The organism is Mesorhizobium comanense (genome assembly GCF_005503535.1).
Classification (GTDB): domain Bacteria; phylum Pseudomonadota; class Alphaproteobacteria; order Rhizobiales; family Rhizobiaceae; genus Mesorhizobium; species Mesorhizobium comanense.
Genome location: NZ_SCNN01000035.1, coordinates 1 through 46,159, shown reverse-complemented (window position 1 = coordinate 46,159; position 46,159 = coordinate 1). Strand labels below are relative to the sequence as shown.

General features: G+C 64.9%; 43 protein-coding genes. 23 read left to right on the top strand and 20 right to left on the bottom strand.

The genetic code is table 11. The annotated features are described in order from the left end of the window. Nucleotides 1–103 precede the first annotated feature (103 nt). The 3 genes from FFS37_RS32975 to FFS37_RS32965 all read left to right on the top strand — a co-directional run bounded on the left by FFS37_RS32975 (nt 104) and on the right by FFS37_RS32965 (nt 2,849). Nucleotides 104–859 carry a DUF6065 family protein gene (locus tag FFS37_RS32975; protein ID WP_137935110.1) on the top strand — a complete coding sequence of 252 codons (756 nt, stop codon included), beginning with the start codon at nt 104–106 and terminating at the stop codon, nt 857–859. Continuing rightward, the gene (locus tag FFS37_RS32970; RefSeq protein WP_171026517.1) at nt 859–1,590 is read left to right on the top strand and encodes a prolyl hydroxylase family protein; all 732 of its coding nucleotides are present in this window, start codon (nt 859–861) and stop codon (nt 1,588–1,590) included. The genes FFS37_RS32975 and FFS37_RS32970 overlap by 1 nt, the downstream gene beginning before the upstream one ends. Before the next feature lie 209 nt (nt 1,591–1,799). Then, nucleotides 1,800–2,849 carry an alpha/beta hydrolase family protein gene (locus FFS37_RS32965; RefSeq protein ID WP_137935108.1) on the top strand — a complete coding sequence of 350 codons (1,050 nt, stop codon included), beginning with the start codon at nt 1,800–1,802 and terminating at the stop codon, nt 2,847–2,849. Nucleotides 2,850–3,191: 342 nt separating this feature from the next. Here FFS37_RS32965 and FFS37_RS32960 read toward each other — a convergent pair whose 3' ends face one another. Next, nucleotides 3,192–3,689 carry a GAF domain-containing protein gene (locus tag FFS37_RS32960; protein WP_137935107.1) on the bottom strand — a complete coding sequence of 166 codons (498 nt, stop codon included), beginning with the start codon at nt 3,687–3,689 and terminating at the stop codon, nt 3,192–3,194. Nucleotides 3,690–3,766: 77 nt separating this feature from the next. On the opposite strand from FFS37_RS32960, the gene FFS37_RS32955 reads away from it, so the two are divergent. Next, the gene (locus FFS37_RS32955) at nt 3,767–4,195 is read left to right on the top strand and encodes an NUDIX hydrolase (RefSeq protein WP_232375865.1); all 429 of its coding nucleotides are present in this window, start codon (nt 3,767–3,769) and stop codon (nt 4,193–4,195) included. 38 nt (nt 4,196–4,233) lie between these two features. Here the strand turns inward: FFS37_RS32955 and FFS37_RS32950 are convergent, their stop codons facing one another. The 3 genes from FFS37_RS32950 to FFS37_RS32940 all read right to left on the bottom strand — a co-directional run bounded on the left by FFS37_RS32950 (nt 4,234) and on the right by FFS37_RS32940 (nt 6,779). Beyond that, nucleotides 4,234–5,118: an AraC family transcriptional regulator gene (locus FFS37_RS32950; protein WP_137935105.1), complete on the bottom strand. Its 885-nt coding sequence runs from the start codon at nt 5,116–5,118 to the stop codon at nt 4,234–4,236. 123 nt (nt 5,119–5,241) lie between these two features. Then, nucleotides 5,242–6,492 (bottom strand): CDF family Co(II)/Ni(II) efflux transporter DmeF, encoded by a 1,251-nt coding sequence (gene dmeF / locus FFS37_RS32945; protein ID WP_137935104.1) that lies wholly within the window; start codon nt 6,490–6,492, stop codon nt 5,242–5,244. Between the two features lie 8 nt (nt 6,493–6,500). Then, entirely contained in the window at nt 6,501–6,779 is a 279-nt protein-coding gene (locus tag FFS37_RS32940; protein WP_137935103.1) for a metal/formaldehyde-sensitive transcriptional repressor, read from the bottom strand. A gap of 291 nt (nt 6,780–7,070) precedes the next feature. Between FFS37_RS32940 and FFS37_RS32935 the strand changes: the two genes are divergently transcribed. Both FFS37_RS32935 and FFS37_RS32930 read left to right on the top strand, forming a co-directional pair. Then, the gene (locus FFS37_RS32935) at nt 7,071–7,304 is read left to right on the top strand and encodes a hypothetical protein (RefSeq protein ID WP_137935102.1); all 234 of its coding nucleotides are present in this window, start codon (nt 7,071–7,073) and stop codon (nt 7,302–7,304) included. A gap of 86 nt (nt 7,305–7,390) precedes the next feature. After that, nucleotides 7,391–7,657 (top strand): DUF1488 family protein, encoded by a 267-nt coding sequence (locus tag FFS37_RS32930; protein ID WP_137935101.1) that lies wholly within the window; start codon nt 7,391–7,393, stop codon nt 7,655–7,657. Between the two features lie 46 nt (nt 7,658–7,703). On the opposite strand, the gene FFS37_RS32925 is transcribed toward FFS37_RS32930, so the two are convergent. Further along, nucleotides 7,704–8,477: a sulfite exporter TauE/SafE family protein gene (locus FFS37_RS32925; protein ID WP_408631465.1), complete on the bottom strand. Its 774-nt coding sequence runs from the start codon at nt 8,475–8,477 to the stop codon at nt 7,704–7,706. 166 nt (nt 8,478–8,643) lie between these two features. On the opposite strand from FFS37_RS32925, the gene FFS37_RS32920 reads away from it, so the two are divergent. Next, entirely contained in the window at nt 8,644–9,543 is a 900-nt protein-coding gene (locus FFS37_RS32920; RefSeq protein WP_137935099.1) for a LysR family transcriptional regulator, read from the top strand. Between the two features lie 3 nt (nt 9,544–9,546). On the opposite strand, the gene FFS37_RS32915 is transcribed toward FFS37_RS32920, so the two are convergent. After that, on the bottom strand, nt 9,547–10,608 hold the full coding sequence (locus tag FFS37_RS32915) for a diguanylate cyclase domain-containing protein (RefSeq protein WP_137935098.1): 1,062 nt from the start codon (nt 10,606–10,608) through the stop codon (nt 9,547–9,549). A gap of 632 nt (nt 10,609–11,240) precedes the next feature. On the opposite strand from FFS37_RS32915, the gene FFS37_RS32905 reads away from it, so the two are divergent. The 5 genes from FFS37_RS32905 (at nt 11,241) to FFS37_RS32885 (ending at nt 17,771) form a co-directional block, all read left to right on the top strand. Further along, nucleotides 11,241–12,302: a LacI family DNA-binding transcriptional regulator gene (locus FFS37_RS32905; RefSeq protein ID WP_137935097.1), complete on the top strand. Its 1,062-nt coding sequence runs from the start codon at nt 11,241–11,243 to the stop codon at nt 12,300–12,302. A gap of 69 nt (nt 12,303–12,371) precedes the next feature. Then, nucleotides 12,372–13,622 carry an ABC transporter substrate-binding protein gene (locus tag FFS37_RS32900; protein WP_408631466.1) on the top strand — a complete coding sequence of 417 codons (1,251 nt, stop codon included), beginning with the start codon at nt 12,372–12,374 and terminating at the stop codon, nt 13,620–13,622. A gap of 357 nt (nt 13,623–13,979) precedes the next feature. After that, a complete protein-coding gene (locus tag FFS37_RS32895) occupies nt 13,980–14,909 on the top strand; it encodes a carbohydrate ABC transporter permease (RefSeq protein WP_137935113.1) in 930 nt (309 codons plus the stop codon). After that, nucleotides 14,909–15,766: a carbohydrate ABC transporter permease gene (locus tag FFS37_RS32890; protein ID WP_137935095.1), complete on the top strand. Its 858-nt coding sequence runs from the start codon at nt 14,909–14,911 to the stop codon at nt 15,764–15,766. Before FFS37_RS32895 ends, FFS37_RS32890 begins: the two co-directional genes overlap by 1 nt. Nucleotides 15,767–15,788: 22 nt before the next feature. Continuing rightward, complete coding sequence (locus FFS37_RS32885) at nt 15,789–17,771, top strand: glycoside hydrolase family 127 protein (protein WP_137935094.1); 1,983 nt, start codon at nt 15,789–15,791, stop codon at nt 17,769–17,771. A 29-nt stretch (nt 17,772–17,800) separates the two neighbouring features. On the opposite strand, the gene FFS37_RS32880 is transcribed toward FFS37_RS32885, so the two are convergent. The 12 genes from FFS37_RS32880 to FFS37_RS32825 form a co-directional block, all read right to left on the bottom strand. Continuing rightward, on the bottom strand, nt 17,801–18,892 hold the full coding sequence (locus FFS37_RS32880; protein WP_137935093.1) for an acyltransferase family protein: 1,092 nt from the start codon (nt 18,890–18,892) through the stop codon (nt 17,801–17,803). Between the two features lie 513 nt (nt 18,893–19,405). Then, nucleotides 19,406–19,792 (bottom strand): DUF1801 domain-containing protein, encoded by a 387-nt coding sequence (locus FFS37_RS32875; protein ID WP_137935092.1) that lies wholly within the window; start codon nt 19,790–19,792, stop codon nt 19,406–19,408. Between the two features lie 33 nt (nt 19,793–19,825). Further along, the gene (locus tag FFS37_RS32870; protein ID WP_137935091.1) at nt 19,826–20,260 is read right to left on the bottom strand and encodes a DUF1801 domain-containing protein; all 435 of its coding nucleotides are present in this window, start codon (nt 20,258–20,260) and stop codon (nt 19,826–19,828) included. Between the two features lie 9 nt (nt 20,261–20,269). Then, a complete protein-coding gene (locus FFS37_RS32865; protein WP_137935090.1) occupies nt 20,270–20,491 on the bottom strand; it encodes a hypothetical protein in 222 nt (73 codons plus the stop codon). Between the two features lie 31 nt (nt 20,492–20,522). Then, nucleotides 20,523–20,915, bottom strand: a complete 393-nt coding sequence (locus tag FFS37_RS32860; RefSeq protein WP_137935089.1) for a VOC family protein — start codon at nt 20,913–20,915, stop codon at nt 20,523–20,525. Between the two features lie 97 nt (nt 20,916–21,012). Then, nucleotides 21,013–21,438 carry an SRPBCC family protein gene (locus FFS37_RS32855; protein WP_137935088.1) on the bottom strand — a complete coding sequence of 142 codons (426 nt, stop codon included), beginning with the start codon at nt 21,436–21,438 and terminating at the stop codon, nt 21,013–21,015. Next, entirely contained in the window at nt 21,435–21,758 is a 324-nt protein-coding gene (locus tag FFS37_RS32850) for an ArsR/SmtB family transcription factor (protein ID WP_137935087.1), read from the bottom strand. Before FFS37_RS32850 ends, FFS37_RS32855 begins: the two co-directional genes overlap by 4 nt. 193 nt (nt 21,759–21,951) lie before the next feature. Continuing rightward, a complete protein-coding gene (locus FFS37_RS32845) occupies nt 21,952–22,698 on the bottom strand; it encodes a gamma-glutamylcyclotransferase (RefSeq protein ID WP_137935086.1) in 747 nt (248 codons plus the stop codon). A gap of 109 nt (nt 22,699–22,807) precedes the next feature. Continuing rightward, a complete protein-coding gene (locus FFS37_RS32840) occupies nt 22,808–23,155 on the bottom strand; it encodes a hypothetical protein (protein WP_137935085.1) in 348 nt (115 codons plus the stop codon). Between the two features lie 184 nt (nt 23,156–23,339). Next, the gene (locus FFS37_RS32835) at nt 23,340–23,564 is read right to left on the bottom strand and encodes a hypothetical protein (protein WP_137935084.1); all 225 of its coding nucleotides are present in this window, start codon (nt 23,562–23,564) and stop codon (nt 23,340–23,342) included. Nucleotides 23,565–23,938: 374 nt separating this feature from the next. Next, complete coding sequence (locus FFS37_RS32830) at nt 23,939–24,658, bottom strand: helix-turn-helix transcriptional regulator (protein WP_137935083.1); 720 nt, start codon at nt 24,656–24,658, stop codon at nt 23,939–23,941. 115 nt (nt 24,659–24,773) lie between these two features. Beyond that, the gene (locus FFS37_RS32825; protein WP_137935082.1) at nt 24,774–25,562 is read right to left on the bottom strand and encodes a helix-turn-helix transcriptional regulator; all 789 of its coding nucleotides are present in this window, start codon (nt 25,560–25,562) and stop codon (nt 24,774–24,776) included. Between the two features lie 129 nt (nt 25,563–25,691). Here FFS37_RS32825 and FFS37_RS32820 point away from each other — a divergent pair, with 129 nt between their 5' ends. From FFS37_RS32820 to FFS37_RS32795, 6 genes are all read left to right on the top strand, one after another. Further along, nucleotides 25,692–27,035, top strand: coding sequence for a glutamine synthetase family protein (locus FFS37_RS32820; protein WP_137935081.1), 1,344 nt, complete (start codon nt 25,692–25,694; stop codon nt 27,033–27,035). Between the two features lie 40 nt (nt 27,036–27,075). Further along, nucleotides 27,076–28,221 (top strand): ABC transporter substrate-binding protein, encoded by a 1,146-nt coding sequence (locus FFS37_RS32815; RefSeq protein ID WP_137935080.1) that lies wholly within the window; start codon nt 27,076–27,078, stop codon nt 28,219–28,221. 76 nt (nt 28,222–28,297) lie between these two features. After that, nucleotides 28,298–29,392, top strand: a complete 1,095-nt coding sequence (locus FFS37_RS32810) for an ABC transporter ATP-binding protein (protein WP_137935079.1) — start codon at nt 28,298–28,300, stop codon at nt 29,390–29,392. Nucleotides 29,393–29,395: 3 nt separating this feature from the next. Beyond that, complete coding sequence (locus FFS37_RS32805; RefSeq protein ID WP_137935078.1) at nt 29,396–30,265, top strand: ABC transporter permease; 870 nt, start codon at nt 29,396–29,398, stop codon at nt 30,263–30,265. Then, nucleotides 30,262–31,092 (top strand): ABC transporter permease, encoded by an 831-nt coding sequence (locus tag FFS37_RS32800; protein ID WP_137935077.1) that lies wholly within the window; start codon nt 30,262–30,264, stop codon nt 31,090–31,092. The genes FFS37_RS32805 and FFS37_RS32800 overlap by 4 nt, the downstream gene beginning before the upstream one ends. Nucleotides 31,093–31,145: 53 nt before the next feature. Next, nucleotides 31,146–32,315: an iron-containing alcohol dehydrogenase gene (locus FFS37_RS32795; protein ID WP_137935076.1), complete on the top strand. Its 1,170-nt coding sequence runs from the start codon at nt 31,146–31,148 to the stop codon at nt 32,313–32,315. Nucleotides 32,316–32,357: 42 nt separating this feature from the next. Here FFS37_RS32795 and FFS37_RS32790 read toward each other — a convergent pair whose 3' ends face one another. Next, nucleotides 32,358–38,975 carry a CHAT domain-containing protein gene (locus FFS37_RS32790; protein WP_137935075.1) on the bottom strand — a complete coding sequence of 2,206 codons (6,618 nt, stop codon included), beginning with the start codon at nt 38,973–38,975 and terminating at the stop codon, nt 32,358–32,360. A gap of 208 nt (nt 38,976–39,183) precedes the next feature. Between FFS37_RS32790 and FFS37_RS32785 the strand changes: the two genes are divergently transcribed. Beyond that, nucleotides 39,184–41,217 carry a YgiQ family radical SAM protein gene (locus FFS37_RS32785; protein WP_137935112.1) on the top strand — a complete coding sequence of 678 codons (2,034 nt, stop codon included), beginning with the start codon at nt 39,184–39,186 and terminating at the stop codon, nt 41,215–41,217. 234 nt (nt 41,218–41,451) lie between these two features. On the opposite strand, the gene FFS37_RS32780 is transcribed toward FFS37_RS32785, so the two are convergent. Next, nucleotides 41,452–42,792, bottom strand: a complete 1,341-nt coding sequence (locus tag FFS37_RS32780; RefSeq protein ID WP_137935074.1) for an RsmB/NOP family class I SAM-dependent RNA methyltransferase — start codon at nt 42,790–42,792, stop codon at nt 41,452–41,454. A gap of 51 nt (nt 42,793–42,843) precedes the next feature. Between FFS37_RS32780 and FFS37_RS32775 the strand changes: the two genes are divergently transcribed. The 4 genes from FFS37_RS32775 to FFS37_RS32760 all read left to right on the top strand — a co-directional run bounded on the left by FFS37_RS32775 (nt 42,844) and on the right by FFS37_RS32760 (nt 46,070). After that, nucleotides 42,844–43,404, top strand: a complete 561-nt coding sequence (locus FFS37_RS32775) for a dehydroquinate synthase/iron-containing alcohol dehydrogenase family protein (protein WP_137935073.1) — start codon at nt 42,844–42,846, stop codon at nt 43,402–43,404. A gap of 708 nt (nt 43,405–44,112) precedes the next feature. Continuing rightward, nucleotides 44,113–45,174: an aromatic ring-hydroxylating oxygenase subunit alpha gene (locus FFS37_RS32765; RefSeq protein WP_137935072.1), complete on the top strand. Its 1,062-nt coding sequence runs from the start codon at nt 44,113–44,115 to the stop codon at nt 45,172–45,174. A gap of 9 nt (nt 45,175–45,183) precedes the next feature. Then, a complete protein-coding gene (locus FFS37_RS35910) occupies nt 45,184–45,360 on the top strand; it encodes a hypothetical protein (RefSeq protein WP_171026516.1) in 177 nt (58 codons plus the stop codon). Nucleotides 45,361–45,515: 155 nt separating this feature from the next. Next, on the top strand, nt 45,516–46,070 hold the full coding sequence (locus tag FFS37_RS32760) for a metallophosphoesterase (protein ID WP_137935071.1): 555 nt from the start codon (nt 45,516–45,518) through the stop codon (nt 46,068–46,070). Nucleotides 46,071–46,159 lie beyond the last annotated feature (89 nt).

Here is a 46,159-nt window from a genome sequence, read left to right as displayed (position 1 = left end):
CCTCCGACGTCTCCGCCTCCAGCGTGAGAACGCCAGATGCGTGACCGTTGAGCACCCGTTCAGCCTGCAGGCAGGTTAGACCGTCGGTTGGCTGGGAAGGTCGATGACCGGACTTATCTGCTATCGCATTCACGACCGTGCTCCTGAGATCGTGCCGGCGAGAGCCGATCGCCGCTGGATGGATGAAACCAACCAGCGCTATGCCTATCGCTGCCTGCCGTTGACCATCGCCAACTCGATGGGGTGGGAACTGCTGACGCCCGAGGCCTTCACCGTGGCGTGGAACGGACGCCCCGGGCTCGGCGACATCACCATCGAGAGCGAGGCCGACATCGGCTATTTCGCCCAGTCGCATTTCGGGCACGGCATCCTCACCCTGCAGACGGCCCACATTTTCCGCACCGATCCCGGCTACGCCCTGTGGGTCCGGGGCTGCCCCAACCTCCCCAAGGACGGGCTGTCGCCGCTCGACGGCGTGGTCGAAACCGACTGGGTGAACTTCAGCTTCACCATGAACTGGCAATTTACCCAAGCCGGCCGGGTGAGCTTCGACAAGGGCGAGCCCTTCTGCTTCATCACGCCGTTCGCTTATCGCAGCCTCGACGCGATCGTTCCGCAAATCGTGCCGCTCGATACCGCGCCCGATATCAAGGCACACTATGAGGAATACCGCCGCTTGCGCATCGACTTCAACGCCGCCCTTGCGCGCCACGACCCCGAAGCCGTTCGGATGGGCTGGCAGAAATGGTATTTCAGAGGACAGAACCCCGACGGCGAGCCAGCCAATCCCCAGCATCTGTCAAAGCTGCGGGTCGCCGCGCCGAGCAAACCACAGTCGCCAGCCCGCGAGGAGGACTGATGCGGCTGCTCGATCGGCTGAGACCAGGCAAGCGCTGGCAACCATTGGCGACGCAGCCGGATGCGTCGAGATCGCTCGCGTCAACGGCCGGCCGCACCCAATGGTGGACTGGCGATCCCCGGCGGTTGACACTGCTCTCCCCGGCCGACCATTGCCCGTCGCTGGTCCGCCACCGTAACCTGCTGTCGCCCGAGCAATGCCGGCTCCTGATCGAATGTTTCGAGCGCCAGCGTCCCGTCAATGCGGCCAGGACCGGCTCGGAATATTGGGACGGCCGCTACATCTGGCAGAACAGCCTGCCGCCCGCGGAGGTCGACGCGCTTCGCGTCATGCAGCAGGTGCGACTGCTGGCGCAACTCGCCGTCTGCCGCGAATTCCGGCCGGCGCAGGCGCTCTATTCTGACACGGCGCAGCTCGTCTTCTGGCCCAAGGGCATGGAACTCACGCCGCATGCCGACAACCTCAACCCCGATGGCCAGCCCAATGCGACGCCGCACCGTTGCTACTCGTCGCTCCTCTATCTCAACGATGACTACGAAGGCGGAGAGACCTATTTTCCGGGGATCGGCGTTCGGGTGAAGCCCGAAACAGGCCTTATGTTGATCTTCGGATCGGGCGCCGACTATGTACACGGCGTCTCCAAGGTCACGTCCGGGAGCCGCTATACTTATGCCGGGTGGTTCACATTCGACCCGGCCCGGGAAGATCCGAACGCACGTCTCGTGTTCTGAGGCACGCCTCAGCCCATCCGCCACGATGACTGCCGGCTGAACCCGGCAATCTTGCTCCAAGGAAGTGCCCGATCGCGATCATGTACGTCCTCGATCGCGATCGAGGACGCCGGCGCGGCTCGTTTCGGCGGATATCGCGACGCCGGTGCCGCAAGCCGGGCATTGAGTGTCCGCTCCGGCCGCCGAAATGTTCCCCAATGGAGACCTTCATGAAATTCCGCACCATGCTTTGCGCCGTCATCGTTTCGATGCTGGCCATGCAGCATCAGGCCAATGCCGGCGACGCCGTCGGCGTCGCTCACATTTCCGCGCCATCGGCCGAGCGCGGCACCGATCTCGACGTCACCGTCTGGTATCCGGCCCAGCCGGGCGGCGAAGCCGTCAACCTCGGCGACAGCCCGCTTTTCGCAGGAACCGCCGCGATGAGCGACGCGCCGGTATCAGGCGGAACATTTCCGCTGATCCTGCTTTCCCACGGCGCCGGCCTGGCCGGAACGCCGGAGGCGCTGAGCTGGATGGCGGCGGCGCTGGCGGGCCGGGGCTTCATCGTCGCCGCGCCGACGCACCCCGGCAATGGCGGCAAGAAAAGATCAGCCGCGCAGACGATGAAACTCTGGCTGCGCCCCGCCGATCTCACCGCGACGCTGGACGCGATGCGCGGCGACGCCTCCTTCGGCGGCCACCTGCTCGAAGGCAGCACGGGCGTGCTCGGCCTGTCCATGGGCGGCAATACGGCGCTGGCCATTGCCGGCGCGCGCATCGATGCGAAACGGCTGGCTGCCTATTGCGACACCGACCTGCTCAACGCCTCGCTATGCGGCTGGGTGAGGCAAAGCGGCGTCGATCTGCACGCCATGGACATGCACCTCGCCGGCCGCGACGGCAGCGACAGCCGCATCCGCTTCGCCATGGCGATCGACCCCGCTCCGGTCGATGTCCTCGACCCGGCAAGCTTCGCCGGGATCGGCATTCCGGTCAATATCGTCAATCTCGGCCGGCCGGAAAAGATCCCTTTGACCGCCGACGCGTCGGCGATCGCAAAAGCCATCCCGAACGCCCGCTACTCCACGATCGCCGATGCCAGCCACTACAGCATGTTCGGCGCATGCAAGCCCGGCGCGCCGGCCCTCATCCTGTCCGAGGAAATCGGCGACCCTGTATGCGATGATGGAGGCGGCCGATCGCGCGGGGAAATTCACGCGCAGCTGATCGATATGGCGGCCGCGGCGTTTACCTCTGCGCTGAAGGCAGGGCGTTAGCTTGGGAGTTGGTCCTTGGCGATGGCCGCGCAGGTCGACCCCCACTCCGTCGAGCTTCGCTCGACACCTCTCCCCCGATCGACGGGGGAGAGGAAAGGCGCCAAGCTTTTTGCGCTCAACGCTCGCCCAGAAAAGCTCCCTTCCTTTCCCTCCGGAGGGGGGAAAGGTGGCGCTGCGAAGCAGCGACGGATTGGGGGAACCACATGGCAAGAAAGCCTCACCCCGATCAGTCACGCTCATCGCCCAAGATGCGTGAATCGCCTAGCCCTCGTGGGGATGTCCGGCAGGACAGAGGGGGGCGCCGTGGAACTCGACGTCGATGCTTGTCTCAGCAACGAGCGCTCAGTCCTCGAACGAACTCGCCGCCACATAGATCGCCGCCAGCGCCTCGATGCCCGCCTGGTCGGCCTTGTCGAAACGGCCGGGCAGCGGGCTGTCGAGGTCGATCACGCCGAAGACGCCCTCCTCGTCCTCCAGCAGCACCACGAGTTCCGAACGCGAGTCGGCATCGCAGACGATGTGGCCGGGAAAATCATGCACGTCCTTGATCAGCATCGAAGTGCCGAGGTCGACCGCGGTTCCGCACACGCCCTTGCCGACCGCGATGCGCACGCAGGCCGGCTTGCCCTGGAACGGACCCAGCACCAGCTCCTCGTCCGAGGCGAGAAAGTAAAAGCCCGCCCAGTTGAGGTCTGGCACCATCTGGAAGATCAGCGCCGAAGTGTTGGCGGCATTGGCGATCGAGTCGCTTTCGCCCTCCAGCAAACCCTTCAGTTGCGCGGCGAGGTCGCGGTAGAATGCGGGCTTGTCCGAGGTGTCGATGGCCTTGGCGGCAAACATGGCTTGTCTCCGAACCGAGAATCGCGGCTGCTTCCAGACAGTGCCGGAGTGGCACGCCGCAGAGCGGACCATATAGCGTGAATTCGATCCCTTCCGAAAGCCGCAAGATCAGGATAGCCGCCGCCGTCATCGCCGATGCGTCGGGCAGGCTGCTGCTGGTGCGCAAGCGCGGCACCAGCGCCTTCATGCAGCCCGGCGGCAAGATCGAGCCGCACGAGGCGCCACTTGAAGCACTGGCCCGCGAACTGCACGAGGAGCTTGGGCTGACGATCGATCCCGCCATGGCCGCGCCGCTCGGCCGCTTCGCCGCCCCGGCCGCCAACGAGCCGGACAGCATGGTCGAGGCAGAGCTGTTCACGGTTTCCATCCACGGCCGGCCGATGGCGGCGGCCGAGATCGAGGAGATGATCTGGCTCGATCCCGGCTCGGCCCACGACATCGACCTCGCGCCGCTGACGCGCGACGTGGTTCTGGGCCTGGGCGGGGCGCAGCCGCCTGCCGGCTGAGACCGCGCCTGTCGCCCCAGCGCTATTGATCCCCAGTGCTATTTCAGGGGCAGGAACAGCTCGACCACCACTTCATGCATCGGCCCTTCCGGGATCGGGGACAGCCGGCGCTGGCAATAGATCGGAAAGTCGCGCACGTCCTCGCCGCTGGCCGGAAGCCATTCGCGATAGAGGTAAAGCGCGGCGGGTTCCAGATTGTTGGTATTGCCGGGGTAGCGCAGCACCGCGCAGCGCCCGCCGGGGATCACGCCGGCCTTCATCTGCTTGTCGTCCGGCCTGATCGGCTGATCGGTCCCGACGCAGATGTCCATGCTGTAGTCGGTCGCGACCGCTGGCTCCCTTTCGGAACGGAAGATGTTGAAGGTCGGGCTGGTTTCGGGCGACAGGCCCGCCGCCTTGCGCCAGGCGATGAACCGCTGGATGGTGTCCCCGAGCGTTGCCCGGTCGCCCCGATGCTCCATGATCGCCACCGGCGTCGGGGGCATATCGCGGATCACCACATCGTCGGGGGTAAAAACGATCTGCATGAGCTTTCTCCTTGCGTTGTCGAGAGGCCCGAAGGCCATGAGCCACGACCCCCAGTCGGGAGATTTCCGGAACGACGACGGCGATTGTCCGAACCGTTGCCGAAAGGCGCGGGCGAAAGCGTCGGGCGCGTCGTAGCCGGCATCCATCGCTATGTCGGTGACGCTCTGGGCGTCGCTCCCGGCAAGCCTGTAGGAAGCGCGCTTCAGCCGGGCGAGCTGGACATAGCGATGAACGGACACCCCGAAGGTCGAGGTGAACTGCCGGTGGAAATGGTATTTCGAGAACGCCGCGACGCCGCTCAAGGTTTCCAGGTCCAGATCGTCGGCCAGATGCTGGTCTATGTGGTCCAGCACCCGCTGCATCCGGGCATGGTAGTTTTCAAGTGCCGCCTTCAACGTGCTTCCTCCGTGACGAGGCCAGTTAGGCGATCCCGGACCTGCCGCGCTCGACCGATCTTGCGGTTTGACGCGGGATCGCGGTGCGCTGTCGAAGCGTAGCGGCCGGCAGGCCGTGAGAAGCTAGGCCGCCCTCCTGACCTCGATCGTCAGGTGCGACAGCGACCGGAACCGCGACAGCCGGCCGCGGTAATAATCCTGTTGCCGGCGCGTCGGCGTCACCACGGAAACGATGGCGCCAAGATGCCCCGGTCCGAGCCGCCACAGATGCAGGTCGGCGATCTCGTCGCCCTCGCTCTCGATCGTGCGGCGCAGGTTCTCCGCCATGCCGCGGTCGGGATTCATGTCCAGCAGCACGGCGCTTGTGTCGCGGATCAGCCCGAGCGCCCAGCTGGCGATGACCACCGCGCCGACGAGGCCGGCGACCGGATCCATCCAGAGCCAGCCGAAAGCACGGGCGAGCAGGAGCCCGACGATGACCAGCACCGACACCGCCGCGTCGGCGATGACATGGACGACGGCGGCGCGCATGTTGTTGTCATCCGTGGCCTTGCCGTGGGCATGCTCGTGCTCCTCGAACAGGACCGGATAGGTCTGTCCGCTAATGCTGACCATGGCCTCGAAGGCATGTGGCTCGGGAATCTCCTCGATGGATTCCAGGCCCTCGCCCAGATCCCTGAAGGTGAAGCTCTGCCGCGCGCCGTCCGGCCGCACGGTTTCGATCGAGACGGCGGACGGGACGAGCGCCCCGGATTCGCGATGGATCCGGAAGCGCGGCGGCACGCCATCCTCGAACACCTCGAGCACGACCTCGCCATCCGGCGTGGCGATCCGATGTGTCTCGTCATGCCCGTGCGCGGCCGCGTGGCCATGACCGTGCCCGTGCCCATGGCCTTGACCCTGGCCGTGCCCATGCGCGTGCCCGCCGCTGAGCAGCCAAGCGCTGGCGATGTTGACGGCAAGGCCGAGGAAGGCGACCGGTATCGCCTCGGCAAAATGGATCGGCACCGGCGCATAGAGGCGGATGACGGATTCGTAGCCGATCAGCAGCGCGATCATGGCCAGGATGATGGCGCTGGTGAAGCCGGCGAGGTCGCCGAGCTTGCCGGTGCCGAAACTGAAGCGCTGGTCGCCGGCATGCCGGCGCGCATAGGTGTAGGCAAGTGCCGCCAGAAGCAGCGCGCCCGCATGCGTGCTCATATGCAGCCCGTCGGCGACGAGGGCGATCGAGCCGAACAGAAGCCCGCCGGCGATCTCGGCCGCCATCATGATCGCGCAGAGCCAGATCACCGCCCAGGTCTTGCGCTCGCTCTTGCGGTGCCCCTCGCCGAGGAACATGTGACTGTGGAAAGCCGTGCTGCTGGCCTTGGTCATGGCGGTACTCACTTCACATAGGTTCGGATGACGTCGAGCAATTCCTCGACCGCTTCGGTGTTGAGCGCGCCGGGGTGGCGCTCGGAATCGACGAGATGCGTGCGCACATGATCCTCGATCACCTCGCCCATCAGCCCGGCCATCGCGCCGCGCGCGCCGGCGATGAGGTGCATGACCGCCTCGCAACCGGCCTCGCCGTCGAGCGCCCGCTCGATGGCCTCGACCTGGCCCCTGATGCGGCGCACGCGCGCCAGCAGCTTCTGTTTTTCCCGGATCGTGTGCGTCATGCCAACCTATTAGCATACCCCCCTACCCTATTCAAGGGCTCGAATGAGCACTCCCAAGGGCTTCCGTTTGAACTCTCACCGCCCCTCATTTGCCAGCACCGGCGCTTTGGTGTTTATGAACACAAAGTGATTTGCCGCCATCGTGAAATATTCGAAAATATTATTTCGGCTATCGCTGTTTCGAGATCGGCGATCAGCCAAATATTTCAGAAAATTGAATTTTGCCGGCCGAGTGCCTATTTATCCGACAAGTTCGTTTTCACGATTTCATCATGCAGGAGATTCTATCCGATGGCCGACGGCAATCAGACTTTGATGGCAAAAGCCGAAGCTCGTTTTGCCGACAAGCAGAAGAAGACGGCGGAGCGCAACAAGGCCACCGCCGAATACATGTCCGAGGCCAGGGCCCGGGAGATCAAGACGGCAAAGCTGAGGGAATTGCGGCTGGCCAAGGAGGAAGCGGACCGCGCCGCGGAGGCCCTGAACCCCTCGCCCAAGAAGAAACGGGCGCCGAAGAAGGCCTAGAAATTCCGGGAAAGGCGAGCGGCGCTTTCCCTGGGAAGGCGCGCATCGCCTCCCTCGGCAACCGCGCCAGACAAAGGAGGCAAGACATGAGCCTGACCTTCCCCAACCGCAGCCGCAGCTATGACCAGGCCGGCAGGCGCATCCGTTTTGTCGGTCATGACGGCATGTTCCAGATTTCCTTCTCCGTCGCCGCCGACGCGATGACCAAGCTCCAGCCGCGAACAAACGCGGATGAGGCCGGATACCTCGCCACTTTCGACACCGAGGGCAGCGTCATCCGCGACGTGGCGTCGAAGGCCTATGACCGCACCCGCAAGAGCATGTATGTGCTGACGGCAGACGATTTCGGCTGAGAGCCTTCCGCGTCGTTTCGGCACCATCCTTTCGCAGCGGAGCCGATCACCGACCGAGGATGGAATCCAGCGCGGGGAGGCTGACGATCGACGCCACGGCGATGAGGCCGTAGCAAGCCCAGCGATAGCCGCGCTCGCTGGTGCGTCCGAACAGACGCGAGCCGAGATAGAGGCCAGATCCATAGAACGGGCCTGTCACCAGCGCGAGCGCAAGAACGGGCCGCGTGATCAGCCCTCCCGCCAGATAGCTGGCCGCGGTCAGCGCGCTCGACAGGGCGAAGTATAGAATGATGTTGGCGCGCACGACCTCGCCATTGCCGCCGCCGCCAAGCCAGTAGGCCACGACCGGCGGCCCACCGACCTGGGCGGCGCCGGAGAAGAAGCCGGCCAGCCCTCCGACGCCGACCGTCAACGGCGTCGCGGGGCGGCCATGGTAGCGCCAGCCCGACATCAAAAGGCCGAGCAGCAGCACCACCAGCAGCACGATGCCCCAGCGCAGCGCCAGGGGATCCATCCGCGTCAGCGCATAGGTGCCGAGCGGCACGCCGACCAGCGCACCGAGGGTCATCGTGCCGACGCTTGGCCGGTCGGCCAGCAGCCAGCCGCGCGGCAGCAGGCCGAGCGCGGCGACGGCGTCGATGATCAACAGCAGCGGCGCCGTCGATTTCGGCCCGATGACGGAGCTTGCCAGCGGCATGAAGATCAACGCCGCGCCGAAGCCGGAAAACCCGCGCGCTAGGCCGGCGATGAAGGCGACGGCCAGAATGAACAGCACCCCGCCGCCGGAATGGCCTGAGACAGACAGGTCGGCCATGCTCATATCCGATCGGAGCCGTGGCCGAGGCGCGTTGGCGCCTGCCGGCTATGAAATTGACGAGCATGGTTCTTGGCGCGGATCACAGCGTCTCTCCGGTGGTGGACAGTGCGATCCTAACGCGGCATTCTCACAGTTTGATCCTGAACAATTGCCCGGCAAAGCTGCAAAAATGCACGACCTCGACTGGAACGATCTGCGCCATGTGCTGGCTCTGACCCGCGAAGGGTCCTTTGCGGCCGCCGGCCGCCGGCTAGGGCTGGATCCGACAACGGTGGCGCGGCGCCTGAGGGCGATCGAGCGTGCGCTCGGCGTGCGACTGTTCGAACGCGGCGCCGAAGGCGAAATGCGGCCGACGCAGGCGGGCGAGGTCGCGGCCAGCCGGGCGGAAGCGGTGGAGGCTGAGATCGGCGGGCTGACCCTGGCGGTCAAGGGCGCCGACAGCGAGATCGGCGGCACGGTGCGGGTCACCGCCGTGCCGATCCTGGTCAACCGGGTGCTGATCCCGGCTGTTCCCGACCTTGTGGCCCGCCATCCGGGATTGCGGCTGGAACTGGTCGCCGACCCCCGCGATGTCAGCCTGACCCGCCGCGAGGCGGACATGGCACTGCGGCTTGCCCGGCCCGGCCCGGAAACCGGAGGCCAAATCATCGCCAGGCGCATCGGCACGCTCGGTTATGCCGCCTATGCGGCGAGCCATCTGTTGGCGCCCGATTTGCCCCGGCAGATCACAGATCTGCCCTGGCTGACCTATGAGGACGGCATGACCTCCCTGCCGCAGGCGCGCTGGATCGCCGGCGTCGCCCGCAAGGACGGCTATGCGCCGCTTGTCGTCAACGATGCCGAACCGCTGCTGCAGGCGATCCTCGCCGGACTTGGCCGCTCGCTGCTGCCTTGCATCGTCGCCGACCAGATTGCGGGGCTCGCGCGCGTGCCGGAGGACGAGCAGCCATTCCCCGTGCGCGAACTGTGGCTGCTGACGCATCCCGATCTTCGCCAGCTCGCTCGCATCGCGGCGGTCGCGGCATGGATCGAAGCGACGATCCAGCGGCTCGAGACCAAGAGCATCTAGTCCTCACGCCGCGGCGCTGTGGCCTTTCGCGCCTGCTTCCGCCTTGAAGATGCGGAATGTGTTGCGGCCCGCCGCCTTGGCGGCATAGAGCGCGGTATCGGCCTGCGCGAACAGATCGCAGGGCGAGCCTTGCCCGGCAAAGGCGATGCCGACCGAGGCGCCCAGTCTCAGCGACTGGCCGCGGATCGCGACCGGTCTGCCCATTTCCTCGATGATACGGCGCGCCACACCAGAGACGGCGCCCCTGTCGAGATGCGCACCGAGCAGCACCGCGAATTCGTCGCCGCCGACGCGCGCCACCAGTTCCGCCTCGCCGCACCCGCCGACGAGGCGCTCGGCGGCTGCCTTAAGGCACTCGTCGCCAACGACATGGCCGAACGTGTCGTTGACGGCCTTGAAACCGTCCAGGTCGACCAGAAGCAGCGCGCCGAGCGGGCGGGCTTCATCGGCATGCGCCAGCCGGCCCTGGAACCGGGTGCGATTGGCGAGCCCCGTCATGGCGTCGAATTCGGCGAGATAGCGCATGCGATCCGACAGGAGCTTCTCCTCGGTGATGTCCTGCTTCATGCCGAAGATGCGCACCGGTACGCCTTGCTCGCACTCGACGGTCGCGGTGATGCGGATCCAGCGGCTGTGGCCGGCGAAAGTGGTGATCTCGGCATCGAGGTTGAAGCCGTTGCGCTCGGCGATCGCCTGGCTGCGCAGACTGTTCAGCGCCTTGCGCGACTCCTCAGGATAGCATTTGACGATTTCATTGCGGTCCAGCGATGCCCCGCGCGGCAGATCGAACAGGTCATAGACCACGTCGGTCCAGGCGAGCCGCTCGTCGGGCAGGCTGCACTCCCACACGCCGATGCGCGCGGCAGCGGAGGCGCGGTCGAAGATCTTGCGGCTGTGGGCGAGCGAGACTTCCTGCCCCGCGATGAGCTCCGCCTGAGCGGCGATCCGTGCCTTCAATCTGGCGATGGTCGCGGCATCGCGGCGGTGCTCGGCCGTCCGGTCATGTCCTGCCCCGCCGCGAGGCTGCGAGACCGGGCCTTTCGGAGTATAAGACGTGTCGGACATGGCGGAACTCCTGGCGGAGAACTACCATGGGGCAACAGCGATTAAAACTTCGCTGACAATCCGTGCGGTTCCTCGCCCCCACACAGTGGCCACGCCGTGCAAACATCTTAGATGATCAGCGTGACTGATCAGGGCGAGGCTTGATTGCGATATGGTTCCCCCAATCCGTCGCTGCTTCGCAGCGCCACCTTTCCCCCCTCCGGAGGGAAAGGAAGGGAGCCTTGCTGGACAAGCGCTGGCGGCAAAAAAGCCAGGCGCCTTTCCTCTCCCCCGTCGATCGGGGGAGAGGTGTCGAGCGAAGCTCGACGGAGTGGGGGGTCGACCAGCGCGGCATCAGGACAATGCATGCTCCAAACCGCCATGAGCGCTATCGCCAAGGACCAGCCGCTTGGAAATGTGTGCATCCTTGGCGCAAAGCGAGGCCGGCGAAATCCTGTCCTTGCTGCCCCGGGCCTTTCCTTCCCACCGACGGACCACAACCACCACTTTCCCCTTGAACGATACTCCAATCTGGCCTAGCCTGACTTTGAGAAAAGGTTTTTCCAAACATCTCCGATCGGGCTCGGCCACTGGCCGGGCCTTCTCTGGGTCTGTAAGAGAAAACCTTTTCCCAACTAAGGATTCCCGACCCGATGGCAGCGGACGATCAGCCGGTTCCGGTCTTTCCCAAGCCTGTCACCTTGCGTGACGTGGCGGCCGCCGCCGGCGTCAGCGTCGCCACCGCGTCCAAGGCGCTGAACAGCCAGGGGCGGATGACCGCCGAGACCCGCGAGCGCATCCGCGAGACGGCGCGCAGCCTTGGCTTCCGGCCCAACAGCCTGGCGCAGAGCCTGCTCAGGCGCCGTTCCTTCACCGTCGGCCTGCTCACCAACGATACCTATGGCCGCTTCTCGCTGCCGCTGATGTCGGGCATTTCGGATGCGCTGGTCGACAACGGCGTCTCGGTGTTCCTGTGCAATGTCGAGGAGGATCCGCGTCTGGGCCAGTTGCATGTCGAGGCCATGCTCGACAAGCGCGTCGACGGCATCATCGCCACGGGAAAACGCATCGACCGCCATCTGCCGGTCGATCTCTCCGATCTGCGCGTGCCGGTGATCTACGCCTTCACCCAGCCCGATCCGGACGCGGTCGCCTTCGTTTCCGACGACGCCGGCGGCGCGCGGCTGGCCGTCGAGCATTTCTGCGGGCTTGGCCGCAAGCGCATCGCCCACGTCACCGGACCGGCAAGCTTCGCCGTCGTGCACGACCGCGCGCAGGCCTATCGCGACGTGCTCACCGAGAACGGCCTGCCGGCCGCCGAGCCGCTGCTCGGCGCCTGGTCGGAAGCCTGGGGGCACGAGGCGGTGGCGCGTCTCTTCGACGGCCCGCGACGTCAAGACGGCAAGGGCGAAAGGCCGGACGCCGTCTTCTGCGGCAACGACCAGATCGCGCGCGGCGTCATCGATGCCTTGCGTGAGCGCGGCTTGAGCGTTCCCGGCGATGTCGGCGTCATCGGTTTCGACAATTGGGAGATCGTGGCGGAGGCCACCCGCCCGCCGCTGACCTCGGTGGACATGAACCTCGCCGCCCTCGGCCGCGAGGCCGGACTGACCCTGCTTTCCCTGGTCGGCGGCCAACCCGCCGCGCCGGGCATTCGAAAACTGCCATGCCGGCTGGTGGTGCGGCAGTCCTGCGGCCATCCGATGGACGGCTGAAACGATGCGCCGCGACCGGCGCCAAGCCGCGCATAGCGGCCAACCCTGGAGGAGGAGAACATGAGGAACCTGATTGCCAAACTGGCCCCCAAACTGGCCATCGCCGCTGCCGTTCTGGGTGGCGGGCTGGGCGCTGCCGCCGCGGAAACCGCCAACATCTGGGTGCGCGCCGACGGCTCGAATTTCATGCCGAGGATCGTCGATGCCTTCAACAAGGCGCACAAGGACCAGATCAAGCTCGACATCATCCCCAATGCCGAGATCATCCCGAAATATGGTGCGGCGGCCGCCGGCGGCACGGCGCCAGACGCGCTGTCGCTCGACCTGATCTACACGCCTTCCTTCGCCGCCGCCGGGCAGCTGGAGGACATCACCGACTGGGCCAAGTCCCTGCCCTATTTCGCCAGCCTGTCGCCGGCGCATGTGAAGACCGGCACCTACAAGGACCACATCTACGGCCTGCCCTTCTCGGCCGACGCCTCGGTGCTGATCTGGAACAAGAAACTGTTCAAGCAGGCCGGCCTCGACCCGGAGAAAGGCCCCGCAAACTGGGCCGAGATCGCCGCCGACGCCGAGAAGGTCAACGCGCTCGGCGGCAACATCAAGGGCTTCTACTTCTCGGGCAATTGCGGTGGCTGCAACATCTTCACCTTCACGCCGCTGATCTGGGCTTCGGGTGGCGATATCCTCAGCGCGGATGGCTCCAAGGCGACGCTGGACAGCCCGCAGCTGCGCGGCGCCATCGACCTCTACCGCTCGATGGTCAAGAAGGACCTGGTTCCGGCGGGCGCCCAGACCGACACCGGCGCCAACTTCTTCGCCGCCTTTGCCGCCGGCAATATCGGCATCTCGCCGTCGGGCGCCTTCGCCATCGGCGCGCTCAACACGCAGTACCCCGATATCGACTACGGCATCACCTTCCTGCCGGGCAAGGACGGCGGCTGGTCGTCCTTCGCCGGTGGCGACAATTTCGTCGTCACCAAGGGCACCAAGAAGCTCGCCGTGGTGAAGGAATTCCTCGACTTCGCCTATTCGCTGGAAGGCCAGACCATCCTGGCCAAATATGGCAGCCTGCCGGTGCGCGGCGACATCGCCAAGGACGCGCTCAAGGATCTCGACCCGCGCTACCAGATCGCCGCCGAAGCCATGGCCAAGGGCAAGACCCCCTACTCGGTGGTGTTCAACGACCTGATCAACTCGGCCAACGGCCCGTGGACGCAGATGATCAACGAGGTCTTCTTCGGCGACGACGTCGACGGCGCCATCGCCAATGCGCAGGAGACCATGCAGTCGATCATCGACCAGGCGCCGCAGAAATAGGCGACGCCTGCCGGCCGCCCGCCTGTCTCCCTGGGCGGGTGGCCGGGTATCGCATCCGCTAAATGCAGGGTTACCGCATGTTTCAGATTACATCACGAACGCAGGGCGACCCGTGTTGAGACAGCATCCCCCTATATGGATCGTCAAACGCCGGTTCGGAGCGCCGGGATGTTCGCTCCCCCTTCTCCCCTTGTGGGAGAAGGTGTCGCCGAAGGCGACGGATGAGGGGTGTTCCAGCCCAGCGCCAATTCTGAAATTGCCACCGCCTCATTCCTTCCAACACCCCTCAACCGTCTCGGCGCTGCGCGCCGATCCACCTTCTCCCACAAGGGGAGAAGGAAGAACGGGCGTCCAGCCATGACATCAATCACAGCCGCAACCGCCGCCCCGCCCCGCGTCAGAAAACTCGTCGGCGCCGGGCGCCGGCAGTGGATCGGCCTGCTCTATGTCGCGCCGGCGGTGGCGCTGGTCATGGTGTTCTTCGTCATCCCGCTCGGCATGACGGCGTGGATGTCGCTGCACAACTGGCCGCTGATGGGCGAACATTCCTTCATCGGCCTCGACAATTACTGGGCGATCCTGCGCGACACCAGGTTCTGGAACGCGCTGAAGTTCACCGGCTACTACACGCTGGTCGTCACCGTCGCGATCTTCACCGTCGCCTTTCCGCTCGCCATCTTCATCGAGCGGCCGCGTCCGTTCACCAATCTCTACCGCACCCTGTTCTTCATGCCGGCGGTGGTCGGCTTCGCCTCGGCAAGCCTGCTGTGGTCATGGCTGCTCAATGTCGATTCCGGCCTGTTCAGCCCGGCCGCCTACGACCTCGGCCTGATCGACAGGAAATTCAACCTGCTCGCCACCTTCCAGCCGGCCTTCTGGTCGATCATCGCCATGGTGGTGTGGAAGGTCGCCGGCTTCACCATGATCATCCTGATGACCGGCCTGCAATCGATCCCACAGGATCTGCAGGAAGCCGCCGTCATCGACGGCGCCGGGCCGTTCGCCCGCTTCCGCGCAATCACCCTGCCGCTGATGCGCCGCACGCTGGCATTGGCGCTGATCCTGTCGGTAGCGGGCTCGATCCTCGCCTTCGACCAGTTCTACATCATCCTGCGCGGCGGCCCGCGCAACCAGACGCTGACGGCGGTCTACTGGATCTTCAACCAGTCCTTCGTGTCGTTCAAGCTTGGCTATGGCGCGGCACTCTCCATGGTGCTGCTGGTCATTCTGGTGGCGCTCAGCCTCATCCAGCTCTGGCTGCTGCGCAAACCCGAAGGGCTCGACTGATGGCGCAGGCGATGTCCGAGAGAGGCAAGCTCGCCGCCCGCCTTGCCAGGCACTCCACCGGCATCATCGCCTCGGTGCTGTTCGTGGCGCCGATCGTGTGGACGGTGCTTTCGGCCTTCAAGCCGGCGGCCGAAGCGCGCCTGCCTCCGCTGCCGCCATGGCCGACGACCGGCTTCTCGCTGGAGAACTACCAGACGCTGAACAGCTTCGGCGACGGGCTGTGGGCCTCGGCGCAGAACAGCATCTACGTCTCGGTGATGACGGTGGTTCTGTCGGTCATCGTCAGCGTGCTGGCCGGCTACGGCTTCTCGCGGTTCCGCTTTCCGTTCAAGGACCTGTTCTTCGTCCTCATCTTGTCGACGATCATGATCCCGTTCCAGTCGATCCTGACGCCGATCTTCCTGGTGCTGACCAAGCTTGGCCTGCACAACACGCTGACCGGCCTCGTCGGCGTCTATGTGACGCTGCAGCTGCCGTTCTCGATCTTCATGATGCGCAACGCCTTCGACGCTGTGCCGCGCGAGATCGAGGAGGCCGCGCGCATGGACGGCGCCGGCAATGCCACCATGCTGGTCAAGGTGATGCTGCCGCTGGTCTGGCCGGGCGTCGTCACCATCGCGCTGTTCGCCTTCCTCGGCGCCTGGAACGAGTTCCTCGCAGCCCTGGTGCTGATGACCGACCAGTCCAAATTCACGCTGCCGGTGATGATGACGGCGCTTCAGTCGGGCCGCTTCGGCGCCATCGACTGGGGCGCCGTACAGGCCGGCGTCACCGTGATGATGGTGCCGTGCCTGATCCTGTTCCTCGCTTTGCAGCGCTTCTACATCCGCGGCCTGATGGCCGGGGCCGTTAAATAGTCCTACTGAATGGAGTGAGTTCATGACCGCATCGCCAACCGCCCGGCCCGCCACCAAGCGCATGCCGAAGCTCGCCTTCCGCCCGCTGCCGGTGCCGCAGGTCGACGTGCACGGTTTCTGGGGCGACCGCGTCGACGCGGTGGCGACCCGCACCGCCGACATCCTCTACGACCGCTGCGTGGAAGCGCGCATGCTGGAGCAGATCGACCCCGACCGCCCCTCGCCCGGCGTCGTCATTCCCTTCCACTCGCCCTCTCCCGACGAGGCGGCCAATCCCGGCTTCACCGGCTCGACGGTGACCACGCAAATGTTCTGGGATTCCGACTGGGGCAAGACGATCGAGACGGCGGCCTATTCGCTCTACCGCCGCAAGAACCCGGAGCTCGAGAAGAAGATCGACGCCGTCATAGACATGTACGAAAAGCTGCAGCAGGAGGACGGCTACCTCTCCAGCTGGTACCAGCGCATCCAGCCCGGCCTGCGCTGGACCAATTTGCGCGACTGCCACGAACTCTACTGCGCCGGCCATCTGATCGAGGGCGCGGTCGCCTATTACCAGGCGACGGGCAAGCGCAAGCTGCTCGACATCATGTGCCGCTACGCCGACCACATCGCCTCGGTGCTGGGGCCGGAGCCCGGCAAGAAGAAGGGCTATTGCGGCCACGAGGAGATCGAGCTGGCGCTGGTCAAGCTGGCGCGGGTGACCGGTGATCAGAAGTACATGGAGCTGGCGAAGTATTTCATCGACCAGCGCGGGCAGCAGCCGCATTATTTCGACGAGGAAGCGCGCGCCCGCGGCGCCGACCCCAAGGCTTATCATTTCAAAACCTATGAATACAGCCAGTCGCACATCCCGGTGCGCGAACAGGACAAGGTCGTCGGCCATGCGGTGCGGGCCATGTATCTCTATTCGGGCATGGCCGACATCGCCACAGAATATGGCGACGACACGCTGCGCGTCGCGCTCGACCGGCTGTGGGACGACCTCACCACCAAGAACCTCTACATCACCGGCGGGCTCGGGCCTTCGGCGCACAATGAAGGCTTCACCAGCGACTACGACCTGCCCAACGAAAGCGCCTATGCCGAGACCTGCGCGGCGGTGGGCCTGGTGTTCTGGGCGAGCCGCATGCTCGGCATGGGTCCGAACGGACGCTACGCCGACATGATGGAGCGCGCGCTCTACAATGGCTCGATCTCCGGCCTGTCGCTCGACGGCTCGCTGTTTTTCTACGAGAACCCGCTGGAAAGCCGGGGCCGGCACAACCGGTGGAAATGGCACCGTTGCCCCTGCTGCCCACCCAATATCGGGCGCATGGTCGCCTCGATCGGCAGCTATTTCTACAGCCTGGCCGACGATGCGCTCGCCGTCCACCTCTACGGCGATTCCACCGCCCGCTTCGACATTGCGGGCACGCCGGTGACGCTGACCCAGGCCAGCCGCTATCCCTGGGGTGGCGCCGTCGGGATCACGGTCGAACCGCAGGCGCCGGTGGAGTTCACGCTGCACCTGCGCATCCCGGCCTGGAGTTCCGGCGCCACGCTCCAGCTCAACGGCGAGGTGCTCGACATCGGCGAAGTGACCCATGACGGCTATGCCGCGGTCCGGCGGACTTGGAAGAAGGGCGACCAGCTGCGGCTCGACCTCGAAATGCCGATCGAGCGGCTCTATGCCAACCCGGAGGTCCGGCAGGATGCCGGGCGTGTCGCGCTGTCGCGCGGGCCGCTGATCTACTGCGTCGAGGCAACGGACAATACCGGCCGCCTGCACCGGCTGAAACTGCCGCGCACGGCAGCCATCGAGGCGCATGACGAACCGGCCTTGCTCGGCGGCGTGGTGACGTTGTCGGCCGAGGCCCTGGCCGATGCCGGTGACGGCTGGCAGAACGGCCTCTACCGGTCCGATCCGCCGGCCAGCGTCGAGACGCGCCTGACCGCCATCCCCTATTTCGCCTGGGACAACCGCGAGCCCGGCGAGATGCTGGTCTGGCTGCGCGACGGCTGAGGCTCGGGCGAGCCCGGTCCTATGCTATCTCAGGCCTGATTGGAGAGCGCCGGTTTCGGCACGCCCGCCTTCGGCGCCGGCTGGGTGCCGCTGCCGTCGATATGCGCCCAATCAGGCCGTTCGAACAGGAACATGCCGAAGCCGACGCGCTTGATGATCAGGTAGAGCACGACCGGGCTGATGAGGGAGACGAGCAGCACCGCAAGGCTGAGCATGCCCGTGTCGGTGAGAAGGCCGCTTGCCAGCGCCGCGCCGCGGAAGAGCGACATCGGGATGGTGAAGGCGACATAGACGACCAGCGAATGCTCGCCGAGCCAGCGCAGCCATTCCATGGTTGCGAATTGCGACAGGAAGCCGCCCAGCACGCACAGCGCCACCGCGCCGGCGACGGCCAGGGTAAGATGCAGCGGCGGCCATGCCGCAAGCCCCATCTGCATGTCAACCGGGTGCATGGCATAGCCCGGCGAATAGACCAGCAGGCCGTTGACCACGGCCCACACGGCCAGGCCGGCGACGGCGAGCGCCGGGCGGCCTTGCGTCCATTCGACGAGCCGGAAGATCAGCGGCGCCAGCACGAAGCCGAGGTAGAAGAACACGAAATAGGCCGCGAACTGTTCCACCGCGTAGCTGTCGGGTCGCGGCGCCCACATCTGCAGGCCGGCGGCGATGGGAATGACGATCCAGGCGGGCACCGCGAACTGCCGCAGCAGTTTCGCCGCGAGGCCGAACACCGCCAGCATGTAGATGAACCACAAGACGCCATAGGGCTGCACCACGGCCATGGCCAGATCGTGCAGCATGCCGGCCGGATCCCGGCTGAAAATGCCGATCTTGAGCCCGATCGAGATGATCGCCCACAGCACGTAGAAATAGAGATAGTGCACCACGCGCCGGTCGATGTATCGCCGCCACGGGCGGTCGATCACCTGCGACAGGAACAAGCCGGAGATGAGGAAGAATTCCGGCATGCGGAACGGTGTCGCGAAGCCGATGACATAATGGAGGAAACCGACCCCGCCCGTATACTCGCCGGTGTTGTAGGCCGAGTACATCATCACGACGAGAATGATCGACAGGCCTTTGGCCGTGTCCACCCAGGGCATACGCATGGGGCTGTTCATGGCGGCGAATCCCAACCGGGCCGGCCCGGCTGGCCAGCCATCATCCTGCATTGTCTAGCACCGGCAAGCTTCCCAGATCGTAAACGCGGCTGTTTTTGCGAGGATGGCTGTCGACCTCTGCGCGCCACCTACCGGCGAAATCATTGGCAGTTCTCTGGCGTCGGTGCTGCCCCTCACTGTCCTGCCGGACATCTCTCCCCCCTCGCGTGGCTGGGGGATGCACACATCTTGTGTGATTAGGGTGACTGGTCACCCGAAGGCTTTCTTGCCATGTGGTTCCCCCAATCCGTCGCTGCTTCGCAGCGCCACCTTTCCCCCTCCGGAGGGAAAGGAAGGGAGCTTTGCTGGACGAGCGTTCACGACAAAAAGCCTGGCGCCTTTCCTCTCCCCCGTCGATCGGGGGAGAGGTGGCTCGGCGAAGCCGAGACGGAGTGGGGGTCGACCAGCGCGGCATACGGGAGAGATGTCCGGTCTCCTCCAAAGCTGCAGCGCTGACGGCGACCAAATACGCAGTTACCGCCGGCCCTTCGTCTTGTTCAGCGCCACCGCCGCGCGCACCAGTTCCTTGAAAGCCGCCTCGTCGACCTCCTCACCCTTCTGAAAATCGATGGCGCGCCGCGTATTGCCTTCGAGGCTGGCGTTGAACAGCTTCGACGGATCGGGCAGCGCCGCCCCCTTGGCGAAGGTCAGCTTGACGACCGCCTTGTAGGTCTCGCCGGTGCAGATCATGCCTGCATCCTCCCACACCGGCACGCCACGCCATTTCCATGTCTCGACCACATCGGGATCGGCTTGCTTGATCAGCGCGCGCAGCCGGGCGAGCATCTCGCCACGCCAGTCGCCCAGTTCCTCGATCCTGCCGTCGATCAGTTCCGATGGAGACTTGTTGTGGTCGGTCATGCGGTTTTTCCTTTTGGCGGATAGATAGAACGCTCACATGCGCTCGCCAGGCAAGAGGCTCGCCTGCTTCACCCAGGCGCTGAACTGCGCCTCGTCGAACGCATCGTCCTCGCGGATATCGAGATAGCGCGTGTCTCCGCTCCTGGACGTGCCCGGCGGCACCGGTTGCAGCGACTGGCCGCGGAAGAAGGCCACCTTGACGTATTTGGTGAAACAATGGATGCCGAGGAACCAGCCCTCGCCGTCGATGCCATAGAGCGGCGAGTTCCATTTCACCGCCTTGTGCACGCCGGGGACAGCGCGTTCGATAAGCGCATCGAGGCGTTCTCCCACCGCGCGCTTCCAGCCAGGCATGGCCGCGATATAGGCCTTCACCGGCGCATCGCCATGCCCCTTGGCGATCTGCGGGTTGCCGCCGGAAAGCAGTTTTGGTTCAGCCTTGGCGGCGGGCCTGGTCGTCCTGGCCATACCTTCCTCCTATCCGTTGACGCGCCGCACGCCGCGTCCTTTGCCGATATAGGGCAGCACGAACATGTAGAGGCCGCTGAACAGCATCAGGAACAACGGCGGCAGCGGCGAATAGACCACCCAGGCCGGCGGTTGTCCGAAGGCCATGGTGGCGAAATTGGCGACAACCGTCGCGGTGAAGACGATCGACAGCCAGCGATGCGCCTGTCTGATCCATTTGCTCCAGTCCAAATCCGCCTCCTCTCTGCAAGGAATGAAATGTCTACCAGCGCGCCAGTTGCGTGATCTGGATGAGATTGCCGCAGCCGTCATTGAGCTGCGCGATGGTCGAGCCGGTCACTTCGGTCGGCGCCATGGCGAACGCGCCGCCTTTCGCCTTGATGCGTTCATGGTCGCCCTTGATGTCATCGGTGAACAGCATCAGCGCCGGCTGGCCCTGCTTGAACAGCGCCTGCTGATAGGCCTTGGCCGCCGGATTGTCGTTGAGCGCCAATTGCAGTTCGGCGCCCTCGGGCTCGTCGGGCGAAACCACCGTCAGCCAGCGGAACGGCCCATTGCTGAAATCGGCCTTCCCTGTGAAGCCGAGTACGCCCGTGTAGAAGGCGAGCGCCTTGTCCTGGTCGTCGACATGGATGGTGGTGAGTTTGATCTTCATGGTGTTTCCTCCATAGATTTCCTGCGCGGCATGCCGCGCGAACGACAGGGATGGTTCCGGTTCGGGTTACGGACCTCGGCCGGTCCGCGCCGCTGACCTAATCGGTCCGCGACAGAAGCTCTTCCAGTTTCTCGAAAAACTGCGGCCATCCCATTTTGGCGCCGCCATAGGCCCGTCTCTGGTCGGGCCGGAAGCCGGATTGCTCCATGCGCAGATGCGTGCCCGTCGGCGTCGGCGTAAGCGTGAAGGTCACGACGCTGCGCAGATCGAAGGCCGGATCCTGATGCACGAGGTTCCAGGTGTAGGACAGCGTCCTGTGTGGCTCGACCGCCAGCACCTCGCAGTCCAGCACGCCGCCCCAGTCGGCGCTGATGTTGAAGCGATGGCCGACATCAGGCTTGAAATCGTTCTTCATCAGCCACTCCTCGATAAGATGCGGTTGCGTCAGCGCCCGCCAGAGTTTCTCGGGCGGATGCGAAATCTGCCGCTCGACGACGACAGTGCGGCTCTCACCATCGTTCACTGGTCCATCCTCTTGAGCAGATCCTCGAGGTCGTCGAACCGGCTTTCCCAGAAACCGGCCATGTCGCGCGTCCAGTCCATCAGCGGCGCCAGCGCGTTGAGCTGCGCGCTGTAATGCGTCTGGCGCCCTTCATGGCGGTCGCGCACCAGCCCGGCCTGCTTGAGCAAGCCCAGATGCTTCGACACCGCCGGCTGCGAGACGCCGGACTGGCTGGTCAGCGCGCCCACCGTCTGTTCTCCCTGGCGGCACAGCCGCTCGAAGATCGCCCGCCTGGTCGGGTCGGCGAGTGTCCTGAATAGCATGTCGTGAGCGTCTGGCATTCCTGATCGATAACCCGTTGACCTGATCGATAACCCGTTGGCTATTGGTTGACGTATAACCACAGGGATATATGTTCGTCAAGCCCAGGATCGCGGAGCGGAAAATTGGAACCCAGGCAATGATCCTCGTCACCGGAGCCACCGGCCACATCGGCGGCGCGGTGGTGCGCGGCCTAGCGGCGCTCGAAACCCGCTACACCCCGCCCTGCACCCGCCCGATCTCCCGCGCCACCAGTTCCTGCAACTGCCACAGATTGCGGTCGCGTATGCCGCAGGCATCGAGGTGGCGGATCGTCTCGAACAGATATTGCGCGCCCGATCCCCAATGGCCGGCGGCGCGGGCGAGTGTCGCGGCGATGTCGGCCTTTTCAAGCCTGACATAGCGCGGGCTGGCCGGATTGACGACGAAGCCCAGCGCCCGCGATGGTCCTTCGGCGGTCCTGACATGCAGCCAGCGCGGCACGTTGACGGCGGGCAGGATGGTCATTTCGCGGCGCAGCAGCGCGTCGAGATTGTCGGCCAGCGGCTCGGCGATCTCGAACACCATGCCCTTGCACTGGCCGCCGCGATCGAGCGCCATCATCAGCCCGGGCTCTTCGACCGTGCCGCGAAACCGCTTGACGGTGAAGCAGAAGGAGCGGTGCCAGCCGGTCGCCACCGCCCTCTCGCCGCCCCTCACCTCGCCGACCGGGTTCCACAGCAGCGAGCCATAGGCGAACAGTTTCAGCGGTCCCGGCGGCGCCGACGCCAGCACCTCGCCGCGCACGCGCGCATAGTCGGCGTCGACCATGTGGATCATGCCCGGCGTCGGCCCGGCATCCTCGACCGCGCGCAGCGTGCGCGCGACCAGTTCCTCGGTCAGCGCCATCGGCGCGCGGCGCCTTGCAGCCTTGCCCGGTCGGTCGTGGCCCTGCCTGGACTTGCCCGCGGATGCGGGCATTACGGGAATATCATCGGTCATCGGCGCTCTCGCACATTGCGCCATGTTGCCGAAGGTGCGCCAATTCTCAAGGGGCTCGGCCAATGGAACCGGTCGGCCACGAAACGGCTTACTGCCTGCGATGAAAGACATCTCCGGAGATCGAGAAGCTCGCCTCATCGATCCAGACGATGTTGAAATAGACCGGCGCCGGCTGGTAGGCGTTGACGTTCATGATCGTCAGGATGCCGCCATTCGAGGACGGGTCCCAGCTGCATTCCCCAACCGCGCCGTCCATGCCGTTGGCTTCGATCTTGCAGGTCTGGCCGATGACCATGGTCTCGCCCGCATCGCTGTCCCATACGCCTGTAGGTGCCGGAGCGGATTGGGCGAGCGCGCCGGTGTTCGACATCCCGGTCGCCGCGGCGCAGCCGACAATGAAGACACCGGCGCGCAGGCCGGTCGAAATCGAGATCATTATCCCTCCCCGTCCATCCTGCGCCGGCATCCATCATGCACCGGCCTCGCGGCTTTCGAATGGTTCGCCGGCCCCCCGCCCGGGAGCCGGCGCCACATGTGCCCGGTTGGGGGCATCGAGGCCGGGCGAACCGTCCATGAAGCGGTTGCCGGCCCGGCCTCCAGGCACATATTCCTGGGTCAGCCTATTTCTTCTTGTGCTTGAACAGGCGCGCCTTGCACGACGCCGACAACTCGTCCTTGTGGTCGCTCAGGCATTTTGGAGCAGCACCCGTCGTGATGACGCCGCCGCCGCAGAAGCGGTTGGCGTCTGACGCGCAAGGCCCTTTCGTGGTGGTGTAGCGCGCGAACGCTTCGTTCGAACTGACCAGCACGACCGAGGCTATCATCACTGCGTGGAAGATTTTCATTGCATGGTTCCCGGTTGAAACACTGGATCCCCCAGTGCGGGGTTCGCTTCCGAAAACCTGGACGCGTCGCGTCCACTCCAGAGCAGCTTTCTGCTCCAGGCCTTTGTTTCGGCATCGAATTTCATGTGAAGGCGGCTAAATAGCCGCGCCCCTGATCAGCTGGCGTCGATCACCCGTCATCCGCCTCGCGGCGGACAAAAACAGTCATGCTCTCGCCCATGGACGACCGCCCCGCTTCCCACCAACGCACCAGCCGGTGCGATCCCTGTCGTGATGGGGAAATGACTAAGGCAGTTCGCTGACCGGCGCATCCTAGCTGAAAAGCGGATGGCCATACCTGGCGCGCCGGAAAGGCCTGATATCGCCGGGTTGCGCTAGACGGACCCGGCCAGCGTCAGCAAGGCTACGGCTTCGCTGCGGCTGCGCGTGCCGGCCTTCTTCTTCACGTTCTCGACATGATAGTGCACCGTGGCGGGCGCTATCCCCAGGATGATGCCGATTTCCGCATCGGTCTTGCCCGCCGCGACCCAGCGCATGCAATCGGCCTCCCTCAGCGTCAGCAGGACGGGAGAGCGGTTGCTGAGGCCGAACCCGACGGATTCATAGGCCTTGTCATGGACCGCCACCGCCATGGCGCGCACCAGTGCCCGTTCGGCCGCCGTCATCGTCACCGGCTTCAGCGACGCCAGCGAGACCAGCCCCTGATAGCTGGACGGGCCATGGATCGGTATGCCCATCACCTCGGCCCAGCCATAGGCCTTGGCGGCGGCAGTCACCACCGCGCCCTCCAGGGTGAAGGTTCGCGCGTCCACCATCTCGGTCCACAGGAACGGCGTCATGCGCCGCCTCGCCTCCAGGATCATCGGGTCGATCTCCATGAAGCCGTTCTCCATGTAGGACTCGAACCAGTCCTTCGGCCAGTTGTTGAAGTAGAAGCGGTGGGAGCGCGTTCCACCCGCACCCGCCCACGCGCCGCCCGCCGAGGCAGTGAAGCCGAAAACACCGATCGCTTCGACGAACCGTTCCATGACCTTGCCGACATCGCTTTCGGCCGCGCAAAAATCGAGAAAACCCTGCCCTGCCGCCGTCCGCATGCCATGCTCCAGACCCACGCCGCAATCTCAGCGATCGGGCGCTGCGGCACAAGGTGGTTTTCAGCGAAATCGGATCGCCTGTCGGGCCGGTACTACCGGCGCCTGACGAGCCTCATCACTGCTTGGAAAGGTGGAAGATGAACATCGAGAACAGCTCGGACTGGCTCGATATCCTGAGCTTCTGGTGAATGTTCTTGCGGTGGATCTTCACCGTCCCCTCGGCGATGCTGAGCACATCGGCGATCGCCGCGCTCGAATGCCCGCGCAGGATGAGCGAGGTGATTTCGATCTCGCGCGGCGTCAGCACGCCATCAGTCATCCTGTTCAGCGTCGCGTTGATCGGATCGACCGGCTCGGCACCGGTCTCGCTGCTGCCCAGCCGCGCATGGCTCCAGTGCCGCTCCACCAGGAGGCGGATCACCGGCTCGGCATCGTGGATGATCTTCAGGTCGCGCCGTCCGAAGGCGGGCGACTCCATCGGACGCGTGAAGCTGATGACGATGGCCGCGCTCGCCTCCGGCCGGCAGACGATGCCGACCTCGTCGCGGATTTTGGTCAGCCCGTAATGCCGGCGGAAATATTCCGAGGAGTAGAACTGGTCCGGCGCCATGCGTCTCAACTGCCGCACCCCGATGGCCTTGGGGTCGGTCGCCGCCCGGTAGAAGGGATCGAGCAGGTAGGGACCGTTGGCGTAGGCGGTGATGACGATCGCGGCGCGCGCCGGATCGATGTTGTGGTAGAGGCAAACCGGCTTCTCGGCGCCCGAATAGGCGAAGATCATCACGATATCGAGGTCGATGACAGCCTTCAGCGCCTCCTCGATACGCTGCGGGAAGTCTGATGTCCCGACCTCCTGGATCGCGGCAGCGATCTTCCGGTTCCAGGGCGCGAAGCCGGTCGTCACCACGATCCTCCTGCCCTCCCGCGAGGCTGTTTCGGCATTTCTGATTTTCCTCTCCGTCTATCCCTATCGGGATATTTCGTTGCCTCAAGGCCAAACCTAGTCTCAGCCAAGATACTGGGGCGGGAATGGATGTCGAAAGTCAATGAAGCCGGCGCTGTCTTCGCGGCGGGTCTGAACGAACTTGGCGCAAGCGCGGTCCACATCGGCATGATGGACCCCGCGGGCGAGTTCCGCGACAAGCTGGTGTCGGCCGACAAGGCGGTCAAGCTGGCCGCCAAGGGCTATCCCTTCTGCGAGGTCCTCTATTTCTGGGACATCGCCGAGAAGACCTTCATGGACGGCGCCTTCATCGACCGGCCGGCATTCCTCGATGCCGCGAGCCTGCGCAGATATCCGTTCGCCGACAATGCCGCGCTCTGCATCGCCGATTTCTCCGGCGATTTCGGCAAGCGTTCGCCGCGCAATCTCTGCGCCCGGCTGATCGGCGAAGCCGCCGACCTCGGCTTCGATGTGTTCTCGGCCTTCGAATACGAGTTCTTCCTGTTCGACGAGACGCCTGAGAGCCTGCGCGCCAAGGACTATCGCGACCTCGATTATTTCGCGCAGGGCAACCGCACCTATTCGCTGCAGACATCGGCCATTCATGGCGACCTGCTGCAGGGTCTGCACGACACGATGACGACGATGGGGATCGGTCTCGACGCCATCCACACCGAGCTCGGACCAGGCTGCTTCGAAGCACCGCTGACCTACGCCAGGGGGCTGAAGTCGCCCGACGACGCGGCGCTGTTCAAGAATTTCGCCAAGGCCTATTTCTCGCGCCACGGCCTGACCGCCGGCTTCATGTCGAAACTGTCGCCGGCGCTGCCCGGCCAGTCCGGCCATCTGCATGTCTCCATGCGCGACCGTCAGGGCAAGCCGGTCTTCGCCGACACCGCCGCGCCGGACGGCATCTCGAAACTCGGCCGTCACTTCATCGGCGGCCTGGTGACGCTGATGCCGGAACTGCTCGCGCTCTGCGCCAGCACTGTCAATGCCTACAAGCGCCTGGTGCCCGGCGCCTGGGCGCCGATCTCGGCCAATTGGGGCGTGCAGAACCGCACGGCGGCGGTGCGCGTCATCAATGACGAGCCCGAGGCGACCCGCGTCGAGTTCCGCGTGCCTTCCGCCGACGCCAATCCCTATCTCGCTCTGGCGCTCTGCATCGGCGCCGGCCTGCACGGCATCCGCAACGAGATCGAGCCGCCGGCCGGCAGCGGCGAGAACTTCTATGCCGCGACGCCTTCGCCGGAGGCCGTCTTCCCGTCCGACCTCGGCCAGGCGGCGGAGCGGCTCAACACCAGCGCCACGGCCCGCGAAATCTTCGGCGACGACTTCATCGACAGCTTCGTCACCGGGCGGCGCTTCGAATTCGGCGAGTACCAGAAACAGGTAAGCGAATGGGAGATCCGGCGATACCTCGGCGTCGTCTGACCGCGAATTTTCAACTGATAAAGAGAAAGGGAACAGGACAATGACGAAAGAGACAGCTGACATGGCGCGGACGGGCGTCGACCGCCGCGCCGTGCTGAAGGGCATGGGCGGCCTCGGGCTGGCGGCTGCAGGCGCCGGCATCTTCGGCATGCCGAGAAGCGCTTCGGCCGCCGAGAGCCTCAACTACATGTGCTGGGAGGGCTACAACGCCCCCACCATCCTGGAGCCGTTCCAGAAGCAGAAGGATGTTTCCATCTCCGTCGACCTGATCACCGATTCGGCCGGCGGCTTCGCCAAGCTCGCCGCCGGCGCGGCGAAGGATTTCGACCTCGTCTCGTCCGACAGCCCCTGGATCGCCCGCATGGGACCGGCCGGCATCTGCCGCTACATCGACGACAAGGATTTCGCCGAGCAATATGCCGAATTCTACCCGCAGTTCCGCGCGCCGTTCGCGCCGCTGCAGTTCGAGGGCAAGGCGACCGGCCTGCCGACCCGCTGGGGCTGGGTCGGCCCCACGGTCAACACCAAGTTCGACAAGCTGGAAACCTGGTCGAGCTACGCGCCGGTGTTCGATGCGGCCTACAAGGACAAGATCTGCCTGCTCGACTGGGGCGACTGGCCGATCATGCCGCTGGCGCTCTATGCCGGCGTCGACCCCTATGTGCCGCTCGACCAGGCGGCGCTCGACGAGGTGCGCAAGGTGCTGCGCGCCGCCTTCAAGAACACCCGCGCCATCGTCGCCGACCTGGCGATCGCCCAGAAGGGCCTCATCGACGGCTCGTTCCGGGCGCTGATCGGCGGCGGCACCTACGCCACCTCGTCGCTGCGCATGAAAGGTCACGACTACATCCAGTCGATCGTGCCCGAGCCCAAGAACGGCTTGAAGCAGGGCATCATCTGGATGGAGGCGACCGGCCTGATCGAGAACGGCCGCGACTCCAAGGTCGCCGCCGACTTCCTGAAATACATCGTCTCGCCCGAGGTGGCCAAGCAGCTGTCGATCACCGAGGCGACCTGCAACCTTGTGCCGAACGCCAAGGCGGAAGCCCTGTTCTCGGACGCCGAGAAGAAGGCGCTGCAGATGGACTATATGTGGACAGCCTGGGACAACAGCCATTTCCACACCGTCGCGCCCAACATCGACGACATGCTGGCCATCTGGCAGGAAGAACTGGCGGCGCGCTGACGCCTCGCCTTCGAGGCCCGCGCGTTCCGGCGCGCGGGCTCAATTGTCACTCGCACACATTCAGGGCGGCCGAGTTTTGACAACCGCAATCATCAATGCTTCAGGCATCGTCAAGGACTATGGCTCCATGCGGGCCCTGCACGGCGTGTCGCTCGACATCGGCGCGGGCGAGTTCGTGGCGCTGGTCGGCCCTTCGGGCTGCGGCAAGACCACCTTGCTGAAGATCCTCGCCGGCTTCGAGGATCAGACCTCGGGAACGCTGGAAATCCAGGGCCAGGACATGCAGGGCGTGCCGGCCGCAAAGCGGCCGACGCGCATGGTGTTCCAGAAGCTGGCGCTGTTCCCGCACAAGACGGTGTCCGACAATATCGGCTTTCCGCTCAAGCTGCAGAAGGTCGCCAGGGCCGAAATGGACCAGCGCATCTCGGCGATGCTCGATCTCATGCACCTGAAGCGCGAATATCTGACGCGCTACCCGGCGCAGCTTTCCGGCGGCGAACAGCAGCGCGTGGCGCTGGCCCGCGCGCTGATCTCGCGACCGAGCGTGCTCCTGCTCGACGAGCCGATGAGCGCGCTCGACGCCAAGCTGAAGAAGTCGCTGCAGGCCGAGTTGAAGAAGCTGCACCGCGAGCTCGGCACCAGCTTCGTCCTCGTCACCCACGACCTCGAGGAGGCCATGATGCTGGCCGACCGTATCTGCGTGATGCGCGCCGGCGAAGTGGTGCAGCTCGGCACGCCCTCCGACATCTACTACCGGCCGGCCAACATGTTCGTCGCCGGCTTCATCGGCGAAACCAATTTCCTGCCGGTCTCGGTGACACGCGACAAGGACGAGGCGAAGGTCGCCTCGCCACTGGCCGGCCAGGAGGCCGCCATCATCGCGAAGGACCAGGTCTCGCCGTTCCTGGGCGATACCCAGACAGCCCTGCTGGTGCGTCCCGAAACCATCCGCTTCGTCACCGGCGCTGCCGAGCCCGGCGAATGGGTTTTATCCGGCACGGTCGAGGAATATTTCATCAAGGGCTCCTCCACGCAGTACCGCGTGCGCGTGCCCGGGCTCGACAAGCCTGTCGTCATGGACCTTGCCGGATCGCTCGACCTGCCGGCCAAGGTGTCCGACAGCGTGCGCATCGGCTTCCATCCCGCCCGCAGCTTCCTGCTTTCGGAGTAAGCCGTGCGAACCGACAGCAAAAGCTGGCGTGATCCGGTACTGGTGGCGACGGTGGCGCCGCTCGCCATCGTCATGCTGCTCTTCTTCGTCATCCCGCTGGTCATGACGGCGGTGCTGTCGTTCCAGACGACGCAGTTCTATCGGCTGTCCTGGACCTGGGACCTGAAAATCTGGACCGAGGTGTTCTCCAAGCCGCATTACTGGACGATCATGGCGCGCACCGTCGCCATGGCGCTGGTCTGCGTGGTCATATGCGTGCTCATCGCCTTTCCCGCCGCCTATGCGCTGGCGACGCGGCTCCGGGCCTATAATGCGCAGATCCAGATCCTGATCATCTTCGCCTTCCTGACCGATGCGGTGCTGAAGACCTTCGGCTGGATCCTGGTGCTCGACAAGAGCGGCGTCGCCAACTGGCTGCTGGCGCATCTGGGCCTTGGGCCCGAAGCACTCAACCTGCTGTTCACGCCCACCGGCACGATGATCGGCATGGTCTACGGGCTGGTCGTCTATCCCCTCTTCACCATCTACCTGTCGCTGGCCCGCATCGACCGCGATCTTGTGCTTGCCGCCTACGATTCCGGCGCCTCGCGGCTGCGCGCCTTCTTCGAGGTGACATTGCCGCTGTCGCGCCCCGGTCTCTATTGCGGCGCGGTGCTGGTCTTCGTGCTCAGCCTTGGCGCCTTCCTCGAACCCAAGGTGCTGGGCGGCGGCACGGCGCCGCTCGCCTCCGAGCTGATCCGCCAGAGCTTCGAGACGCGGGTCAACTGGCCGCTCGGCGCAGCACTCACCCTGGTGCTGATCGTCATCGGCGCCCTGTCGCTAGCGCTCAGTGCAGCCGTGCTGTTGCGCGGCAGCAGGAGGGCAGCCCGATGATCTCCGAAAGGCTGAAGGACCGCTTCGTCGACATCCTGCTGGTCGGCGCGATGGCACTGCTCATCCTGTTCTTCTACGTACCCATCGTCACGCTGGTGGTGTTCTCCTTCACCGACAGCCGCGTGCTGACCTTCCCGATCGAGGGTTTCTCGCTGGAATGGTATGGCGAGCTGTTCCGCAAGCCCGATTTCCTGCCGGCGGTCGCCAATTCGGCGATCGTCGCCGCGATCTCCATGGTCTTCGCCACCGTCCTCGGCTCGGCCGGTGCGGTGGCCTGGATTCGCTACCGCTTCCGCCTGCAGAACGCCTTCCGGGCGATCAGCTTCCTGCCGCTGCTCTTCCCCCAGCTGCTGCTGGGCGTCGTCATGCTCTTGTGGTTCTCGGTGCTCGGCAACTGGCTGGGTTTCTCGACCGGCCTGGCGACGGTCATCATCGGTCATGTCGTCTACATCACCCCCTTTGCGCTGGTGATCGTGGCCGTGCAGGTCTACGGCTTCGACGAGACACTGGAGGACGCCGCGCGCGATGCGGGCGCCTCCGGCTGGGAGGTGTTCCGCGAGATCACCTTCCCGCTTCTGTGGCCGGGCATCCTGTCGGCCGCCACTTTCGCCTTCCTGCTGTCCTGGGGCAATTTCTACGTCTCCTATTCGCTGGCGGGCACGGCGCGCACGCTGCCGATCTTCGTCTACAGCGGCATCGCCGTCGGCTCCTCGCCGATCTATCCGGCGCTCGCCACGCTCAACTTCATCCCGGCCCTGGTGCTGGTGTTCCTGGCCGATTTCCTGCGCCGCCGCGCACTGAAACGGCAGAAACTGGCGACAGCCTGATCCCCCGGAACTTCTAGGAATCCCGAAACTCTCATGTCCAAGGCATTGATCCCATGACCGCATTCACTTCGGCCGTCTCCAGCAACTGGAGCTTCCCGACCTCCGTGCGCTTCGGCAATGGCCGCATCGCCGAACTGGCCGATATCGTGCGCGAGCTTGGCGCGAGGCGGCCGCTGGTCGTCACCGACGATGGCCTGAAGACGCTTTTCCCGGTGCAGCGCACGCTGGAGGTGCTGAAGGCCGGCGGGCTGGAAGCCGGCTTCTTCCACAACGTCAAGCCGAACCCGACCGGCCGCAATGTCGATGAGGGCGTCACCTTCCTCAAGCAGGGCGGCCACGACCTCGTCGTCGCCATCGGCGGCGGCAGCGCGCTCGACGCCGCCAAGGCGATCGCGCTGATGGCGACGCAGACCATCGCCATGTGGGATCTCGAGGATATCGGCGACAACTGGAAGCGCGCCGACACCTCCGGACTCATTCCCGTCATCGCCATTCCCACGACGGCGGGAACCGGCTCCGAGCTCGGCCGCGCCTCGGTCATCACCAACGAGGCCGAGAAGCGCAAGGTCATCGTCTTCCATCCGCGCATGATGCCTGATGTGGTGCTGATGGACCCGGAACTGACCATCGGTCTGCCGGCGCACATCACCGCCGCCACCGGCATGGACGCGCTGTCGCACGCGCTCGAAGCCTATTGCGCGCCGAGCTTCCACCCGATGGCCGAGGGCATCGCGCTCAACGCCTTGCTGTTGATCAAGACCTGGCTGCCCCGCGCCGTCGCGGATGGCAGCAACATCGAGGCCCGCGCCCAGATGCTGATCGCGTCCGGCATGGGCTGCGTGGCCCTGCAGAAAGGCCTTGGCGCCATCCATGCGCTGGCGCACCCGCTCGGCGCCCTGCACGACACCCATCACGGCCTGCTCAACGCCGTGCTGATGCCCTATGTCTTGACGTTCAACGCCCCGGTGCTGGAGGACAAGCTTGCCCTCCTGGCGCGCTTCCTCGACCTTCCGACCCACGATTCCGCGGCGGTCGTGAACTGGATCGTCGAATTGCGCAAACAGCTGAACATCCCGGCCACCCTGCCCGGCATCGGCCTCACCGCCATCGACGAGGACCGCGTCGCGGCCATGGGCGAGAGCGACCCCTGCGCCGGCGGCAACCCGATCAGGCTCGACCGCGACAATCTGCGCACCATCCTGCGCGCCGCGATTGCCGGATAGACGGTATCGCCGTCCGCGAGGCTTGCGACATTCCAGATCGTGTCACGGCATGCCCATGATCTCGAACCCGGCCCAGGCGGCCGGATGCGCGTACGTGCCTTCCTTGATCATTTCACGCTGCGCGGCCGCCATCGCTTCCAGCGCATCGTCGTCATAGTGGTCATAGAAGCGCGACGCGAGGTCCTGCGTGGCAGCATCATTCACTTGCCACAGCGTCGCGGCTACCGTTGGCACGCCGGCATGGGCGAAGGCTCGCGACAGCGTCTGGAACTCGACACCCTGGCCACCCAGGCCGGTCTCGCAAGCCGACAGGAAGACAAGGTCGGTGTCGGAAAAGTTCATGAGCTGGATATCGATCAGCTTGAGCTTGCGGTTGTCCGAGAGCAACAGGTAGCTGTCTTCCGGATGCACCGGATCGAGTAGCGCATGCGTGGCCAGATGCACCGCGCGGGAGCGCGGGCCGAGTTCGGCGAACGTGCCGTAGTCGGCCTTCTCCCCCAGCCTCAGCTCCGTCAGCATCTTCACCCGATCGCGAATCTCTTCCGCCTCCTTGCGCGCGCCCGGCAACGAGCCGTCCGGGTCGCCCAGGATCAGCATCTGATCCGAGGCCGAGGCGATGTGTGTCAGGTAGATATGGACGAGATAAAGCGACGGCATCAGCCCGATGGCATGATCCTCGACGAGGAAGTGGTTCTTGTCGCCGCGCTGGCTGACGAGGCTTGCGAAGGGAACCTCCGCCAGCGGACCGGACGGCACGAAGTAGACATGCTTGTAGCCCCCCAGCAGGTCCTCCACCGGCAGCACCAGTTCCTTGTAGAGCTGATTCAAGCCATCGTAGAGCTGCCGGTCCTGATCCTTCGCCGTGGTCGCACCGTCGAACAGGCCAGGCTCGGCCTTGACCAGCGAGACCCCACCTCTGCCTTGGCGCAATGCGGCAGCCACGGCCTGCAACCGGCCGCGCGTCAGCCGCGCTTCCGCAAACAGGCCGCCGGCGTCGATATCGACTTCGCGGACATCGCGCTCGTCACGACCAACGACCTGGATGAACAGCTTCTTCGCCGTGGGTATGTACTGCACCATGACGCTGTCTGCCGGCATCTCCTTCTGCAGCGCGGCCAGGTCCAGTGGCTTCATCTGCAGCATCTGCGCCATGCCCTCGGAATCGCGCTCCAGCTGCAGCAGCACCCGCGCCATCTGTTTCTGCCGCTGCTCCACCAGGTCACGGATCCTGTCGGCGCTCTCATGGGATGCGATCAGGCCGTCGTCCGGGCCAGCACTTGCCGGCGGCTTCGCCGCCAGCTTCTCGGTCAGCGCGCTTTCCCCGCGCACACGCTGCTCGACCGCCAGCTTCGACAGCTCATCCTCCAATTCCAGATAGCGCTTGGCCAGCCGGGCGCGAGGGTCATCGGCGCCCAGCCCCTTGATGAAGATCTCGCGCTGGCGCCGCAGGCTCTCTTCCTCCTGGCGCTCGAAAGCCTGCTCGCGCATGCCGCTCGAAGTGAGAAAATCGGCCGCGTCGCCGCCCCCGGTGTCGAACACCATCAAGCCGCGATCGGTGCCGGCGTAAATGCGTCCATTGGCGTCCGTTTCGAGCGTATGCACCATGCGCGAGCCGTAGCGCGACAGCCGCTGGTCGGGCAGCAACCGGTTGAGGCGGTCGGGATAAAACCACTCGCCATTGCGAAGGCCGACAATGCCGGCGGCCGTGGGAAACAGCCAGACCTCCTTGCCGATCAACACGCCGCGTTCCCCAAGGAACAGGTTGGGATGCGCCGCCAGCAGCGCCAGGTAGGAGCTGTCCTTCATCGCCTCGAGATAGGAGAATGTCCCGGCCTCGTGCATGCCCATGCCGGCGGTCGTGCCGACAATCGCGCGCCCTTCGGCCACGGGCGTGTAGCTGGTGACGAACCACGGCCGGCCCTCGAGATCGTCCGACCCGCCAACCAGGTCGAACCCGTTGCCGTTCCATTGGGCCATGCCGCCGCGCATGTTGGTTCCGTCGACGGCGATATGGCTCTCGTCCGAGCCGATCACCCAGACGCGCCCGTCGACCGTGGCATAGACGCCGGCGATCCAGCTTGCCGGCATCGGGAACTTCGCGGCATCGAGGAAGTAGGAGTATTCCGTCGTCTTGCCATTGGCATGGCGGAAAACGGAGGTACGCGTTGTCGCCCAGATGGCGCCATCCGGGCCGACGGCAAGCCCGGTGATCTCATCATTGGCGGCCCCGCGCCCTTCCGCCGTGCGGTAATGCTCCACGTCGTTGCGGGCCGAGAACAGGACCTCCGGCAGCGCGTCGCCCGTATGATAGCGCATGATGTCGGAACCGTCGTTGAACAGGATCCCGTTCGGCACCGGCACCATCTTGCGCACGCGCGCGGCGAACAGATATTGCGCCTCGGGCGGGCCGTCATGCAGCATCGCTTCCACGGAACCCTGGCGGGCGATGTAGGTAACACGCCCGACCGGGTCGGTGACGATGCCCTGGACCGGGCCGTCGCTGTCCACCGTCACCTGGCCCTGCTGGAATGCATAGAGCGCCCCTGAATCGGACATGACCCAGAAATTGCCCTTGCCGGCCGAGATGGCCAGGGCCGCCTTCGGGCCTTGCGACAAAGGCAGGGTCAGGTGCTCGACATATCCGCGATGGTAGAAGCCGATACCGAGATCGCTGAGGATCGCGAGAGCCGGAGCTTCGCCGTCTCCGACGTCGACCTCGGCCAGCCCGTAGAGTGCCTGCGATACCTGCAGGTCCTGGCGCCCGCCCAGCGGGCGAAGCGCGCCGAGCCGGCCGTCGGCGCCGCGCGTCACCTCGAAGACCTCCCGCAAACCGGCCAGATAGACCTGCCCGTCGGCCGAGACATGGGCCGAGCGCCCCTCGAAGTCGGCTATGCGGCGCGGGCTTTCATGCGGCGTCAGCAGATGCACGGCGCCATTGGCGCCGACCATCACTTCATCGGCCGAGATCGCCGCCACGAAAGCCGGCTCCTGCCTGGCCAGCACCTTATCGGCGCCAAGCGAGGCGGCCGTTTCCGGATGCGCGCCCGCGTCGTCGAAGAAGGAGAGCCCGTCGGCGCCGGCGGCGAGCACGCCGTTACGCCAGGGCACCAACTGGGTGACACGGCGTGACGCGAGCCCATCGGCCGCCGAACTGTAGTAAGCTTCGACCTGACCGGCCGCCGACAGCCGCACAAGGCCATCGGCCGTGCCCAGCCACAGACCGCCGTCAGGACGCTCGGCGATCGCCAGCACGTCGGACAGGGCCGTTGCATCCGCCGAATTCGGTGCCTGCGCCAGCTTGCCGGCTCGCATGTCGATGAGATAGCGCAGCCAGAAACCCTTTTCGCGGATGAACAGTCCCGCCGAGGTCGCGACGATGACGCGGCCGTCGCTCATGGCCTGGATGGCGCGCAGGCGCAGCCCCTCGCGCAGAGGCTTCGGCACGTAGTCCGCCAGTTCGTACCTGGCCCAGTAGCCTGGATTGGAGAGGTTGGAACCTGCCAGCCAACGGGCATCGGGCAAGAGTGTGACGGGTTTTGCGGCGGCGTCCTGGCGCGAGCGTGCCAGCCCGGGCCCGGCCGCCTTGTCGAACTGCCCCAGCGCCTCTTGCCAGTGGTCCCAGTAATCCTGGTCGAGGCCGCCGGGAAAGGTCGACGCATAGAGGTCGCCAAGCAGCGACACGGCTTCGGCGGCCTCGCCCGGTTTCTTGTCCATCTCGCCTGCCAGCCCCAGCAGCAGCCTTTCAATCCGATCGAAGTCGCCGTCCGCGCCCTCCAGGTAGGGCACCATGGCTTTCACGGTCGGCAGGAGCCGGGCGTCATCGGGGGTATCCGAGAGCTCGTCCAGCGTGTCTCTGAGCTTGGCGGCCTCGGCATCGCGCTTCTCGTCACGGTATTCGCCGGCACCGGTATCGTTGATCATCCCGAGTAGCGTGGTCATCGCACCGGCCACCTTGACGGTGACCTCTGAGCCGCCGCCGGGCTCGAGCTTTTCGATTTCACCGCTCTTGTCATAGCGCACGTCTATTCGTCCAACGCCCTCCAGCGTGACGACAGCCGGCTTGCCGATATCGTTGTATTCCAAGGTCAGCACTTTGCTGTCGGTTTCGATGCGCGATATCTGGCCGCGGTCGTCATAGCCGATCTTGACGCCGCCTCCGTTCGGCACCTCGACATTCACCAGGTTGCCGCGCGGGTCATAATGGAAACGCCGCCAGGAATTGCCGCTGGCGCGATAGCTCACCGCCCCCGTCACGGGGTCCTCGCTCTGCACCAGCCGCTGGCCGTCCGGTTGGGTCACTGTCTTCGTGAACGTATCCAGGTCCAGCGTCACGATGGGCGAGCGCTTCTGCGCGGCCAGCCGGGCCGCATCGTACCAGGCGACATAGCGCAGGCTGGCCGAAATGGATTTCCGGTCGCCATATTGCTTGACGAAATTGTCGGACGCGTTCTCGAAATCCGCATTGAGTTGATTGTAGTCATATTCATGCTGGCGGAAGGTGTCTGGTGAGACGACTTTCAGCCGCTCGTAGAGGACCTTGGCGAAGATGCGGCTGCCGCCCCATTTGGCATGGCGCACGGCGATGTCGGCGATGCGGGCGCCATCGTAGGGGTCGCGCTTGTACCAGTCGTACAGGCCGGCGAAGACCCGCCGGTTGGACATCTTGGCCAGCGAATTGTAGAAGCCCAGATCGCGGGAGGCGTCGGAGTCCGGCGAAAGACGCGTCGTGGCTTCCCAATCGGCAACCATATTGGCCGTGTCGCCATGGATGTTCGACAGCAGCGCGATCTCGTAGCGTGTGTCGGCGTGGTTTCGGCCGAGGCGCTCCGCCTCCTCGCAGTCGCCGCGTGCCCGCCGGTAGATTTCAACGGCGCTTTGGTCCCCCGGCGTGTCCATTTGCGCGACGATATAGCAGCGGAAATAGGCAAGGTCGGCGCGTTCGACCGCATCCGCGCCTGCCATTTCGCCCCGCGCCATGTCGATCAGTTGCAGTGCGTCGTCGAAACGGCGCTGACCGTCGTAGATCTCGAGGATGTTCCTGATCGGGAAGGCCTTGTCCGGTATTGCGCGGCGCACACCCTGCCAGAAGACGAGCTTTGCGGGATCGCCGCTCTCCTCATCGGCCAGCAACGTCCAGTAATCGTCATAGATTCCCCAGCGATCCTGCATCGCCCGGAACCCGGCAACCGCCGCGTCATGGTCCTCGACGGCCTTCAGATGGTTGAAGTAGAGGCGTTGCGCGTTGTCGGCCGGAATGACGAAACGCTGCAGCCACTCGTCGACCAGCGGTTGCTCGTCGCGTGACTTCCCGGCGTCGACAAGGTTGGAGATCAGATAGCGATGGGCCCATTCCGAATTGGGCAAGGCCGCTAGCGCCTCGCGGGCGAACGCGATGGCCTCCGGTGAGCCGTCAGGATTCAGGCGCCCCGATTCATAATAGGCGTTGCTCGTCAGTTTCCCGAAACGCTGCTTGAAGAGCGCGACCAGTTCGGCCACGCGCGCGGGCTCGGAACGCGTGGCGGCTATCCTGATCGAGAGCTCCAGGTCGGCCTTGAGCGGCAGCGCGCTTGCGCTGACCACGGTGGCGAAGCGCTCCGCCTCGGACACGCGTCCGCTGTCCATCTCGAGACTGGCCATGGCGCGGTTGAGACCGACCGCGTCCGGTGAACGGCCCAGTGCGGTTTCCAGAATGCGCCGGGCCGCACCGAGGTCGCCCGCCACGCGGTAGGCGTTCGCCATCAGTTGCTCCACCCGGTCGGCAAGAGCGCCTCCTTCCAGCACGGAGGTTCGCCGGACGAGGGCCGCAACCTCCGAGCGAACATCCGCCTCGGGCAACACCTTCACAGCGTAGTTGGACAGCTGCTGCGCCCGATAAGGGTAGTAGGGAAAGCTTGCCAGGGACGCGCGCATCGCCTCCAGCGCTTCCTCCGGGCGGCTCAAGCTGTCCAGCTGGATCGCCTTGAAGCGCAACGCCATGGCATCGTGCGGATGCTCGGCCAACCACATGTCGGCGAGCTCCAGCTTGCGGCCTGTGCGCAGCGCCGAATCCCCGACCAGGAAGGCGCGGCCAACGCGCCCGAACAGGTCGTCCGGATTCGGCCGGCTGGCCAGGAGTTTTTCGGCGTCCTGGCGCGTCGACCGCAGGTCATCGGCATCTTCAAGCAAATCCCAAAGGGCGTGAAATTCTTCGTTGGGATCAGCCAGCGCCGCCAGGTTCAACCTGGCCGACTTGACCTTGTCATCCGTGTCCCACGTCGCCAGCACGCGCGCGTGCCAGATCACCTTGCCCTCAGTCGGAAAATCGTTCGCCAGGCGCGACTGGCGCGCCTCGTCGGAAGCTTCCTCGGCCAGGAACTGATCAGGGAAGCCGCCGAGCACGGCGACCAGGTCCGGCGCCACGTGCTTGCGCCAATCGTCTGCCAGACGATGATCGGCATACATGGCGCGAGCCCAGACGTAAGGCGCGTAGGGATGCATCCTGGCCGAGCGCAGGTCGGCCTCGACATCCGTGATCAGCGCATCGAGGTGGCGGTCATGGGCGACGAAGGCACTGTTCCAGCGCAAAAGTCGCGCATCGTCATAGGCGTCCGCGGCATGTGCCCCGACGACACCCAGCAGAAGCAGCGAAACGAGATACACGATCCCGGTGAGACGCCACATTGAACTTGCCCCCAAGTCCCGCAACGATAAGGCATCAAACGCCCCGACGTTGTCAATGGTTTGGAGTCCGCCGCGCGCGGCGGCCCGACGGGATGCCGCGAACGGCGAGCCTGCCGGCCGGAATTGCGGCTTCAGTTCCGGCATGTCTTTGCCTCGCCCCGATCCGAGGTTCATTGAATTCGCCATGGCGGCGGTCTATACGTCCGCGATGGAAACCATAGCCAGCGCCCAACAGAACCTGATTTCGCTATCCGGGGGCAAGCCGCACGCCGCAAAGGCGGCACCCTTCCTCCCGATGAGCCGCGCCGAGATGACCGCGCTCGGCTGGGACGAATGCGACATCGTGCTCGTCACCGGCGACGCCTATGTCGATCATCCCAGCTTCGGCATGGCGATCATCGGCCGCCTGCTCGAATCCCAGGGGTTCCGGGTCGGCATCATCTCGCAGCCCGACTGGCAGTCGGCCGAGCCGTTCAAGGCGCTGGGCAGGCCGAAACTGTTCTTCGGCATCACCGGCGGCAACCTCGATTCGATGGTCAACCGCTACACGTCGGACCGCAAGCTGCGCCACGACGACGCCTATACGGCGGGCGGCGAAGGCGGCAAGCGGCCGGACCGCTGCACCATCGTCTACACGCAGCGCTGCCGCGAGGCCTACAAGGACGTGCCCATCGTGCTGGGCGGCATCGAGGCCTCGCTGCGCCGCATCGCCCATTACGACTACTGGTCCGACAAGGTGCGCCGCTCGATCCTGGCCGATGCCAAGGCCGACCTTCTGATCTACGGCAATGCCGAGCGCGCCGTGGTCGAGGTGGCGAACCGGCTTGCCGAAGGCGATACGCCGCGCGAGCTCGACACCATCAGGGGCGTCGCTCTGTTCCGCCGCGTGCCCGAGCACTTCACCGAACTGCCCGCCGACGACATCGATTCCCCCGACGAGGGCGCGACCCGCAAGCCCGGCGACACGGTGATCCGCCTGCCTTCGTTCGAACAGGTCGAGGGCGACCGCGACGCCTATGCCCGCGCCTCGCGCGTGCTGCATCGCGAGGCCAATCCCGGCAACGCCCGCCCGCTCGTGCAGCGCCATGGCGACCGCGACCTGTGGCTGAACCCGCCGCCCATCCCGCTGACCTCGGAAGAGATGGACGCCGTCTACGACCTGCCCTACGCGCGCGCCCCGCACCCGTCCTACGGCAACGCCAAGATCCCCGCCTGGGACATGATCAAGTTCTCGGTGACGGTGATGCGCGGCTGCTTCGGCGGCTGCACCTTCTGCTCGATCACCGAGCATGAAGGCCGCATCATCCAGAACCGCTCCGAAGGCTCGATCCTGCGCGAGATCGAGAAGATCCGCGACAAGACCCCGGGCTTCACCGGCGTCATCTCCGACATCGGCGGGCCGACCGCCAACATGTACCGCATGGCCTGCAAGGACCCCAAGATCGAGGCGGCCTGCCGCCTGCCGTCCTGCGTCTTCCCCGACATCTGCCCCAACCTCAACACTTCGCATGACGACCTGATCCGGCTCTACCGCAAGGTGCGCGAGGTCAAGGGCGTCAAGAAGGTGATGGTCGCCTCCGGCGTGCGCTATGACCTGGCCGTCAAGAGCCCCGAATATGTAAAGGAGCTGGTGACCCACCACGTCGGCGGCTATCTCAAGATCGCGCCCGAGCACACCGAGCGCGGGCCGCTCGACAAGATGATGAAGCCCGGCATCGGCACCTATGACAAGTTCAAGGAGATGTTCGACGCCGCCGCCAAGGAAGCCGGCAAGAAATACTATCTCATCCCGTATTTCATCGCCGCCCATCCCGGCACGACCGACGAGGACATGCTGCATCTGGCGCTGTGGCTGAAGAAGAACCGCTATCGCGCCGACCAGGTGCAGACCTTCCTGCCCTCGCCCATGGCCACCGCCACGGCCATGTACCACACCGGCGTCAACACGCTGAAGGCGGTGCGGCGCGGCGCGACCGACAAGGTCGAGACCATTCGCGGCGGCCGCCAGCGCCGGCTGCACAAGGCCTTCCTACGCTACCACGACCCCGACAACTGGCCGCTGCTGCGCGAAGCCCTGAAGGAGATGGGCCGCGCCGACCTGATCGGCCCCCGCCCCGAACAGCTCATCCCCGCCCACCAACCCGCCGGAACCGGCAAGGCCGCCGGCGTGAAGCGCCCCATCGGCAAAGGCCGGAGCTTCACCACCAAGGGCGTGCCCTTTCCGAAGAAGTTGAGCCGCTAGAGCAATTCCAGGAAAAGTGCGTAGCGGTTTTCCGTCCGGAATTGCGTAAAAACAAAGGTTTAGAGCGGTTCGGCGATTCCGTGAAGCGCTGAACCGCTTTAGGGCAATTTCAGGAAAAGTGTGAGCGGTTTTCCCCGGGAGAAGCGCAAAGCGCTTCCCCTCGGAATTGCGACAAAACAAAGAGTTAGCAGCCGTTCTTAATTTCCGTGAAACGGTGAACGGCTCCAGACCGGCCTACTCCGCCCTGCCCTTTATCGACGCTTGTTCGGCCGCCGGCGCCGCCTCCCGCTGCATCACGGCGGCAAAAAAACCGTCGGTGTCGTGGCGCGCGGGGGTCAGCGACAGGTAGTCGGCATGGGCTGAACTGGTCACCCCCGGCGCGGCCTCGCGCAGCGGCACGACGCGGAAGGCGGGATGCGCGGTGAGGAAGGCGGCCACCTGCTCCTCATTCTCCTCCAGAAGCAGGGAGCATGTCGCGTAGACCAGCCGTCCGCCCGGCTTCACCAGGCGCGCCGCACTTGCCAGGATGCGGGCCTGCAGCGCCACGACATTGCCCAGGCCCTCTTCCTCGGTTGCACGCCAGCGCGCATCGGGGTTGCGCCGCCATGTGCCGGTGCCGCTGCAGGGCGCATCGACCAGCACGCGGTCGAAACCGCCCTTGTGGCGCTTGATCCATTTGTCGGTCTCGCCGGACAGCAGCCGGGTCTCGATATTGTGCAGCCCTGCCCGCCGGAAACGCTCGGCGCCGCGCTTCAGCCGGCCCTCCATGACTTCGCAGGCGACGACATGGCCCTTGTTGTTCATCTGCGCGGCGATGGCCAGCGTCTTGCCGCCGGCGCCGGCGCAGAAATCGACCACGCGCTCGCCCGGCCGGGCATCGACCAGCATGGCGACGAGCTGCGAGCCCTCGTCCTGGATCTCGACCTCACCGCTTCTGAGCATCGGCAGGCCGGCCAGCGAGGGGCGCTCGTCCACGCGGATGCCGTGCGGAGCCATGGCGGACGCCTGCGCCGCGAGGCCAAGGTCCCGCAAGGCGCCGAGCATGGCCTCGCGCGTCGCCTTGACCGGATTGACGCGCAGGTCCAGCGGCGCCGGCTTGAGAAGCGCGGCCATCTCGCCAGCGAATGCGCCCTCGAAACGCCGCCGCAGCGGCCCGGCCGCCCAAAGCGGGCATTCCAGGCGCACCTCTTCCGGCATGCCGGCATGGTCGATCGTGCCCCCCTGCAACTTGACCAGTAGCGCATGCTCCTGATCCGTCAGCGCGGCGGGCGCGAATTTCGCGCCGTTGAACAGCCGCCCGATCTGCTCGGGCGTCCTGCCTTCCCCAAGCGTAAGCCAGGCGAGCAGCCGGTTGCGGGCCACATCCGCGCGCCCATGCCTGCCCAGCCACCAGCCAAGCCGCGCATGATGGCGCAGAAGCGCGTAGAGCAGTTCCAGGATCGCCCCACGGTCCGCGTCGCCGACATGCCGCCGCGCCCGAAACCAGGCGGAGACGACCGCATCCGCCGGCCGCGCGACGCTGTCGACTTCATGCAGGAGTTCAAGAGTGGCTTGCAGGCGGCTGGCGAGATTCACGGGAAGGACGGTCGGGTTGGGAAAAGGGCTGTATAGGCGACGGAGAAGCGGTTGGCCATTGGCCGCGCGCACGACACCCATCACAGGCTGCTCAACGCCGTGCTGATGTCGAACGTCGTCAGGTTCAACGCCCCGGCGATGGAAGAAAAGCTCAGCCTGCTCGCACGCTTCCCCGATCTTCCTAGCCACGATTCATCGGCGATGGTCGACTGGATCATCGAATTGCGCAGGCAGCTCAACACCCCCGCCACGCTGCCGAGCATCGACTTGACCGACATCGATGAAGAGCGCGTCGCCAGATTCTCAGCGCCGGCGGCAACCTCCCGATGGCTGCTGCTGTATTTAAGGGTAGTTGTTTTTCTTAGGGGTCGGCGGTTTAGGCTTTTGGAACACGATTCCGCAGCTCTTGCGGGAGGACGCATCTTCGATCGCCTGCATTTCGCCTTTGAGCCGAGCGACCTCTGCCGCGGATGCGCCGTCGCCACTCGCGAAGAAGAGCGCCGGCCAGAATATGATTACACCAACGGCGACCACCGCAGCGTCCTGACCGGCCTTTTTGTTCTGAACACCCGCAGCCTCCGCCGCTCGGCTGGAAATATTTGTGGCCTCTAGCGCCAGCTGCTCGCATGTTAGATTCTGATAAAGTATTGGCGAAACATAGCTAGCTTGTATCTTTTCTGGTGGTGTCGCACACCCGCAAAGCAATAACCCGGCGCCAAGCACCGCTTTTGTAAATTTTGTCATCCCCCAAGCCCCTCCCAAAGGCATGAGGCCGATCAAGCATATTAAAATCCTGCGTGCAAGCAGGGAAATTTGGGGGCAGAATTGTTTATGGCCAGAACCTCAAAGTAGATTGACTTTTCTCACTCTTGGGCCCGTTTCTCTACTTACGAAAACAACGCGAAGCTTGGCACCACCAGACGGCGTCTCTGGCCCCTGGCGGTTTCACAGCTCCCTTCGTCGCCAGTTCTCGAATGACCGTAGTGGGCCGGCTGCCACTGTCGGGTTTCGGTCGCGCCCGGCGGATAGCTGCCATTCTGCAACCGGCCCCATCCCGTCGTTCGCGAGCGAAGCGCACCATTCTGATACAAGCCGTTCCTCAGGCGACGGCGAACCGGGCTCGAAGTCGGCCTGGAACCTGTGCTGCGGTGAAGGCATCCGACGTGATGATCGCAGTCGACAACCAGGTCGGCGAATTGGAACCGCAAATCTGCGCTGAAGCAAAATCGCACGCCGGCTTACGGGCTGTGCGCGGCGGAGCCAAGTCCCTTGCGATGTCGCCCCGCTTGCGACAGGATTGCCTCGACTGGAGGTTAGCCTATGACGCCACATACCTTGCGCGCCGACCACACGCCATCAGACATTGCGCCCGTGCAATACCTGAACCTGGACCCGTCGCTTTATGTCCGCGACGATATCTGGCAGCAGGAACGGCGCGACATCTTCGCGCGCACCTGGCAGTTCATGGGGCCTGTCGCCTCGGTCGCGACATCAGGTCAATACCTTGCCATCGACATCGCCGGCACGCCGGTCTTCGCCATCCGGGGCCGGGACGGGACCTTGCGCGGATTCAAGAACGTCTGCCGCCACCGGGGGGCCAAACTTCTGGCCGATGGCGCGGGCAAATGCGGGCTGATCGTCTGTCCCTATCACAAATGGTCCTTTGCCGACACCGGACGGCTGGTGCAGGCCCCGTGGTATGGCAAGGATCCCGCGATCATCCCCGAGGACTGGCCGCTGGAGGCGGTGCAGTTGTCGCAATGGCGCGGGCTGCTCTTCGCGGCGCTCGACCCCAGGGAAAGTCTTCTGGATCAACTTGGCTCCCTGCCCGCCGAACTGGCGGACGAGCCGTTGGAGACCTATGCCGCCACCGATCAGGCCACTGTCAGCTTCGCGGCGAACTGGAAGATCTACACCGACAATTTCGTCGAAGGCTACCACATCCCCGGCACGCATCCCTCGTTCTACGCCGCCATCGACTTCGAAGCGTTCCAGACCACCGCCCATCCCGGTTATGTCCGGATGACCGCACCGCCGAAGGACGGTCTGTTCTATCGCGGCAAATGGCTTTGGATGTGGCCGAACTGGACGCTGTCGCTCTTCGATGGTGGCATGAACGTCAGCCGGATCAACCCGACCTCACCGCATCACACGGACCAGCACTACCATTTCTTCTTTGCCGACACCTCCGCGGAAGCATCGGAGAGCAGGGCGAAATCCGTGCAAGGCACCCTGGCCGTGGTACGCGAGGACTACACGATCTGCGCCGATACGCATCGCAACTACGCCGCGGGAGCCTACAGCTCCGGCCCGCTCTCGGGGCGGCATGAGCGGGGCGTGCAGTATTTCCAGGAACGGGTCGCTACGACACTGGGGCTGTAACCGGCCCTGGTGCTTCTCAAGCCGGCGCCGCTGGACCTGCGCGTCAATCCGATCAAGGTGACGCGCGAGGTCACGCTCGGCGCCTTGCGCAACCTCGGCTTGCAGGCGCGGGCGTCGGCGCTTGCCCCTCATGGCCGGGTGCTCTCGTGCCAGCGCCGAGCCGAAGCAGTCTCAGGCAGACAATGACGAACGGTTGGCGTTCGACCCCCTTCCTGCTTGGCTGCTACTTTTAGGGACAATGAGAGTGTCGAGGTGGCAATCTGTGGATGTCGTCGACGTCTCAACCTCGCAGCTGGAAACTTTTGCAATATCCAACTAGGGATTATTGCAAGGGGTAAGAGATGCGCCGTATTCGAATCCTTCAGGTTGGAGATATCCACTATCCGGACTGGCAGCTTGTTCCCAGCGATATAGACGCTAAGGATAAGCAGTTTGCTCCAAGTATCTCGGAGGCCCTTCGGAGTTCCGCATTCCGGGCGGTGCTCCGAAAACTGCGAGACCTGTCTTCGTCTGACACCACCAACGGCGTCGTGTTCGTCGGGGATTTTACTACGAGGGGTAGATCGGAGTTCATCGAGGGGGCATTCAGGCATTTCTCATTGCTTTGCCGAGGTAGCGGCGAGAGCTCTCAGACAACCCCGCTGCTTTTCGTGCCTGGAAATCACGACGTAAATCGGATCGATGCCTTCGAACTCGGCAAGGTGGAAAAGTTCCGGAAGATCAGCCAGATAGCCATACGTCAGGGCTGGTGCCCGGTTCCTCTGGACCGGCCTGTTTCAGTGGTCGTCGGCCCCAAGGACAGGGGTGCCGAGCTTCTACTCATCAACACTTCGATCGGGAGCTGGGAGCTTCAGAACCTTCCGGAATTCCTCAGTGTCCGTTCCAAAAAGAGTTGAGTGATTTCAGCAGGTTGTGATTCCGTCGGATTTGCGAGATTCGATGGAGATCACGATGGCCTGGACTGAAATCACCCGTGCGCATTATG

Excerpts from the sequence above, each read along its gene's own strand:
- FFS37_RS32975 (WP_137935110.1), top strand. The coding sequence starts at position 104 with ATGACCGGACTTATCTGCTATCGCATTCACGACCGTGCTCCTGAGATC.
- FFS37_RS32970 (WP_171026517.1), top strand. The coding sequence starts at position 859 with ATGCGGCTGCTCGATCGGCTGAGACCAGGCAAGCGCTGGCAACCATTG.
- FFS37_RS32965 (WP_137935108.1), top strand. The coding sequence starts at position 1,800 with ATGAAATTCCGCACCATGCTTTGCGCCGTCATCGTTTCGATGCTGGCC.
- FFS37_RS32960 (WP_137935107.1), bottom strand. The coding sequence starts at position 3,689 with ATGTTTGCCGCCAAGGCCATCGACACCTCGGACAAGCCCGCATTCTAC.
- dmeF (WP_137935104.1), bottom strand. The coding sequence starts at position 6,492 with ATGACCAAGGCCAGCAGCACGGCTTTCCACAGTCACATGTTCCTCGGC.
- FFS37_RS32940 (WP_137935103.1), bottom strand. The coding sequence starts at position 6,779 with ATGACGCACACGATCCGGGAAAAACAGAAGCTGCTGGCGCGCGTGCGC.
- FFS37_RS32935 (WP_137935102.1), top strand. The coding sequence starts at position 7,071 with ATGGCCGACGGCAATCAGACTTTGATGGCAAAAGCCGAAGCTCGTTTT.
- FFS37_RS32930 (WP_137935101.1), top strand. The coding sequence starts at position 7,391 with ATGAGCCTGACCTTCCCCAACCGCAGCCGCAGCTATGACCAGGCCGGC.
- FFS37_RS32925 (WP_408631465.1), bottom strand. The coding sequence starts at position 8,477 with ATGAGCATGGCCGACCTGTCTGTCTCAGGCCATTCCGGCGGCGGGGTG.
- FFS37_RS32920 (WP_137935099.1), top strand. The coding sequence starts at position 8,644 with ATGCACGACCTCGACTGGAACGATCTGCGCCATGTGCTGGCTCTGACC.
- FFS37_RS32915 (WP_137935098.1), bottom strand. The coding sequence starts at position 10,608 with ATGTCCGACACGTCTTATACTCCGAAAGGCCCGGTCTCGCAGCCTCGC.
- FFS37_RS32905 (WP_137935097.1), top strand. The coding sequence starts at position 11,241 with ATGGCAGCGGACGATCAGCCGGTTCCGGTCTTTCCCAAGCCTGTCACC.
- FFS37_RS32895 (WP_137935113.1), top strand. The coding sequence starts at position 13,980 with ATGACATCAATCACAGCCGCAACCGCCGCCCCGCCCCGCGTCAGAAAA.
- FFS37_RS32890 (WP_137935095.1), top strand. The coding sequence starts at position 14,909 with ATGGCGCAGGCGATGTCCGAGAGAGGCAAGCTCGCCGCCCGCCTTGCC.
- FFS37_RS32885 (WP_137935094.1), top strand. The coding sequence starts at position 15,789 with ATGACCGCATCGCCAACCGCCCGGCCCGCCACCAAGCGCATGCCGAAG.
- FFS37_RS32880 (WP_137935093.1), bottom strand. The coding sequence starts at position 18,892 with ATGAACAGCCCCATGCGTATGCCCTGGGTGGACACGGCCAAAGGCCTG.
- FFS37_RS32875 (WP_137935092.1), bottom strand. The coding sequence starts at position 19,792 with ATGACCGACCACAACAAGTCTCCATCGGAACTGATCGACGGCAGGATC.
- FFS37_RS32870 (WP_137935091.1), bottom strand. The coding sequence starts at position 20,260 with ATGGCCAGGACGACCAGGCCCGCCGCCAAGGCTGAACCAAAACTGCTT.
- FFS37_RS32860 (WP_137935089.1), bottom strand. The coding sequence starts at position 20,915 with ATGAAGATCAAACTCACCACCATCCATGTCGACGACCAGGACAAGGCG.
- FFS37_RS32850 (WP_137935087.1), bottom strand. The coding sequence starts at position 21,758 with ATGCCAGACGCTCACGACATGCTATTCAGGACACTCGCCGACCCGACC.
- FFS37_RS32845 (WP_137935086.1), bottom strand. The coding sequence starts at position 22,698 with ATGCCCGCATCCGCGGGCAAGTCCAGGCAGGGCCACGACCGACCGGGC.
- FFS37_RS32840 (WP_137935085.1), bottom strand. The coding sequence starts at position 23,155 with ATGATCTCGATTTCGACCGGCCTGCGCGCCGGTGTCTTCATTGTCGGC.
- FFS37_RS32835 (WP_137935084.1), bottom strand. The coding sequence starts at position 23,564 with ATGAAAATCTTCCACGCAGTGATGATAGCCTCGGTCGTGCTGGTCAGT.
- FFS37_RS32830 (WP_137935083.1), bottom strand. The coding sequence starts at position 24,658 with ATGCGGACGGCGGCAGGGCAGGGTTTTCTCGATTTTTGCGCGGCCGAA.
- FFS37_RS32820 (WP_137935081.1), top strand. The coding sequence starts at position 25,692 with ATGTCGAAAGTCAATGAAGCCGGCGCTGTCTTCGCGGCGGGTCTGAAC.
- FFS37_RS32815 (WP_137935080.1), top strand. The coding sequence starts at position 27,076 with ATGACGAAAGAGACAGCTGACATGGCGCGGACGGGCGTCGACCGCCGC.
- FFS37_RS32800 (WP_137935077.1), top strand. The coding sequence starts at position 30,262 with ATGATCTCCGAAAGGCTGAAGGACCGCTTCGTCGACATCCTGCTGGTC.
- FFS37_RS32795 (WP_137935076.1), top strand. The coding sequence starts at position 31,146 with ATGACCGCATTCACTTCGGCCGTCTCCAGCAACTGGAGCTTCCCGACC.
- FFS37_RS32790 (WP_137935075.1), bottom strand. The coding sequence starts at position 38,975 with ATGTGGCGTCTCACCGGGATCGTGTATCTCGTTTCGCTGCTTCTGCTG.
- FFS37_RS32785 (WP_137935112.1), top strand. The coding sequence starts at position 39,184 with ATGGAAACCATAGCCAGCGCCCAACAGAACCTGATTTCGCTATCCGGG.
- FFS37_RS32765 (WP_137935072.1), top strand. The coding sequence starts at position 44,113 with ATGACGCCACATACCTTGCGCGCCGACCACACGCCATCAGACATTGCG.
- FFS37_RS32760 (WP_137935071.1), top strand. The coding sequence starts at position 45,516 with ATGCGCCGTATTCGAATCCTTCAGGTTGGAGATATCCACTATCCGGAC.